The organism is Acidobacteriota bacterium (genome assembly GCA_034211275.1).
In the GTDB taxonomy this organism is placed as follows: domain Bacteria; phylum Acidobacteriota; class Thermoanaerobaculia; order Multivoradales; family JAHZIX01; genus JAGQSE01.
This window is the reverse complement of sequence record JAXHTF010000025.1, coordinates 1-54,892: the sequence shown is the minus strand read 5'-3', so window position 1 is coordinate 54,892 and position 54,892 is coordinate 1. Positions and strand designations below refer to the sequence as shown.

The 54,892-nt window shown below is 66.8% G+C and carries 39 protein-coding genes and 1 pseudogene; 19 read left to right on the top strand and 21 right to left on the bottom strand.

Annotated features, from left to right (window positions below):
* Positions 1-228 precede the first annotated feature (228 nt).
* Both mnmA and SX243_06800 read left to right on the top strand, forming a co-directional pair.
* Positions 229-1,497 (top strand): tRNA 2-thiouridine(34) synthase MnmA, encoded by a 1,269-nt coding sequence (mnmA, locus tag SX243_06805; protein MDY7092665.1) that lies wholly within the window; start codon positions 229-231, stop codon positions 1,495-1,497.
* Between the two features lie 72 nt (positions 1,498-1,569).
* Positions 1,570-1,851, top strand: a complete 282-nt coding sequence (locus tag SX243_06800) for a hypothetical protein (GenBank protein MDY7092664.1) — start codon at positions 1,570-1,572, stop codon at positions 1,849-1,851.
* On the opposite strand, the gene SX243_06795 is transcribed toward SX243_06800, so the two are convergent.
* Positions 1,848-3,128, bottom strand: a complete 1,281-nt coding sequence (locus SX243_06795; protein MDY7092663.1) for a tetratricopeptide repeat protein — start codon at positions 3,126-3,128, stop codon at positions 1,848-1,850. The two genes, SX243_06800 and SX243_06795, sit on opposite strands and share 4 nt — an antisense overlap.
* A gap of 104 nt (positions 3,129-3,232) precedes the next feature.
* Positions 3,233-4,621 (bottom strand): HD domain-containing protein, encoded by a 1,389-nt coding sequence (locus SX243_06790; protein MDY7092662.1) that lies wholly within the window; start codon positions 4,619-4,621, stop codon positions 3,233-3,235.
* A 309-nt stretch (positions 4,622-4,930) separates the two neighbouring features.
* Here SX243_06790 and yjjX point away from each other — a divergent pair, with 309 nt between their 5' ends.
* From yjjX to SX243_06775, 3 genes are all read left to right on the top strand, one after another.
* Entirely contained in the window at positions 4,931-5,572 is a 642-nt protein-coding gene (gene yjjX / locus SX243_06785) for an inosine/xanthosine triphosphatase (protein MDY7092661.1), read from the top strand.
* An 82-nt stretch (positions 5,573-5,654) separates the two neighbouring features.
* A complete protein-coding gene (gene proB, locus SX243_06780; GenBank protein MDY7092660.1) occupies positions 5,655-6,755 on the top strand; it encodes a glutamate 5-kinase in 1,101 nt (366 codons plus the stop codon).
* A 24-nt stretch (positions 6,756-6,779) separates the two neighbouring features.
* Positions 6,780-8,045 carry a glutamate-5-semialdehyde dehydrogenase gene (locus SX243_06775; GenBank protein ID MDY7092659.1) on the top strand — a complete coding sequence of 422 codons (1,266 nt, stop codon included), beginning with the start codon at positions 6,780-6,782 and terminating at the stop codon, positions 8,043-8,045.
* Between the two features lie 13 nt (positions 8,046-8,058).
* Here the strand turns inward: SX243_06775 and SX243_06770 are convergent, their stop codons facing one another.
* Complete coding sequence (locus SX243_06770; protein ID MDY7092658.1) at positions 8,059-8,574, bottom strand: cupin domain-containing protein; 516 nt, start codon at positions 8,572-8,574, stop codon at positions 8,059-8,061.
* Positions 8,575-8,687: 113 nt separating this feature from the next.
* Between SX243_06770 and SX243_06765 the strand changes: the two genes are divergently transcribed.
* The 3 genes from SX243_06765 (at position 8,688) to SX243_06755 (ending at position 13,791) form a co-directional block, all read left to right on the top strand.
* Positions 8,688-9,578 carry a DUF6544 family protein gene (locus SX243_06765; protein MDY7092657.1) on the top strand — a complete coding sequence of 297 codons (891 nt, stop codon included), beginning with the start codon at positions 8,688-8,690 and terminating at the stop codon, positions 9,576-9,578.
* Between the two features lie 305 nt (positions 9,579-9,883).
* Complete coding sequence (locus tag SX243_06760) at positions 9,884-12,172, top strand: transglycosylase domain-containing protein (GenBank protein ID MDY7092656.1); 2,289 nt, start codon at positions 9,884-9,886, stop codon at positions 12,170-12,172.
* Positions 12,169-13,791, top strand: coding sequence for a sulfatase (locus SX243_06755; GenBank protein ID MDY7092655.1), 1,623 nt, complete (start codon positions 12,169-12,171; stop codon positions 13,789-13,791). Before SX243_06760 ends, SX243_06755 begins: the two co-directional genes overlap by 4 nt.
* Before the next feature lie 3 nt (positions 13,792-13,794).
* Here SX243_06755 and SX243_06750 read toward each other — a convergent pair whose 3' ends face one another.
* The gene (locus SX243_06750; GenBank protein MDY7092654.1) at positions 13,795-14,553 is read right to left on the bottom strand and encodes a carbohydrate-binding family 9-like protein; all 759 of its coding nucleotides are present in this window, start codon (positions 14,551-14,553) and stop codon (positions 13,795-13,797) included.
* Between the two features lie 239 nt (positions 14,554-14,792).
* Between SX243_06750 and SX243_06745 the strand changes: the two are divergent.
* Both SX243_06745 and SX243_06740 read left to right on the top strand, forming a co-directional pair.
* Positions 14,793-14,897: pseudogene (locus SX243_06745) on the top strand (2OG-Fe(II) oxygenase).
* Between the two features lie 129 nt (positions 14,898-15,026).
* Positions 15,027-15,578, top strand: coding sequence for an IPTL-CTERM sorting domain-containing protein (locus tag SX243_06740; protein MDY7092653.1), 552 nt, complete (start codon positions 15,027-15,029; stop codon positions 15,576-15,578).
* An 8-nt stretch (positions 15,579-15,586) separates the two neighbouring features.
* Here SX243_06740 and SX243_06735 read toward each other — a convergent pair whose 3' ends face one another.
* Entirely contained in the window at positions 15,587-17,896 is a 2,310-nt protein-coding gene (locus tag SX243_06735; GenBank protein MDY7092652.1) for an MMPL family transporter, read from the bottom strand.
* 209 nt (positions 17,897-18,105) lie between these two features.
* Here SX243_06735 and SX243_06730 point away from each other — a divergent pair, with 209 nt between their 5' ends.
* Positions 18,106-19,440, top strand: a complete 1,335-nt coding sequence (locus tag SX243_06730) for a cyclic 2,3-diphosphoglycerate synthase (protein MDY7092651.1) — start codon at positions 18,106-18,108, stop codon at positions 19,438-19,440.
* Here SX243_06730 and SX243_06725 read toward each other — a convergent pair.
* The 3 genes from SX243_06725 to SX243_06715 are packed head-to-tail and all read right to left on the bottom strand — an operon-like array spanning position 19,362 to position 21,001.
* Positions 19,362-19,889 (bottom strand): SRPBCC family protein, encoded by a 528-nt coding sequence (locus SX243_06725; protein ID MDY7092650.1) that lies wholly within the window; start codon positions 19,887-19,889, stop codon positions 19,362-19,364. The two genes, SX243_06730 and SX243_06725, sit on opposite strands and share 79 nt — an antisense overlap.
* 15 nt (positions 19,890-19,904) lie before the next feature.
* The gene (locus SX243_06720) at positions 19,905-20,036 is read right to left on the bottom strand and encodes a hypothetical protein (GenBank protein ID MDY7092649.1); all 132 of its coding nucleotides are present in this window, start codon (positions 20,034-20,036) and stop codon (positions 19,905-19,907) included.
* Complete coding sequence (locus tag SX243_06715) at positions 20,033-21,001, bottom strand: cyclase family protein (protein ID MDY7092648.1); 969 nt, start codon at positions 20,999-21,001, stop codon at positions 20,033-20,035. The genes SX243_06720 and SX243_06715 overlap by 4 nt, the downstream gene beginning before the upstream one ends.
* Positions 21,002-21,223: 222 nt before the next feature.
* Here SX243_06715 and SX243_06710 point away from each other — a divergent pair, with 222 nt between their 5' ends.
* Complete coding sequence (locus tag SX243_06710) at positions 21,224-22,018, top strand: peptidoglycan DD-metalloendopeptidase family protein (protein ID MDY7092647.1); 795 nt, start codon at positions 21,224-21,226, stop codon at positions 22,016-22,018.
* A gap of 17 nt (positions 22,019-22,035) precedes the next feature.
* Here SX243_06710 and SX243_06705 read toward each other — a convergent pair whose 3' ends face one another.
* The 6 genes from SX243_06705 to SX243_06680 all read right to left on the bottom strand — a co-directional run bounded on the left by SX243_06705 (position 22,036) and on the right by SX243_06680 (position 30,922).
* Positions 22,036-24,483: a PQQ-binding-like beta-propeller repeat protein gene (locus SX243_06705; GenBank protein ID MDY7092646.1), complete on the bottom strand. Its 2,448-nt coding sequence runs from the start codon at positions 24,481-24,483 to the stop codon at positions 22,036-22,038.
* Positions 24,484-24,644: 161 nt separating this feature from the next.
* Positions 24,645-26,405 (bottom strand): FAD-binding oxidoreductase, encoded by a 1,761-nt coding sequence (locus tag SX243_06700; GenBank protein ID MDY7092645.1) that lies wholly within the window; start codon positions 26,403-26,405, stop codon positions 24,645-24,647.
* A 3-nt stretch (positions 26,406-26,408) separates the two neighbouring features.
* Positions 26,409-27,164, bottom strand: coding sequence for an SDR family NAD(P)-dependent oxidoreductase (locus tag SX243_06695; protein ID MDY7092644.1), 756 nt, complete (start codon positions 27,162-27,164; stop codon positions 26,409-26,411).
* Positions 27,161-28,309, bottom strand: a complete 1,149-nt coding sequence (locus tag SX243_06690; protein MDY7092643.1) for an isoaspartyl peptidase/L-asparaginase — start codon at positions 28,307-28,309, stop codon at positions 27,161-27,163. Before SX243_06690 ends, SX243_06695 begins: the two co-directional genes overlap by 4 nt.
* Before the next feature lie 52 nt (positions 28,310-28,361).
* Entirely contained in the window at positions 28,362-30,152 is a 1,791-nt protein-coding gene (locus tag SX243_06685) for a hypothetical protein (GenBank protein MDY7092642.1), read from the bottom strand.
* Positions 30,149-30,922: an ABC transporter ATP-binding protein gene (locus tag SX243_06680; protein MDY7092641.1), complete on the bottom strand. Its 774-nt coding sequence runs from the start codon at positions 30,920-30,922 to the stop codon at positions 30,149-30,151. The genes SX243_06685 and SX243_06680 overlap by 4 nt, the downstream gene beginning before the upstream one ends.
* A 232-nt stretch (positions 30,923-31,154) precedes the next feature.
* On the opposite strand from SX243_06680, the gene SX243_06675 reads away from it, so the two are divergent.
* Positions 31,155-31,394 (top strand): AbrB/MazE/SpoVT family DNA-binding domain-containing protein, encoded by a 240-nt coding sequence (locus SX243_06675; protein ID MDY7092640.1) that lies wholly within the window; start codon positions 31,155-31,157, stop codon positions 31,392-31,394.
* A 215-nt stretch (positions 31,395-31,609) separates the two neighbouring features.
* Here SX243_06675 and SX243_06670 read toward each other — a convergent pair whose 3' ends face one another.
* From SX243_06670 to SX243_06660, 3 genes are all read right to left on the bottom strand, one after another.
* The gene (locus SX243_06670) at positions 31,610-32,416 is read right to left on the bottom strand and encodes an arginyltransferase (protein ID MDY7092639.1); all 807 of its coding nucleotides are present in this window, start codon (positions 32,414-32,416) and stop codon (positions 31,610-31,612) included.
* A 146-nt stretch (positions 32,417-32,562) separates the two neighbouring features.
* Positions 32,563-34,602 carry a CRTAC1 family protein gene (locus SX243_06665; GenBank protein ID MDY7092638.1) on the bottom strand — a complete coding sequence of 680 codons (2,040 nt, stop codon included), beginning with the start codon at positions 34,600-34,602 and terminating at the stop codon, positions 32,563-32,565.
* A 463-nt stretch (positions 34,603-35,065) separates the two neighbouring features.
* A complete protein-coding gene (locus tag SX243_06660) occupies positions 35,066-37,051 on the bottom strand; it encodes a S9 family peptidase (GenBank protein MDY7092637.1) in 1,986 nt (661 codons plus the stop codon).
* A 615-nt stretch (positions 37,052-37,666) separates the two neighbouring features.
* On the opposite strand from SX243_06660, the gene SX243_06655 reads away from it, so the two are divergent.
* The 3 genes from SX243_06655 to SX243_06645 all read left to right on the top strand — a co-directional run bounded on the left by SX243_06655 (position 37,667) and on the right by SX243_06645 (position 45,157).
* The gene (locus tag SX243_06655; protein ID MDY7092636.1) at positions 37,667-40,162 is read left to right on the top strand and encodes a S8 family serine peptidase; all 2,496 of its coding nucleotides are present in this window, start codon (positions 37,667-37,669) and stop codon (positions 40,160-40,162) included.
* Between the two features lie 276 nt (positions 40,163-40,438).
* Positions 40,439-42,889 (top strand): S8 family serine peptidase, encoded by a 2,451-nt coding sequence (locus SX243_06650; protein MDY7092635.1) that lies wholly within the window; start codon positions 40,439-40,441, stop codon positions 42,887-42,889.
* Positions 42,890-43,351: 462 nt separating this feature from the next.
* Positions 43,352-45,157 (top strand): hypothetical protein, encoded by a 1,806-nt coding sequence (locus SX243_06645; GenBank protein MDY7092634.1) that lies wholly within the window; start codon positions 43,352-43,354, stop codon positions 45,155-45,157.
* Between the two features lie 207 nt (positions 45,158-45,364).
* Here SX243_06645 and SX243_06640 read toward each other — a convergent pair whose 3' ends face one another.
* Entirely contained in the window at positions 45,365-45,772 is a 408-nt protein-coding gene (locus tag SX243_06640) for a hypothetical protein (GenBank protein ID MDY7092633.1), read from the bottom strand.
* Positions 45,773-46,110: 338 nt separating this feature from the next.
* On the opposite strand from SX243_06640, the gene SX243_06635 reads away from it, so the two are divergent.
* Positions 46,111-48,567 carry a S8 family peptidase gene (locus SX243_06635; GenBank protein MDY7092632.1) on the top strand — a complete coding sequence of 819 codons (2,457 nt, stop codon included), beginning with the start codon at positions 46,111-46,113 and terminating at the stop codon, positions 48,565-48,567.
* A gap of 84 nt (positions 48,568-48,651) precedes the next feature.
* Here the strand turns inward: SX243_06635 and SX243_06630 are convergent, their stop codons facing one another.
* Entirely contained in the window at positions 48,652-48,831 is a 180-nt protein-coding gene (locus SX243_06630) for a hypothetical protein (protein ID MDY7092631.1), read from the bottom strand.
* On the opposite strand from SX243_06630, the gene SX243_06625 reads away from it, so the two are divergent.
* Entirely contained in the window at positions 48,823-48,993 is a 171-nt protein-coding gene (locus SX243_06625) for a hypothetical protein (GenBank protein ID MDY7092630.1), read from the top strand. The two genes, SX243_06630 and SX243_06625, sit on opposite strands and share 9 nt — an antisense overlap.
* 369 nt (positions 48,994-49,362) lie before the next feature.
* Complete coding sequence (locus SX243_06620) at positions 49,363-52,056, top strand: S8 family serine peptidase (GenBank protein ID MDY7092629.1); 2,694 nt, start codon at positions 49,363-49,365, stop codon at positions 52,054-52,056.
* A gap of 82 nt (positions 52,057-52,138) precedes the next feature.
* On the opposite strand, the gene SX243_06615 is transcribed toward SX243_06620, so the two are convergent.
* Positions 52,139-52,366 (bottom strand): hypothetical protein, encoded by a 228-nt coding sequence (locus SX243_06615; GenBank protein MDY7092628.1) that lies wholly within the window; start codon positions 52,364-52,366, stop codon positions 52,139-52,141.
* A gap of 151 nt (positions 52,367-52,517) precedes the next feature.
* Entirely contained in the window at positions 52,518-54,776 is a 2,259-nt protein-coding gene (locus tag SX243_06610; GenBank protein ID MDY7092627.1) for a tetratricopeptide repeat protein, read from the bottom strand.
* Positions 54,777-54,892: the final 116 nt, after the last annotated feature.

Sequence of the window (54,892 nt, the reverse complement as noted above, 5' to 3'; positions counted from 1 at the left end):
GACGAGCTGATAGCGTCCCTCGAGCATGATGCGCAAGAGCAGGCGGCTATCGTCGTTGTCCTCGATGACGGCGAGGGTGGGCAGAGAAGATGCTTCCGGCTGGTTCGTGCTCACCGGCAAGCTATAGCATTCGATCAATCCTAACTCATCCCCAAGACGCTACTGCGCCGAGGCTCCACGAGCTATCCCCCGAACCCCGAGAAGGGCTCCCCTTGCACTAGAATTCTGTTGCACCGCAATCCCGTGCACCAGGATTGCCATCACCCCCGGTATCGTCGAAAGTCCCCATCCCTCCACGCCATGATCTCCACCAGCGCACCCAGCCCCCAGCCTCCCACGCCGGCTTCCGACGCCGAGCTGGAAAACGCCTGGCATCCTCCCCAGCGGGGGCGCACGGCGGTGCTGCTTTCCGGCGGGGTGGACAGCTCGGTGGCGCTCCATCTGCTGGCGGCGGAGCATCGGGAGCGGCTCACCGCCTTCTATCTGAAGATCTGGCTCGAGGACGAGGTGGCGTTCCTGGGGGACTGCCCGTGGGAAGACGATCTGGCCTTTGCCCGCCAGGTGTGCGCCGACGCCGGTGTGCCGCTGGAGGTCATCCCCCTGCAGCGGGAGTACCGCCAACGCATCGTCGCCTACTCCCTCGACGAGCTACGCGCCGGCCGTACCCCCAGCTCCGACGTGCTGTGCAACCAGCAGATCAAATTCGGCGCCTTCCTCGACGCCGTGGGGCCGGAAGTGTCGGCGGTGGCCTCGGGGCACTATGCCCGTCGGATCGTGACCGGGGAGCAGGAAGACCGGGCTCTGCTCGCCCGCAGCCCGGATCCGGTGAAGGATCAAACCTACTTCCTCGCCCGCCTTTCCCGGGAGCAGGTCCAGCACTGCCGCTTCCCCATCGGCCATCTGTACAAATATCAGGTGCGGAGGCTGGCGGAGGACCTCGCCCTCCCCAATCGCCATCGTCCGGACAGCCAAGGGATTTGCTTCCTGGGCAAAATCCCTTTCCGCGAGTTCATCCGCCATCACCTGGGAGAACGGCCCGGGGAGATCCGCCACGCCGAAACCGGTGAGCGCCTCGGCGAGCACCGCGGCCATTGGTTCCATACCCTGGGCCAGCGCAAGGGATTGGGGCTCTCCGGCGGCCCCTGGTACGTCGTGGGCAAGAACTCCGAAGAGAATCTGCTGCTGGTCTCCCACCGCGAGCGCTTGCAGCAATGGGCTCCCGAGAGCTTCGAGGTGGAGGCCCTACACTGGCTCGGCGAGCCCTTGCCCCTCCCCGCCGGCAGCCTCGATGAAAGCTCGGCCCTTAGGGTCCGCCTGCGCCATGGCGGAGCCCTTCTACCCTTTCGCCTGGAGACCTCTGAACCGAACCGGGCTCGGGTTTTCCTGGGCCAGGGCGACCCCGGCATTGCGCCGGGACAATTTGCGGTTTTCTATGAAGAAAACATCTGCATAGGCTGCGGAATTATCTCCAACACGCAATCTACCGACAGCCCGTAGTAGGTTAAGGGCACAAGTCTGGGACGAAGCTGACAATCCCGCCGGCTCACGATCCCGGCGTTTGGAGGAGCAATGCGCTACTTCTTGGCTGCCGTTGTCATCACCCTCAGCTTGGGCCTGAGTCCCCTTGCCACCGCGGCGGAAGCGCCGCAGCAGACCGCCGTCGTCGGCCCGGCATGGGAGATGGTGGAGTCGTTTTTAGGACAGGTTCGGGCCGTGCTGAGCTTGGACATGGACCGGGCCGAGCGGCCCCAAACCATCGACCGCTTGCAGAAGGCCGTCGACGAGGATGGCACGACGGGCACGACCAACCCCAATGGAGATATCGGATCCGGCCTGGATCCCAATGGCTAGGAGGTGACCCTGAGCCTCCTCCACTCCAGGCGGTGCTGGCGCAAGTTCGCGATATTCGAGCTCGCCTCTTCGACGAGAGCTAGCGTCAGCCCCGCCTGGCCGTTGCGGAGCATATCGGCAATGGCAGCAGAGATTACCTTGTTGTTGCGGAGAGGCTCGAGCAATACGAGCATTTCCTGAGCGGCTTGGTACGCCTCCGCGTAGTGTCTCTGGAGGAGCCGCGCACGAATCAGGTCGCAGCTGATCATCGCTGCCTCACCGAGATGATTCTGCCGGAAATGCACCGAGGCGGCTTCGAGGAGCTCGGCGGCGCGATCGTATTCTCCCAAGGCACAAAGCAGCTGCCCCTCGAACCAATCCAGTTTCGGTTTGGCCCAAACGGCTGCCTCCCCGGGCTCCGCGCGCGCCTGCCGGAGATACTCCTGTGCCAAATCGAAGTCTCCCAGCTCTCGATAACAAAGCGCTTTGTACTCCAACCCTGTGATGCGATTGCGCGCCTGCTCCTCAGCGAGCAGCTCCAGAGCGGCCGAGTGAATCTGAATGGACTCCTCGTAGCGCCCCAGGTTGTAAAGCCAAATGCCCCGGTCGATGAGGGCCGGGCCTAGGGCTCGATGCTGCCCCGTGCGCAAGAAGTGTGTGGCGGCAGCGTCGGCCAGACGGAGCGCTTCTTCAAGGTCTCCCGTGGCTGCAACGACATAGCCCATGCGCTGCAGCAAGGAGCCCAAAGCGGCCACGTCATCGCTGGCAGCTGCCAATTCTAGGCCGCAATGGATGATCGAAGCCGCTTCTTCAAGCCTCCAGAGATGCCGCAAGCTCGAACCCGCAACTCCCAGCAGCTGCGGCAGAAGCTCGAGCTCCACCATCGAGACCGCACCTTCAGCGAGGCTCAGGGTTCCCGCGGGATCCGTATACCGCTTGCGGTCCAGACTCTGTAGAAAGGTCGCTCCAACCCCGGGGCCTTCTTCCCCGGAGCGGAAGCGTTCCCAGGCACGGTCGACGATCTCCGGCGCCTCGCCGAGAGGCCGATCGAGCTCCAAACCGTGAGAGGAACCCACCTGCCGCCGCACGAAGGCCACCGGGTCCAGGCCGAGAAAATCCAGGATCGCCAGCATGTGACGGGTGCTGACGTCGCCAGCGCGAATACGGCCGTGCCACCATCCCGTGGACCAACCCAAGGCTCGCTCCATGGCGCTGATGGTGCCGTAGGGCCGGCGCCGCAGCTCCTGGTCCAGAGCCTCGAAGAGCGGGGACGCATTCCGCTGCTTATGCCCTGTCACGGTGGCTCCTCCTCAACATTGCTTTCAGGTTGTACCTAGAGCCATACTACACGACAGAAGTGAGAAGCCTCAAACCGCTGCCAATGAAGGCCCCCCTGGGCGGCTCACGAATCCTCTCCCCTACGCTCCAAGACCTGATCGAGAATCCTCTGGGGATCGCTCCAGCCGGTCTCGTCCTGAACGTCTCGGCACGCCGCCAGGAGCCGGCCGATCTCGGGACCGGGCTCGAAGCCCCGGGCCAGCAGATGGCGCCCCAACACCACGTCTTGGGCCACGGTTTCCGCCTGTCCCACAGCCTCCATTTGGTCCAGGAACTCGTCGCCGGCGGGGAAATGGCGCGCCAGGGCGTCGGGGGTGGTGCGGCCGAAGTGATCCGCCCGCGCCAGACGATAGAGCAGACGGTAGTCGATCTCCGCCGCCGCCAGCTTGCGGGTCAGCCGGCGATAGGCCTTGGGCTTGGCGCCGTTCCTGGGCAGCAGGCCCGGCGCCAGATGAAAACGCACCAGGGCCACCACCTGGTCGGTCAGGCGGTGAGCGGCGCGCAGCCGCCCGAGCATTCGGACGGTGGGCTCCGCGCCCTCCTCGTCGTGGCCGGGGGAAACGATGTGGCCACCCCGCTCGGCGGTAGTGGCGGGCTTGCCGATGTCGTGGCACAGGGCCCCGAACATCAGCGGCAGATCCACCTCCGGATCTCCCTGACGCAGCGCCGCCGCCTCGTCCAGCACCAGCAGCGTGTGCTCCCACACGGTGCCCTCGGGATGCCACTCCGGGTCCTGAGGCACTCCCACCATCGCCTCCAACTCCGGGAAAAAGCGCAGCAGGCCGGTGTTCTCGAGGAATTCGAAACCCAGGGACGGCCGGCGGGCCCTGAGCAGCAGCTTGCGGAGCTCTTCGAAGACCCGCTCGCCAGCCAGGTCGGATAGATCCAGGCTGGCACACAGGCTCACCAACTCGTCGTCGGGCTCCATCTCCAACCGCGCCCGGAACTGCGCCACCCGCAGGGCGCGCAGGGAGTCCTCCGAGAAGGTCTGAGAATCCGTCGCCCGCAGGATCCCCCGCTCCAGATCCCGCCGGCCGTCGTAGGGGTCGAGGATCTCGCCGGTGAGGGGATCGTAGGCGATGCTGTTGACGGTGAGATCGCGGCGCCGGGCGGCGGTCTCGAAGTCGAGCTCCGGATCCAGCTCGACGATGAAGCCGCGGTGGCCGCGGCCGGTCTTGGAGTCCCGGCGGGGGATGGAGAAATCGGCGTCGATGCCTTTGACCTTGAGCACCCCGAAGGCGCGGCCCACGGCGATCACCTCGCCGAGCTCGGAGAGGGCCGCCTCCAGCCGATCCAGAGGCAGCCCATAGACCTCCAGGTCGTAGTCCTTGGAAGCGTGGCCCCGGAGCAGATCCCGCACCACCCCACCCACCAACAGGGCTCGACCGCCACGGCGGCGCAGATGGCGGGCGAGACGGACGATCTCCGGGTTGATTTCGAAGGGGGGAATCATCAGCAATCGGAAGGCTCTGAACACCGAATGGAAACGAACTGGAGCTTAGCAGACGGGATCGATCTCCATGGAGCATTGGGCGGTCTCTCGAAGTCGGTACCGAAGCGGAGATGGCCGACCATCCAGCCTTTTTGGCCCGGCTTTCGATGCCCCCGCCATCCGCCCCTCCCGGCGGTCATCTGATGGCGAGTCGATGGCAGCTGCGAAGCGGCTCGGGATAGGATCCGCATCGAGCTCCACCCGAGCTCTCCCTGAGGGCTCTCATTCCGAAAGCTCTCAGTCCAAAGCCCCACAACCTTTCAAACAACCATGAGCTCTTCCACCACCCCCTCCTCAGCCCTCGGCGATGCACCGGCGAGCTCGACGGATTCCGCAGGTCCGACGTCCGTCCGGCGGGTGGTGGTGGCCTCCGCCAACCCGGTCAAGGTGCGGGCCACCGAGCTGGCGCTGGCGCACATGTTCCCGGACCAGCCCTTCGAGGTCGAGGGCCACGCCACCGAATCCGGGGTCGCGGACCAACCGCGCACCGAGGCGGAAACCCTCGCCGGCGCTCGCCAGCGGGCCGCTGCCGTCGCCCGGGAGCATCCCCAAGCGAGGCTGTGGCTGGGCATCGAGGGCGGTATCGAGGACCGCAACGGAGAAATGATGGCCTTCGCCTGGGTGGTGGCCCGCGGCGCTGAGGTCGAGGGCGACCAGATGGAAGGAAAGGGCCGCTCCGCCAGCTTCGTGCTGCCGCCGGAGGTCCGCCGGCTGGTGCTCTCGGGACTGGAGCTCGGGGACGCCGACGACCGCGTCTTCGGCACCGAGGGCTCGAAGCGCAAGGGCGGCGCCGTGGGGTTGCTCACCGGCGGCGCTCTGGACCGGGCGGGCCTCTACGAGCAAGCGGTGCTCCTGGCCCTCATCCCGCTGCGCTCCCCCGCGCTATACTCCCCCCTTCCCGCTGGCTCCTGAGCCCCGAGATCAAAGCCGGAGCCCGCATCGGCGGCGCGTTGTCGCTCCCCGAATCCGTCAACCAAGCTCCGTCTTCACCGCCATGTATCACCGCATCGTCGTCAAGCTCGGCACCAGCGTTCTCACCGGCGGTACCGCCGAGCTCGACCGTGCCCAAATGGTGGAGATCGCCCGCCAGTGCGCGGCGCTGCACTCCGAGGGGCGGGAGGTGCTGGTGTGCAGCTCCGGCGCCATCGCCGCCGGCCGCGAAAGCCTGAACTTCCCCGACCTACCCACCACCGTCGCCGCCAAACAGATGCTCGCCGCCGTCGGCCAGACCCGGCTGATGCTCATCTGGCAACAGCTCTTCGGCCTCTACCGCATCCAGGTGGGGCAGGTGCTGCTCACCCGCGCCGACGTCAAGAACCGCAACCGCTACCTCAACGCCTGCGACACCCTGCGAACCCTCCTGGAGCACCGCATCATCCCCATCGTCAATGAGAACGATGCGGTGGTGACCTCCGAGATCAAGGTCGGCGACAACGACAATCTGTCGGCACTGGTGGCGCTGCTTTCGGAAGCCGAGCTGCTGATCCTGCTCACCGACCAGCCGGGGCTCTACACCGCCGACCCGCGGTCCGATCCCGAGGCGGAGCTGATCCCCGAGGTGCGCACCATCGACGCCACCCTGCGCCGGCTCGCCGGCGGCAGCGTCAGCGGTCTGGGAGTGGGGGGCATGGCGACCAAGCTGCAAGCGGCGGATATTGCCCGGCGCTCCGGCGCCGACGTGGTCATCGCCTCCGGCCACGCCCCGGACGTCCTGCGCCGCCTGGTCGCCGGCGAGTCCGTGGGCACCCGCTTCCCGGCCCTGGAGACGCCGCTGGAACAGCGCAAGCGCTGGATCTTCGCCAGCCACAAGCCCGAGGGCCGGCTGCGGGTGGACGCTGGCGCCGAGCGCGCCCTCAAGGAGAGCCGCGGTAGCCTGCTGCCGGCGGGGATCGTGGAGGTGAAAGGGCAGTTCGAGCGTGGCGACGCGGTGGAGATCGTCAACCAGGAAGGCGACGAGCTGGCCCGAGGCATCACCCGCTACGACAGCGACGACCTGCGGCGCATCCGCGGATGTCGCTCCGACCAGATCGAGTTCCGCCTCGGCTACGCCTACGGGCCGGTGGCGGTGGATCGCCGCGACATGATCGTGGTTTAGAGCAGCTTTTCCAGGAGAGACACGATGATCGACCTCAATGCCATGGGCCAGCGCGCCCAAGCCGCCAGCCGGCGCCTGGCGACCCTCACCAGCGAGCAGAAGAACGCCGCCCTGGCGGCCCTCGCCGACGGCCTGGAAGCTCACGCCGAGAGCCTCGCCGAGGCCAACCGGCAGGATCTGGAAGCAGGTCGCCAGGCCGGCCTCAGCGACGCCCTGCTGGACCGCCTGCTCCTCGACACCGGCCGCATCACCGCCCTCGCCGCCGACGTGCGCAAGGTCATCGATCTGCCGGATCCGGTGGGCAAGGAAATCGACCGCCGCACCCTTCCCAACGGCATGGAGCTGATCCGCCGGCGGGTTCCCCTGGGGGTGGTGGGAGTGATTTACGAGGCGCGGCCCAACGTCACCGTGGACATCGCCTCCCTGTGCCTGAAGACCGGCAACGCCGCCATCCTGCGGGGCGGCAAGGAGACTCTGACCACCAATCGGGCGCTGATCCGGGTGATCGCCGATGCCCTGGAGAGCGCCGGGGTACCCCGGGATGCGGTGCAGGCCATCGACGACCCGGACCGCGCCCTGGTCACCCAGCTGCTGCGCCTGGACCGCTGGGTGGACATGATCGTCCCCCGCGGCGGCGCCGGTCTGCACCAGCTGTGCAAGGAGCAGGGGACCATCCCGGTGATCACCGGCGGCATCGGCATCTGCCACATCTTCCTGGACGAGACGGCAAATCTTGAGCGCGCGGTGGACATCGTGGAGAACGCCAAGGTCCAGCGCCCCAGCGTGTGCAACGCCCTCGACACCCTGCTGGTGCATCGGGCCGTGGCGGAACAGGCCCTGCCGCCCATCGCCCAGCGGCTGGCGGCCAGCGGCGTCGAGCTGCGAGCCGACGAGACGGCACGGCAGATTCTCGACAGCGCCGGCACCGGAGCCAAGGTCGTGGCCGCCGGCGACGGCGACTTCGATCAGGAATGGCTGTCGTTGATCCTCGGCATCCGGGTGGTGGACAACCTCGACCAGGCCATCGAGCACATCCAGCAGCACAGCACCCAGCACTCCGACAGCATCCTCACCCGCAGCCAGCAGCACGCCGACCGCTTCGTCCAGGAGATCGACTCGGCGGCGGTCTATGTCAACGCCAGCACCCGCTTCACCGACGGCGGTGCCTTCGGTCTCGGTGCGGAGGTGGCGGTGAGCACCCAGAAGCTCCACGCCCGCGGCCCCATGGGCCTGGAAGAGCTCACCACCTACAAGTGGATCGGGTTGGGGGACGGACAGATCCGGGAGTAGCCACCACGGGCTGTCAGGGGGCGGGGGTGAGAGCCTCCACCAGGTCCCGGAACTGCGGATAGGAGACCGCCAGGCGCCGACGGCTGCCGGCCTCGAAGTCTTCGAATTCGAACCCCGGGGCCATGGTGGTGCCCAGCAGCGCCCAGCCCTGCCCCGCCCCGGGCAGCAGCCGCGCTCCCTGCCACACCTTCGCCGGCACCAGCACCTGGGGCCGCTGGCCAGCGGCCAAACCCATACCCAAGACCACCACCTCCCCCGAACCGTCGGGGTGGAGCTGCAGCTGCTGCACCGGGTCGCCGCCGTAGTGGTGGAAGATCTCGTCCGTGGGCAGCCGGTGGAGGGCCGAGAAGGACTCCGGGGTCACCAGGTAGTAGATGGCGGTGGAGCACGACCGGGGGCTCCCGTAGCGCCGCGGCAGCGCCTTCGGCGTCAACGTGTCGGCAGCGCGGTAGGTCTCACGGTAGAACCCTCCCTCGCCGGGCAGGGGCTCCAGACCCAAGAGCTCGATGATGTCTTCAGCGGTGGCCATAGCTGTCCTCCTCGAATCAATGCGGGCCTCCCGGGCTGCATCCGGCAGATCCCGGAGCCGATACAATACCCTCCACCGCCGCCCTTGCCACCACCCTCGGGAGATCCTTCCTCATGAGCGTCCTCTTAGCCCTCGTCATCGCCCTCGGTGCCGTCTTGCTCATGGGGACGGGCATCCTGTGGGTCGGCTTCCAGACCTTGGCTCCGGAGTTCCCGCCGCCGGAGGAATCCGGCCGAGGCCTGGGCCGCCAGCCGCTGCCGGAAGGCCTGCCCCAGCCCGTGGACCGCTTCTTTCGACAAATCTTCGGCGGTGACCAGGTGCCGGTGATGGAGACCGCCCTGGTATGGGGCCGGGGCCGCTTCCGCCTTGGCCCGCTGTGGATCCCCATGCGCTTCCGCGCCGCCTATCGCCTGGGCGACTCCTTCCACCGCCTCCTGGAGCTCACCTGGTTTGGCCGGCCGGTGATGAAGGGCAAGGACCGCTACGTGAACGGCCACGGCGAGCTGCGGGTGCGCGGCTGGGCGACCCAGGATTTCGCAGGACCGGAGGTCGACCGCGCCCAGCATCTGACCCTGTGGGCGGAGTCGGTGTGGGCACCGGCGGCCTGGGCCCTCGATCCGCGGGTCCGTTGGGAGGCGGGGGACGACGAGCACAGCGCTCGCTTGACGCTTCCCTGGCAGGACGAGGGGGACGAGCTCATGGCCCACTTCGATGCCAAGACCGGCCTGCTCCAACGCCTCACCGGCCTGCGCCACCGGGGCACCGACCCGCAGCGCAAACGCTGGGAGGTCCAACTCAAAGGCTGGCAGAGCTTCGGATCCTGGCAACCGGAAGTGCAGATCCCGGCGGTAGGCCTGGTGCGCTGGCGCGATCAGCTGAGCCCCTACGGCGTCTTCCACGTCGAGGGGGTCGAAACCAATCTCGACGTGTCGGCGTACTTGCCGGAGGAGGGGGCAGTGGAGGGGGAGGAAGCTGTCGGGAGCGTCGAGGACGAGGACGAGTAGCCTCCGGGAGCCGGCAGAGCCGGCGGATCGCGCAGAGTGAAATCCGTCATTCCCGCGAACGCGGGAGTGACGGGTGAGGTGAAACTGACGGGGGTGACAGAGGCGACGGCAGTCAAGGCGAGGTCGAGAGAGCGCTGGACGCCATAGGAAGCGACGGTGTGTTCACGACCTCCGCCCGGGGATAGAAACCGCGGGCACTCGGGGTCCCACCGGCTCTCCCGGGTTGGGCCCTTTGAACAACTCACGAGAACCATCCTCCCCTCTGATAGCTTCCACCCATGCCGGCCCACCCTCAGATCGACTCCATGAGCTCCTTCCTCCGAGATCTACCCACCAGACTCCTCCTCGTAGCCCTGCTCCTGCTCCTGGCCCTGCCCGCCGGCGCGAGCTTGGAGGACGAGCTGGGGCGCAATCAGGTGCGGGTCTTCTCTGCTCCCTATCCGCTGCAGCTGGGGGTCCACGCCGTCGACGGCGGGCTGCCGGCGCGGTTGGAGCGGCTGGGCTATGTGCGGGTGAGCCGACGGCCGGAAGAGCCCGGGGAGTACTTCTGGGGCCACGAGCGCTTCTGGATCTACCGACGATCCCACTTCGCCTTGGGCGACGAGTACGACGCTCTCCTGATGGATCTGGAGCTCGACGATGCGGGGCGCATCGAGCGCATCCTCGACCTCGACGGGGAAGAGCTCGACGCCGGCAGCCTGGGCCGCGGAGAGCTCGACGACTGGGACTCGGGGCTGTGGCTCGAGCCCGAGACCGTCGCTGAATCCCTCACCGAGCGCCGCGCCCGCCGGCGGCCCATCGAGCTCGCCCGCCTGCCGGAGCACGTCTGGCGTCCGGTGCTGGCGGCGGAAGACTCCCGCTTCTTCGACCATGCCGGCCTCGACGCCCGCGGCATCGCCCGCGCCCTGCTGGCCAACGCCCGCGCCGGCAAGGTCGTGCAGGGCGGCAGCACCATCACCCAACAGCTGATCAAGATGCGCGACTTGAGCCCCAAGCGCAGCCTCGGTCGCAAGGTCTCCGAAGCCATGCGGTCGCTGGAGCTGGAGGCCGAGTACGACAAGGAGGAAATCCTCCAGGCCTACCTCAATCACGTCTACCTGGGGCATCTGGACGGGGTCAGCATCTACGGCTACGGGGCCGCCGCCCGAGCCTATTTCTCCAAATCCGCAGCGGAGCTCAGCCTCGCCGAAGCGTCGGCCCTGGCGGCCATGATCCAGGGCCCCAACCGCCTTTCCCCGGCGCGCAACGCCGAGGCCAACCGCCGCCGCCAGCAGTGGGTCCTGGACCGCATGGAAGAGCTGGAATGGGCCTCCTCGGGAGCGGTCGCCGCCGCCCGGCGAGCCCCGGTGGCGCTGGCCCTGGATCCCCCGGCGCCGCGGGGAGACCGCCAGCTGGTGGCCTGGGTCTCGGAAGTGGTGGAAATGGAGGCGCCCCGGCGCTTCGCTGACGGCCGGGGCTTCGTGGTGGACACCACCTTCGACCCGCTGCTCCAGGCCGCCGCCGCCGACACCGTCGAAGAGCACCTGCAGCAGCTCCGCCGCAGCCACTCCCGCCTGCGCCGGGAGCCCCTCTCGGCGGCCCTGGTAACCCTCGATCTGACCACCGGCGCAGTGCTGGCGGCGGTGGCCGGCGATCCCGGAGACCGCGAGGACGCCTTCGACCGGGTGCGCAACGCCCGCCGCCAGCCCGGCTCCGCCATCAAACCCCTGGTGCTGCTGGAAGCCTTCTCGGAATGCGGCGGCGAGGATCCCCTCTACCCGGCTCGCCGGGTGGCGGATCGGCCCCTGCGCCTCGACCTGCCGTCGGGTCCCTGGGCGCCCTCCAACTTCCACCCTGGCCACCGCGGAACGGTGACCGTGCGGGAGGCCCTGGTGGACTCCCTCAACGTCCCCTTCGTGCGCATCGCCCGCCACTGCGGCTTCGAAGCCACGGCGGAGCAGGTGCAGAGCGCCGGCGTGCGACTGCCGAAGCCGCCGCCCCCCTCCTTCGTCCTCGGCGCGGTGGAGACCTCGCCCCTCGATCTAGCCCGGGCCTACAGCGTCTTCGCCCACGACGGCGAGCGCGTACGGCCCTACCCGGTGCGCCGCCTCGCCCGCCCCGCCGGCGGCCGGCTGGCCCGAGCCCGCAACGGCGAGCGCCGGGTGGTGGACGCCGCCGCCGCCTATCTGGTGCGGGATCTGCTGCGAGACGCCGTGGCCCGGGGCACCGGCCGGGCGGCGGCCCTGGAGGACATCGCCGCCTGGGGCAAGACCGGCACCTCGGACCAGCGCCGCGACGCCTGGTTCGTCGGCGGGGCCGGGAACCTGCTCACCGCGGTGTGGGTGGGGATCGACGACGGCACGCCCCTGGGCCTTACCGGGAGCCAGGCCGCCGCACCCCTGTGGCGGGACTACATGCAGCTGGCCGCCGCCAGCTACGCCCATCGGATCGAGCCACCGCCGGTGCAGATCGTCGAGCGCTGGGTGCAGACCAGCACCGGCCTCCTGGTGCGGCGCCAACGCTCCGACGCCACCCTCGAACTCTTCCGCCGCGGCGACGAACCGGACCGCCGGCGCCTGCTGCGGGCCGACCATCCGATTCCGGAGCTGCAATGAGATCTTTCCGCCCCCTCTCGACCAGCTGTTGGGCCCTTGCAGCGACCCTGCTCCTCGCCACCGGCTGCGCGCCCCAGCCCGATGCCGAGCAAGGCCCGACTCCGGAGCTTCGACGCCCCAACGTCCTGCTCCTCTCCATCGACACCCTGCGGGCGGATCACCTGGGCAGCTACGGCTACTCCCGAGACACCTCGCCGCGCCTCGACGCACTGGCCGCCGAGGGCGCCCGCTTCGAGCAGGTCTACGCACCGACACCCTGGACTCTCCCCTCCCACGCCAGCCTGCTCACCGGCGTCCACGCCTACGATCTGGGCATGCGGCACAAGAAGTCCGGCATCCCGGACGAGGCGCCGCGGCTGGCCCGATCGTTGGCGGAGGCGGGCTACGACACCGCCGCCTGGGTCGACTCCAGCCCCAACGGCTACGTCGGCGCCGACCGCGGCTTCGACCAGGGCTTCGAGCAATACCACCACGCCCCCCACGGCAAGGATCTACCGTATAAATACGACATGGCGGTGACCGCCGATCGCGCGGTGGAGTGGCTGGAAGAGCGCACCGGCGAGGAGCCCTTCTTCCTCTTCCTCCACACCAAGTCCGTGCACGCTCTGCCCCCCAACACGCCGTGCATCGACCACCGCTGCCTGCCCTACGACAAGCCCGAGCCCTACCGCTTCCGCTTCATCGCCGACGAGCAGGCCACCAGCACCTGGAAGGGACCGGAGATGGGCCAGGGGCAGCAATACCTCTGGGCCCTCAACCGCGGTTTCCTCGACGGCAGCCGTGATCCCGACGCCTTCCCGGACTCCGAGGTCGAGGTCCTCCAAGGCACCTACGACGCCGGCATCTACTACACCGACGAGCATTTCGGCCGCGTCCTCGATGCGCTGCAGCAACTGGACCTCTACGACGACACCCTCATCGTCGTGACCTCGGACCACGGCGAGGCCTTCCTGGAGCACAATCTACTGATGCACCAGGAGGTTTATGAGCAGGCGGTGTGGGTGCCGCTGATCGTCAAGCCCGCCCAGGTGGCCACCGAGGGGACCGATGCCCCGACCAGTGCCGTCCCTGCTGGAGCCGCGGAGAAGACCTCGGAGGATCCGGCGAGGAGCAGGACGAGCACTGCCACGGTGATCCCGGGCGCCGTCATCGCCGGAACCGCCGAGCTCTCCGACATCGCCCCCACCGTGCTGGAGCTCCTCAGCCTCCCCATTCCCGCCGCCGTCACCGGCCACGCCTTGTCCCTTGCCGGGCCCATGGCCGAGTCCCTTGCCGGCCCCCTCGCCGCCGACGCTCCGCTACCACCGCGGGAGGTCTTCTCCTACTACCTCTTCCCCCCCACCTTCACCTACCGCGCCTTCGCCCTGCGCCATGGTGACTACACCCTCATCCACCACAACTTCGGCGACGTCACCACCCTGCACCCGGAGATCTTCCGCAACGGCGACGATCCCTACGAGCTCACCCCCCTTGACACCCCCGAGGCCGAGACCATCCGCACCGAGCTCCTCTCCCGCCTCCGCCAACGCCTCGCCCAGCCTCCCCTCTTCGAGCCCGTGCTGGTGGAAGAGGACGAGGAGGCGATCCGCGAGCTCAAGACGCTGGGGTATATCGACTAGGGGCTAGGAGACCAACCGCAACAACCCAAACCGCGCCGGGCGGTGGAAGTCGGGGGGTGAGAGGTTCGTGGGGGACCAGGCGCTGAATTCTTCCGGGAGGCTGGGGCGCTGGCTGAAGCGCTCGGGGCGGGGGCGCTCGATGCGGTAGAAGTTGGCGCGTAGCTCAGTGGGGGGCCGGGGGTCGGGGAGGAGGCCGCGCCAGGGGAGGAGCAGGCCGGCCCACCAATCCTCCGAAGGTCCCTCATCGCTGGATGTGCCTTGGGCGGCCTCGGCAGAGGAGCCTGGGGAGACCGGGAGAGGCCCGGCGGCCCAGCGGATGCCGGGGCAGTTCCAGGACGGGTCGGTGACCAGGTCGCTACGGTCGAGGTTCGGGTTGTCCACCACGGCGTCAAAGAGCACACCCCGGGGGCTGACCTGGAATTCGAAGTAGCGTTGGGGCGCGGCGGCGCCGGGGGCGAGGAAGACTTCGACCGCTTCCTGCTCCCAAAGAGAATCGTCGCGGCGGGTGAAGTGGCTCCAAGCATCCTGGTCGGCGCAGACGAAGCGGACGTAAAGTGCTTCGGCATCCCAACAGGCCTGAACCCTCGTGGCCTGGCGGGGCGCGCCGGAGCCGTCGCTGAGGGTGAGCTCCACCGCCGCCACGGAGGACCAGGCGTCGGCGTGCCAGAGATCCTCCGCTGTCAGCCGATCCCGGAGCTCCTCCGGTACCGAGGGCAGATTCCAAACCGGGGGCGGGTTCAGCTCGTCGCGCTCTGGGTGCATGGCGACAATTTAGCCCATGGGGAAGAAAGACTCTCCCCTTTCGAAAGAAAAATGCATAAGCTTTCTCGCTTCCGGAGGTTGATCCTCCCAGGAGCTGAAGCGACGCCATGACCCAGGGATCTCTGCCGGCCTTCAATCGTCCTCCCGAGCCCCCTCCGCCTCCCGACCGGCCTCAGCCGCCGCGCCGCGCCATGGTGCCGGAGCCGCGGCATCTGAGCATTGCAGAAGAGATGGCCACCGCCGGCACTCTAGTGACCTTCTTCAGCGACGCCTTTCCTCACGAGGTCTTGCCCTGTCGGCGACCCCGCACCAGCCTCACCGGCTGGTTTCGGCGCAGGGAGTAGGAGGGGTTCAAAATCTCGAGGTCCGCAAGGCCGATTCGCCAGGGCCCCCGGATCGTCGTATACTGGGTTAGCTACAAGTTCATACTCGGGCTCCAAGGCCCGGCTGTCGAATCTGAGGAGTTTTGGACCATGAGACGCGCGCTCTTTCCCATCGCCCTGAGCCTGCTTTTCCTCGCCCTGCCCGCCACCGCCGGTGAGCCGACCATCGACGTGGCAGGGCTCTGGAATTTGCATGCGGAAACCGCCGTACCTTCCCCCGAAGGCGACGGTGTGCCGCCCATCTGCGAATTCGAAGGCACCGCCCAGATCTCCCAGGACGGTACTTCCATCAGCGGCAGCGCCGCACTGGGTTTGATCGACGGCCCGGTGGACTGCCCCATGGAGCTCGCGGCGACGGTCACCGGCGACGTGGTGGGGGACACCGTCCAGATGGGGCTGCTCATGGGCGGCAATCTGGGCACCGCCAGTTTCTCCGGTAGCGAGGGGGACTTCCCGGACACCCTCGTGGGCAATATGGACGTCTCCAGCGGTCCCTTCGCCGGGATCAGCGGCTTCTGGGACGCCACCCGCGGTGCCGCCGGCCTCGACATTCCGACGCTCGGCACGGTTGGGCTGGTCCTCCTGGTAGGACTTCTCCTCGCCGCCGCCACGGTGCTGCTGCGGCGGCGCCAAGCTGTCTGAGCAGCCTCCTAGACCCCACGATCCGACCGCAGGCGGGCCGCCTCCTCTTCCGAGGCGCCCGCCAGCAATGCCGGCACCAGCCATAGGTCCGCCGCCAGCGCCGCCAGCACCGCCAGCGCCATGAGGGCCCCGAAGCGGGCCATGGGCAGAAAGCTGGAGAGCGCACACACACCGAAGCCTGCCGTCAGCACCACACTGGTCACGAGATGCGGCCGCGCCAGCTCGTCGAGAGCTCGGCGGGCCGCTTCCGCCGTGGTCACCGGTCCCCGCAGTTCCGCCGCGGCCAGATGCCGCCGGAAGCTCCCCAGGGAGTGGAAGGTGTCGTCTACCGCCAGACCGAGCACCGCCGCGGCGATCATCACCGTGGTGGCGTCCACCTCGATGCCCAACCACCCCATGGCCCCCAACACCACCGCCACCGGCCAGAGGTTGGGCAGCAGGGCGCGCAACGCCAACCCGATGCTGTGCAACGACCCCCGCAGGATCAAAGCCACCCACAGCAAGGTGACGGCGAAGGACGTCCACAGGGTGTAGAGCAGCGCCCGGCGAGCGGAGAGCACCATGGGGTAGCGGCCGGTGATCTCGGCCTCGGCACCGGGAAAAGCTCGCAACGCCGCGGCCCGGGCTCGTTCCAAAGTCGGCTCGAGGGCGGCGTAACCGGCCATGGGCACCCATAGGGTCAGCCGCGCCCGCTGGCCATCGGCGGTGACGAAGTAGCCGAGCATGCGCTCGTGCTCGGGCACCGACCGCAGCTTGCGAAGAGCGGCCTCCCAGTCGGCTTCTGTCTCCGGATCACCGGTAGGCTGCAGATAGCGACCGATCCCGGCCACCAAGTCCCCGGCGCCGAGCACTTCCAGCACCATGGACTCCTGCAGCGGCTCTTGCCCCCGCGACTCCTGCGCCCGCAGCTCCTCCGCCAGGGCCGCCAGCGCCTGAGCGCCGGCGGGAGTGTCAAAGCGAGCCCCGTCGTCCCGGGTCAGCACCAGCTCCGCCGCCAAAACTCCCATACCCCGCTCGGTGAGCTGCTCCAATTGAGCCCGTACCGGATGCTCGGGGCGAAAATATTCGAGGAAGCCAGAGGCCATCCGGAGCCTCGGCAGGCCCGCGAGAGCCACCAGGGCCAGCAGGGCAAAGCAGACCCCCACCTGCCGCCGGTGGCGAACCACCCACGCCCCCCATGCTCGCCTCGGCAAGCTTTTCGCGGCAACCGTCTTGCGGATGCTTTCGTCCGTACCGGAGGCCCGCAGCAGCAGGGCCGGAAAGAAGCTCAAGGCCGCCACGGTCATCAACAAGAAGGCCGCCAGAGAAGCCCAACCCAGCCGCTGCACCGCCGGCACCGGCGCCAGGGCCAGGGAACCGAATCCCACAGCGGTGGTGACGCCGGTCCACACCACCGGCCAGGCCTTATGGTGGACCATGGCCCGCGCCGCGTCCGGCGCCGAGAGCCCCGCCCGGCGCTCCGTCAGGAAGCGCATCTGGAGGTGCACCGCGGTGGCCAGGGTGACCACGAAGAGCAGCGGCGCCAGGATGATGCCCACCATGTCCAGCGGCACCCCGAGCCAGCCCATGGTCCCGAAGATCACCATCTCGCAGAGCATGACCAGAGCCAGCGGCAGCAGCGCCAGCCGCCAACTGCGGAAAACGGCTCCCAGGAGCAGCACGGCGAGCACCGCGAGGAGAGGGAAGAAGATCTTCACCATCTGCAGCAGCGCCCCGTCGATGGCCCGCTCCACCACCGGCAGCCCGGCGAGGAAGGTCTCGACCCCCGGCGGTGGCTCGGCGACCAGCGCCGCCAGCTCATCCAGAGCCTGGCGCTGCTGCTTCGGCGTCAGCTTGTAGAGCGCCACCAAGACCGTCGCCACCTCGCCATCGCCGCTCACCCAGCCCGCCCGGCGGTCCACCGGGTCGTCCAGCACCTGCTGCCGGAAGGTGGCGGCCCCAAGCCGCCCCTCCGGCGGCCAGCTGTCCAAACGCCAGCCATGGTGACCGAAGAGCCCTGCCCCGTGGATCACCCCCCGCAGCCGCGCCGCCCGCTCCTCCAGCTGCCCCAGCCAGGCCAATCCCTCGGCGGTCCACAGACCGTCCCCCCGCGCCACCAAGCGCACGGCGCGGTCGCGGCCGAAGTCGAACTCCAGCTGGCGATAGCGCTCCAGGGCGTCGGCGTCGCGGACGAAGAAGACTTCAGGGGAATTGTCGAGGCCCAGCCGCAACAGCCCCGGCACCGCCAAGGCCGCGAGCAGCAGGAAGAAACCCAAGACCCGGCCGGGATGTTGGAGCAGCTCCGAGGACCATTTCTGCATGGAGAATTCCGGGGGCATGAACGCAAGCCTAGCAGCCCGGGAACCGGCTCCGAGCCTCGTCGCTGGCGAAGCTCCGGATCCCCTACCCGAGGGGGTGTTGCACTCGCTACGGGGCCCGCACACACTGGAGATCGGCCCATTTCACCGCCCCCCTCCTCACCGAGCGGATCCTCGCCATGCCGGCGGAACGCCACCCGGGGGGCAGCCACAGGGGAAGGAGTCAGAGCATGGCAGCCGCCACACCGGTCGTGATCATGGGCGCCGCAGGGCGCGACTTTCACAATTTCAATTGTCTCTTCCGGGGCGACTCCCGCTACCGGGTGGTGGCGTTCACCGCGGCGCAGATCCCCGACATCGAGGACCGTGTCTATCCCGCGAGCCTCGCCGGCGAGCTCTATCCCGAGGGCATCCCCATCCATCCGGAGGACGAGCTGGAGGAGCTGATCCGCCGCCACGGTGTGGAACAGGTCTGGTTCTCCTACTCCGACGTCTCCTACCCCTACGTCATGGAGCGGGCCAGCCGGGTCATCGCCGCGGGGGCCCACTTCGGCGTTTGCTCCATCCCCCGCACCATGCTCGAAGCGAGCTGCCCGGTGATCGCGGTCACCGCCGTGCGCACCGGCGCCGGCAAAAGCCAGACTACCCGCCACCTGGCCCAGGTGCTGCGGGACCGGGGGATCCGGGCGGTGGCGGTGCGCCACCCCATGCCCTACGGCGACCTGGCCCAGCAGGCCTGCCAGCGTTTCGCCAGCTACGAAGACCTGGATCGCCACCGCACCACCATCGAGGAACGGGAGGAGTACGAGCCCTACCTGGACCATGGGCTGGTGGTCTACGCCGGGGTCGATTACCACCAGATTCTGGAACAGGCGCAGAAAGAGGCGCAGGTGATCCTGTGGGACGGCGGCAACAACGACGCCTCGTTCTATCGTCCGGACCTGCAGATCACCGTCCTCGATCCTCACCGCGCCGGCGACGAGACCAGCTACTACCCCGGCGAGAGCAATCTGCTGATGGCGGACGTGCTGGTGATCAACAAGGTGGATACGGCCCCGGAGGAAGGCCTTCAAGCGGTGCTGGAAAGCTGCCGGCGCCTCAACCCCGACGCCGAGGTGCTGCAATGCCGTTCCAAGATCACCGTCGCCGAGCCGGAGAAGATCCGCGGCAAGCGAGTGGTGGTGGTGGAGGACGGCCCCACCCTCACCCACGGCGGCATGAGCCGGGGCGCCGGCTGGTACGCCGCCCGCCAGGCCGGCGCCGCCGAGATCGTCGATCCCCGCCCCTACGCGGTGGGCTCCATCGCCGAAACCTACGAGAAATACCCCAACGCCACCGGCATCCTCCCCGCCATGGGCTACAGCGAGGCCCAGATCGCCGACTTGCTGGCGACCCTGGAAGCGGTGCCCGCCGACGTCATCGTCGAGGGCACCCCCATCGAGCTACGGCGGCTCATCGAGCCCTCCAAGCCCATCGCCGACGTGCGCTACGACCTGGAAGAGGTGGAGCCCGGGCGGCTGGAGGCGCGGGTGGAGGAAGTACTGGCCGGGTTAGGAGGATCCTGAGGTTCCTCCACCAACCGCCGCAGACGCTCCAGATAGGGTTCGTCCCGGGGCCGGCCCCAGCGGCTGAGCAAGGCCATCAAAAGCCGAGCCGGCCACGGAATGCCGGTGCGCGAGAGGTCGATCTCCTGCCGCAGCCGGGTGCCGTCGCCGCGAGCCTCCAACCGATAGGATTCGACGGTGGGGCGCTCATGGGGACCGGCCTCGTCCCATAGCCGGATGGCCAGCTCCACGGGGGGCTTGGCCAGCTCTACCCGTGCCCGCAGCTCGGTGTCCCGACCGGACATGCGGTAGATGAGCTCGTACTCTTCCCCCGCTTGCAGCTCTCCCGATGCCGCGCGATCGATGGCCACCAGCTTGGGATTCCACCGCGCCATGCGCAGAGGATCCGCCACCCAGGGCCAGACCCGTTGCGGCGGCGCCGCGATGCGCACTTCAAAACGCAGCTTCATCAGAGCGACCAGCCGTCAAGCCCGGCGCCGCGCCGCCGCCTCTTCCAACATCTCCCGCACCACCCCACGCAACACCCCCAACGCCTCCCGCCGCTCCTCCGGCAGCTCATTCAAATACTCGTCGACGGTCTCCGCTTGGGACTTCATCCGGCGTTCGGCACCAGCGCCACGATGCGCACCGGGCCACCGGAGCCGCCGGCGATCTTCATCGGCAGGGCTAGGACCCAGGCACCGGTGGCGGGGAGTTGGTCGAGGTGGGCGACGTTTTCCAGGCCGGCGACGTCGGCGGCGGCGGCGATTTGGTGGACGATGAAGTCGGTGGAGGGGCCGTGGTCGATGCTCGCCGTGTCGACGCCGAGGGCGGCGACGCCGCGCTCCTCGACCAAAATGCGGGCAGCGTCCTCTCCATAGGACGGAAAATGCAGGTTGGACGCGTCGCCGGGGGTGTCGTCACCAAAGTAGCGCAGGCGGTCCGGCCAGCGCTCGCCCCAGCCGGTGCGCAGCAGCACGAGGGCGCCTGCGGGCACGGGACCATGGGTAGCCTCCCAGGCAGCGACATCTTCGGCGCTGAGGCGATAGTCGGGATCCGCCGCCGCCTTCTCCGCTACGTCCACCACCACCGCCGGCCCCATCAGGCGATCGAGGGGAATCTCTTCCGCGGTCTGGTGGCCTTCGCCGAAGTGGATGGGAGCATCCAGGTGGGTGCCGCCGTGCTCCGGAGTGCAGAAGGAGTTGGCGGAGTAGAAGTAGCCGCCGTCGTCGGCGCCGCCGTGGACCGGCCCGTAGTGCAGCTGCTCGAGCTCGAAGGCCGACGGAGAGGTGGGCCAGTAGAGGGTGTTCTGGTCAAAGGCGTAGGTCAGATCCACCACCTGCACGCCGGAAAGATCCAGCGGCGGACGAGGTTCCCGGGCTGCCTCGGCGGCAGATTCCGCCCCCTGAGAAGCCCCCTGGGAATCCGGGGTCGAATCGGAAGCGGGCGCACAGGCACCGAGGACGAGACCGAGGAAGGCGACCAGGGTCAGAGCGAGCCAGCCGGACCGCAGGGCCTGGGCACGAGGACGACGAAGGGACGGAGCGGCGCGCCGAGCACCGGGGGCGACGAGCTGAGACATGAGAGCAGCCTCCTCTTCTGGACGAAGATTGCGGTTCTTGGAGCCACCATCCTATCCCCGCAGCCGCCTCCCGTAGCAGCCACGGTCTGCTAGCGCGTTTTCTACAAGCCCTTGGGGAGTCTCTTCCCATCACCGGCGGCCAGCCACCGCAACGAGGGGCTCCCTGCGCCCTGGGGCGGCTTGTGCCGTTCTGGCATCTTTGTTGCACTGAACTATGGGGCCATGATCAAGGCGCACTATCAACTCCCGCTGCTGCTGCTCTCCATCGCCCTGCTGGCGGTCGGCCTGGTGGTGCTGTCGGGCTACGGTGCGTGGAAGTATGTGACCCGCGAGGATTCCTCTACCGAAATCCGCTGGTCGGAACCCGCGCAGGATGCCGCACCGGCTGCCGAGACCACCCCCTCGTCGCCGGCGGGCTCCGCCGTGGAGCGGAGCGGACCCCGCCAAGCGGTGGCGGTCCCTGCGGCGCAGCGCCAGCGCCTGGCCCAGGAGAGCGAAACGCCGAGCTCGTCCCCGGCGCGGCGCAGCGACGTGCCCCCGGATACCGCCACCGCGGCTCTCGAGCTGGCCCAACGCCAGCTCCTCATCCCGGTGCGCGGCATCGAGCCCGACGAGCTGTGGGACACCTACCCGGATCCCCGCAGCGGCGGGCGAGTGCATCAAGCGCTGGACATCATGGCCCCCCGGGGCACGCCGGTGCTGGCGGCGGACGACGGCCAGGTCGCCCAGCTGCTGAGCAGCAAGCTGGGAGGCATCAGCCTGTACCTCTACGACGCCAGCCAGAGCTATTGCTTCTATTACGCCCACCTGGATCGCTATGCCGACGGGCTGGAAGAGGGCGACACCATCCGCCGGGGCGACGTGTTGGGTTATGTCGGCTCCACCGGCAACGCTCCCAACCATGCCCCTCACCTGCACTTCTCCATCCACATCCGCAACGAGGAAGGCCGCTGCTGGCGCAGCGAGACGGTCAATCCCTTCCCCATCCTGCGCTACGCCGGCGTCGGTGCGAAATAGCCCGCGCGAAGTAGTCGTCAGCCGGACGCCGGGGCCAGCGGGAAAAGCTCGGCGAGCACCCGCCCCAGGCGCCGGCGCCAGGCTCCCCAGCCGTAGCTGTCGAGCATCTCTCCGCCGCTGACGGCATAGCCCTCACCGCGCAGCAGCCGCTCCAGCTCCCGGGATTCCTCCCCCACGTCCATCCCCCGATCTACCATGCGGACGTCGTGGCGATTCCAGTCGAGATAGAAACGCACCGCCGCGGGCTCTCCCTGACGAATCATGCGCTCCAACTCCTCCCGGGCCCCCAGGCTCAGGGACGGGCTTTGCATCACCGCATGCCCGAAGAGCTCGGGATAGCGCAGAGCTACGTAGGCGCTGCTCAAACCGAAATAGCGCAGACCCAGCTGGGCTCGGTGGGAGGGTCCAGGGAGGATGCGGTATCGGCGCTCCAGCTCCGGCAGCAGCTCCTCCGCCACCATGCGTGCATACTCCGCGGTGCGGGTTCCTCCGGCCTCCAGCCACCAGGCGTTCCCAGCCGGCACGAAGGCCACCACCATCGGCTGCACCTCGGCTCCCACCACCTCATCCAAGGTCTGGACCATCTCTCCCCGCTCGAGCCAGGCGCGGCCGTCGTGCACCACCAGCAGCGGGTAGCGATCGTCGCCCTCGCCATGAGCCGGCGGCAACCAGACCTGGATCTCTTTGTCCCCTTCGAGGTGGGTGCTGGGGAGCAGGAAGGTCTCCATCCGTCCCCGAGGCTCCGCCGGCGGCTCCGGCAGCGCCCCCCCGGGGTACTTGTCGGAAACTAGCTCCGAGACAGTTCCCCGGCCGCCCACGGGAGGCAGCTGACGGGGATTCTTGGGATCCGCCTGCCAATCCTCGAAGTCGACCTGGAAGCGATACTCCCACCGCAACCCCGGCTCCAGCTCCAGGGTGGTGTAGAAGAGATCGGTGCCCGCCAAGCGCTCCAGGGGCCGACGGGCCTGGGCGTCGAGCATGGAGCCCGACAGCGCCACCTCCTGGGCATCCCCGCGATAGAGGAAGTGCACCCGCTCGCTCCCATCGGAAGAGCTCTCGACAATGGGCAGGGTGGAATGTTTTTCCCACAGCTCGTCGACCACCTTCTGGGGATCCTCGGCGGCTTCAGCACGACTGAGCCAGGTCGCCAGCTGGCCCTCTTCGGAGCCCTCCCCGGCCTCGGCGGTGCCCGCGACCTCGGCCGCTGCAGACCCGGCGCTGCGGGTCACCGACACCGCCGCCAGCTCTTCGAGATTGCGCACCAGGATCCGGCCGCCGGCGAAGCTGGGCCAGGTCAGGGCGCTACCGCTCAGGGCCTGCACCCGCGCCTTCTCCCGATAGCCCTCGGGGGTCGCTTCCGCCACCACCACGTGGCCGTGGGAGCCGTAGATCACCAGGTGATCCTGCACCAGGATCAGACCGCTGCCGCCGGGGGGCCGGGAACGCCAGACCCGCTCGCCGCTGGCGGCGTCGACGCAGGTGAGGATCTGCCCGCGATAGCCGTAGAGGTAGCCCTGGTGGTAGACCGGTGGCGGATAGGAGCGGCCGAGGGCGGTGGTGCGGTAGAGTTCTTCCACCCGAAACGGATGCTCGCCGCCCTCCTCGTTGGCGGCCACCCGATACGCGATGAAACCACCGCCGCCGGGGACCAGGAAGCGATCTTCGCCCATGGTGCTGGGCACCGTGTCACCGGAGGCCTGACCCTCCTCCAAAGGCAAGGTCCACAGCTCCTCGCCGGTCTCCGCCGCCAGACCGCTGATCTCGCTCTGGGTGGCGGTGACGATCTGCAGCCGGCCGGCGAGACTCATGGCCACCGGCGATTGGTGGGTGACCTTGCCGTCACCGTGGCTCCAGCGAAGAGAGCCGTCGGCGGTGTCGAAGGCGAGCATGGAGCGGCCCTCGTTGCCACCGCCTTGCACCAACAGCGTCTCCCCCGCCAGCACCGGCGTAGTGACGAAGCCGAAGTCCGGCTGCTGGCCACCGTGAGCCTGGTCTAACCGCACTTCCCACAGGATCTTTCCGTCCGCCAGGGCGAGGGCCCGCAGAATCCCCCTCGGGGCCAGTACGTAGACCCGACCGTCGCCGAGCACCGGCGTGCTCAGCGGGCCGTCGTGGGCGCCGTTGCGCCCTGGGAAGGTGGCGTCCTGGGCTACCCGCCACAGCTCCTCGCCGCTGGCTAGGTCGAAGGCGGCGACCCAATCGACGCCATCGCGACTGTAGGCGGTGACCGCCCGATCACCAGCGGCGGTGATGCCCGAGTAGCCGGAGCCCAGAGGCACCCGCCAGGCCAACTCCAGTCCCAGACCTTCGCCTTCGAAGATCTCCGCCTCGGCCCGGCCATCCTGGAGGGGGCCGCGCAGGTGGGGCCAATCTGCCGAGGCAGCAAGGGGAGCCGCGGAGAGGATCACTGCGGAGAGCGTCCCGGCGAAAAGCAAGGCGAGAACGAAGCAGCGGGAGCGGCTCATGATGGTCTCCTCATTCTTCCCAGCGCGAGGCTGGGCGATTCTGCCGTACCAGACCCTGAGGTCGGTGGCCGGCGGCCGATTTTCGGTGTCTCCGAGCACCGATACGCAGCGCAGCAGCGGAAGTTCTTCCCGCACCCCCGGACCGCTGAGCCCGCTGGCGCTCAGCCGAGGAGCCGGCGAGCCAGCGCCGAGGTCAGCACCCCCTGGGGATCACAGCGTTCCTTGAGCTCGGCAAAGCGCTTCAGCTGACCGTCGTGGAAGGTGGCGCGGTAGAGCTCCGCCGGCAGGGCGGCGTCCTTGGCGGGGTAGAACCGGCCGCCGGCTTCCACCACCGGTTCGGAGATCTCCCGCACCAGATCCCACAGCTTGGCGCGGTTGCGCCGGGTGACGGGAAAATCCAAAGCCAGAGAGAAGCCATCCACCCCGTGCCCCAGGAGGAAGGGATCCGGGCGATGGCGCTTGAGTACCGCCAGGAAGGACGGCATGCGCCGGCGCCGGCAGATCTCCAGCTGGCGCTGGAAGACCTCGTGGGCCCGGTCCACCGGCACGAAGCTCTGATGCTGGATCAGTCCCCCCGGCAGATAGGCGCGCTTCCAGCCGGGCACATAGTCGAGGAGAAAGGAGAAGGCGGCCAGAGACTGCCGGTACACGGCACCGTTCTCGCGGGTCCGGGCATGGTACGCCTTGGCCCGGTTGACCCAGGCCATGCCCGGGCGGTTGGTCCACGGCTTCATCAGCCGCCACATGATGGAGCGCGGCACCAGGCCGAAGAAAGTCTCCGGTAGGTCTTGGGCCTCCACCCGCAGGGTCTGGGCCGGCAGCGCGTCCTCCTCCGCCGTCAAATGGCGGGCCAGGTGCAACTGTCCCCGGCCCAGGCTCTTGCCCCGGGCGAAGGCGTCGATCCACCCCACGACGTATTCGTGATCGTCCTTGGCGTCGTCCGCCAACCGCAACATCTCCTCCAGGTTGCGGGCCGCCAGGGCCTCGACCTCCACCAGCCCCGACTCCACCTTCTTCAGCTGCCAGCGCACCCGGGTCACCACCCCCAGCTGACCGAAGGAGCCGATGACCCCGTGGAAGAGCTCTTCATCCATCTCCGGCGAGACGGTGCGCAGCTTGCCCGAGGGCAGCATGACGTCCAGATCCAGGCAGTGATCGCCGATGGTGCCGGCGCGCCAATTGTTCTTGCCGTGGATGTTCATCGCCAGGCAGCCACCGAGGGTGGGGTGCATGGTGCCGGAGACCACCGACGGCCACCAGCCGTCCCCCAGGGCGTAGCGCCAGACGTCCCGCAGCGACACCCCGGGCTCCGCTTCGAGGATTCCTTCCTCCGGATCCCACGACAGAATGCGCCGGAAACGCTGCAGGTCGAGGATCATCGCCTCCGGGCAGAAGGCGGCGTCACCGTAGCTGCGCCCGGCGCCGCGCAGGGTCACCGGCGCCCCGCGCTCGCCGGCCAACAGCAGCAGCTCGCGCACCTGATCCAGGGTCGACGGCTGGAAGACGTAGCCCGGAGCCTGCGTCGCCATGCCCCACCCCGGCACCCAATCGAGACGATCCATGCCGAAGGCGCGCAGGCGCGGATCCTCCGGTTCTTGACTCTCGGCGTCGAGATCCGGCCAGGAGAACATGGTGTCCCACTCCGCCTCCTCCGAGGCCGCGGCCTCCGGATCCAGGGCAGCGGGCAGCGTGCGGGACAAAGCCTCGTCATCGGCGGGCAGGGTTTCGGAGAGGGGATCCTCCAGCTCCGCCGGAGTCCGGGCGAGCAGAGCTTCCCCGGCGGGGAGGGTCTGGGACAAGAGGTCGACGCCGGCGGGCAGGGTCTGGGAGAGGGGATCCTCCACTCCCTCCTCCGAGGACTCCGCGACGTTCCTCACGGAGGTCTCGTCGGCGAGGGGCTCCTTGGGAGTGTCTTCGGCCACGGCCTAGACCTTGAGACGGCGGAAGATGAAGGAGGGGATGGAGCGGATGACCCAGCTCACCAACCGCCAGCGGCCGGGCACGTAGGCGGTGTGAACGCCGCGACGGGCCTTGGTGAGGATGATCTCCGCCGCCCGATCCGCGCTCACCTCCCAGAACATGCCCTTCATGTCGGCGGTCATGGGAGTCTCTACGTAGCCGGGTTTGATGGTCACCACCTTGACGCCGCGGCGGGCGACGCGGTTGCGCAAGGCTTCGAGGAAGATGGCCAGGGCGCCCTTGGAGGTGTTGTAGGCGGGATTGCCGGAGCGGCCGCGGTCGCCGGCGATGGAGCCAATGCCCACAATCGTGCCGCTGCCCAGCCGGCGAAAGCGTGAGGCTGCGGCGTTGAGCCAACCCATGGCCCCCAGCAGGTTGACCTGGATGGTGTGAACGTCCTTGGCGGTGTCGTACTCCTCGAACTCCACCGGATGCATCACGCCGGCGGCGTAGATCACCAGGTCGAGGCCCCCGAGGGTCCGGGGCACTTCCTCGAAGATCCGCGGCACCTCCTGCCAATGGCGGACGTCGTGGGGCACCGGAAAGGCGCGCTCCTCGCCGCACAGCTCGTTGATCTCGCCGGAGATGCGCTCCAGCTCGTCTCGGCGGCGGGCCACCATCACCACCTTGCAATCCGCCACCGCCAGCCGGCGGCACAGGGCCTCGCCGATACCCGACGAGGCACCGATGACCAGAGCGTGATGAAACTCGCGTTTGCTCACGGCTGCTCCTCCCCCTTTCGGACGCCCGGCCAGATGCCCACCTGCTCGCGGCCGGTGGAGTCGGCGGCGCCGTGGAACATCCCTTCGGTATTGAATTCGATGGCCAGCGAGCCGTCGGCGCCGACGGCGATGAGGCCGCCGTCCCCGGGCTCCAGCTCCTGGTGGATCATCGCCCGGGCGGCCTGCTCCAGGCTCTCGCCGCCGTATTCCATGCGCGCCGCCACGTTGCGCGCCACGGTGTGCTCGATGAACCGCTCCCCGTGGCCGGTACAGCTGACGGCGGCGCTGGCGTTGCTGGCGTAGGTGCCGGCACCGATCACCGGCACGTCGCCGATACGCCCGAAGCGTTTGTTGGTCATGCCGCCGGTGGAGGTCGCCGCCGCCAGGTTGCCGTGGCGATCCAGCGCCACCGCGCCGACGGTCCCACGGTAGCCCTCGCCGCCGTCCCCATTCGCAGCTGGCACGTTCTCGCCGGCCGATGCTTCATCGGCTCCTTCAGCAGCCTCTTGTTGCTCCCGCTCCACCGCCCGCTGCCATTGATCGTAGCGCCGCTGGACGAAGAAGTACTCCGGTTCCACCCGCTCCACGTCCATCTGGTCAGCAAAGGCCTCGGCGCCGTCGCCGGCGAAAAAGACGTGGCGGCTGGAGTCCATCACCCGCCGCGCCAGGGTGATGGGGTGGCGCACGGTGCGCAGACCGGTGACGGCGCCGCAGGCGAGATTGGAGCCGTCCATGATCGCCGCGTCCATCTCGTTCTCACCGGCGCTGGTGAACACCGAGCCGCGGCCGGCGTTGAACAGCGGATCGTCCTCCATGACGCGGATCACCGCCTCCACGGCGTCGAGACTGGTGCCCCCGGATTCGAGAATCGTCCGCCCCTCGTCCAGCGCCCGGCGCAGGGACTCCTGATAGCGCGGCTCGTCCTCGGCGCTCACCGAGGCGCGCAGGACCCCGGCACCGCCGTGGATGGCGAGGGCCCACTCCACCGCCGAAGCGGTGGACGGCTCCGCGCCCTCGGCGCTGCTTGCCTCGGAGGAGACCTCGTCGGAGGCGGCCCCACTGGAAGGTCCTGGCGAGCAGGCAGCGAGCCCCAGCAACAGCGAGAGCAAGAAAACGAAAGCGAAGCGTTGGATCAGATCGCGCATCGAGGCTCCTAGCATGGATGGGGAAGCAATTTCGCCCCCGAGTATAGCTTCGTCACAGCTCTACCGCCCGAAGGTGGCGCAGACCGCGGCGCATCGGCACCCAACAACAAAATGCCGAGGCCAGCGCCAGCACCGCCGCCGCCACCGCCACCGCACCGCCGCGGCCGGCCTCGAAGCTCCACCGCTCCACCAGCCACGACTCCAGCGACGGCCAGTGCAGCACCAGCGCCTGGGCTCCGCCGGCGAGAGCCACGAAGACGATGCTGAGAACGAAGTTGAGAGTTCCGCCAAGACCGGAGACGATGCGCGACGGGTTGTCGTGGGAAAAATCCGGCAACAGGGCCCCAAGCCCCACCGCCAGCCCCGAGAGGGCGACGCTGGTAGCGGCGACGGCGTAGAGGGTGAAGGCCAGCTCCACCCCGTCGAGACCCAAGCGCCAGCCGGAGAGCGCCGCCAGGGGAAGGGTGAAAAGCCCCGTCGCCGCCAGGCTCAAGCCCAGCTTCTGCACCAGCAGCTGCTTGCGGGTCGCCGGCGTCAGACCGACGATCCACAGCCGCCGGCCCTCGAGGCTGATGAGGGGAAAGACGAAGCGAGTGGTCAAGGTGGCCAGCACCAGGAGCACCACGGTGGCGTTGAGCACGCTGATCCAGCCCTGCCACAGCTCCCGGTGATAGGAGGGCACGGCCGGGCGCATATTCGCCCCGTAGAGAGCCATGATGCCGAAAAAGACCACGAACTGGCTCCACTGCCCCGGATCGCGCAGGAAGCTCCGCAGATCTTTGGCGGTGAGGGATCGGTAGGGCTCCGGCAGCCACTGCCATCCCCAGCGCCGCCGCCATCCCCAGCGCCGCCCCCGGCCCGAACGGCGGGAGGCGGAGGAAGAGGCCAGCTCGGGATCCGACAGCCTCGCCTTCCCAAGCCGGCTACCCGGCGGCGACCAGCGCTGCCCCTTGAGATCGGTCCAGCCGGAGTAGAGCCAGCGCGCCGCCACCTCCGTTGCCACCAACACTCCCAGCAGGGCGGAAAGCCACAGCCACAGGGTGGGCCAAAGGACAGCCGGCAGCGAGAGGATGGACTCCATCGGCCCCTCCGCGGCGGCGAGCACCGCCGAAGACGCCCACTGGCTGGGCAACCACTCGGCCCCGGAGCCCTGCAACACGCCGCGTACCGCCTGCTCTCCCCGAGCGTCGGCCCAGGCCAGCAGATGGCGCAGGCCGAAGCCGAAGACCACTGTCAACACCGCCGCCGCCGCCAACACCGGTCCCTTGGGCAGCCGGGGCAGCACCCGCGCTCCGGTCATGGCCAGCACCGCCCCGAGAGCCGCCGGCAGCACCACGAAGGGCGGGAATACCAGCAGCAGAGCGTGGTAAAACGCCGGTGAGGCCTCCACCACCCGGCCGTAAGCCAAGAACACGGCGGAGCCCAGGAACGCCGAGGCCCAGGAGCTGAGGGTCACGCACTCCCAGAAGCGGCCGAGAAAGAGGGTGCGCCAGCCCGCCGGGCTGAGCATCAAGAGGGTCATTTCCTGAGAGCGGTAGAGGGTTCCCCAGGCCACGACCACGTTGGACAGCACCAAGAGCCCGAAGAGCACCAGCGCGAAGGTGGAGAGGAGCTGGCCCATGACCAGCTCCGCCAGCGTCCGGCGGCCCACTCCCAACCACTCGGCACCGAAGTCCTGGAGCAAACCGAAGAGACGGTGGGAGACCCCGTAGGCCCCCAGCCACAGCAGCACCGTGGACACCGAGACCACCGCCACCTTGAGCCGGCTCTGGGAGCCAAGGGAGGCGACGGCGTGGCGCAGGCCCCGCCAGCGCGCCCAGAGCAGAGCCCGTAGCGGGCTCAACGCCGATCCTCGCCCGGCATCGGCCCCTGCACCCCCTCAGGGGCCTCCCCTGGGCTCTCTTCCTGGCCTCCCTCTTGGGTCAGGCTCAGAAAGACGTCTTCCAGGGAGCCGGGATGGCGGGCCAGGGCTTTGATTTCCGCCACCGATCCCAGATGCCGCAGGCGCCCGCGGTGGATGATGCCGATGCGGTCCGCCACCTGCTCCGCCAAGCTCAGCGTGTGAGTGGACATGAAGACCGTCAGCCCCTCCCGGGTCCGGCGCTGCAGCTCCTCCCGCAGCCGGCGCATGCTCCGCGGGTCGAGGCCCACCCAAGGCTCGTCCACCACCACCACCTGGGGCTGGTGGAGGAAGGTGACGGCGAAGGAAATCTTCTGCCGCATGCCCTGGCTGTAGGTCTCCACCAGCCGATCCGCCGCCGCCGCGATCTCGAAGCGCTCCAGAAGCTCGTCGATGGCGTCGTCCAGGCCACGCTGGGGCATGCGGTACAGACCGGCGACAAAGCGCATTAGCTCGCGGCCGGTGAGCTTCTCGTAGAGCAGCGGCCGGTCCGGCACGTAGCCCAGCAGCCGCCGCGCCGCCAGGGGCTCGCGTTGCAGGTCGTGACCGCCCACCAGCGCCTGGCCGGAGGTCGGCCGCAGGAGCCCGACGATCATCTTGATGGTGGTGGTCTTGCCGGCGCCGTTGGGGCCGAGGAAGCAGAAAAGCTCCCCGGGTTCGACCTTCAGGTCCATCCCCCGCACCGCCTCCAGAGCCCCGAAGCTCCGGCTCAACTGTCGTGTTTCGATCAATTCTTGGCCCCCTACGCGACGGGCTCGCATCGGGCAAGCCCCACGGCGACAAACAGGTTACACTGTGCGAGCCGCAATCGCTGGATCAGTGTTTTGGACTGTCTCACTTCCTACGGAGAGGTGAGGGGCCAAGTACCAAACGAGCGGGGCCGAGCAGGCCCGGCGAAACCCGCGTCCCCCCGCGAACCGAGCGCATTGAGGAGAACGACCGAGCATGACCGCGAGAAGCAAAAGCGCCGAATCCGCCGTGGGATCCCGCGGCCAAACCGTGATCCCGGCAGCCATCCGCCGCCGCCACAACATCGAACCCGGTGATCAGCTGATCTGGCTCGACGACGGCAAAGTGATCCGGGTGGTACCGATGCCCAACGATCCCCTCAAAGCCCTGGGAGGGGAGGGGGAGGAAAGCCTCTTCAACGAGCTTCTGGAGCGGCGCCGCAAGGAAGAGTCCTAGTAGTCGGGGATGCTTCTCTGAATCACCCACGAGGATGAAAAGAAGTCCTGACAGCCGACGGGGGTAGGGGCAGGTCTTGTGCCTGCCCTCGCTGTTCATGGAACCTCGCCCCGGGCGACCACGAGGGTCGCCCCTACCGGCTGGATCAAGGTCGTTGGGGTCCGAGCCCAACTAGCATTCGGGAGTGGGACTTTCAGGGCAGCCCGTGGCAGGCGTCACTCGTCGCGGAGCAGCTGTTGCCCCGGCCGCCAGCGCGGGATGCCGCCGTCCCGGCGCTCGTCCAGGAGCTCGTGGGGACGGTAGCGGGCCTTGTAGGCCATGCTGCGATTGCCGGCGACGAAATAGCCCAGATAGACCCAGGCCAGGTTCAGTCTCCGAGCCCGCTCGATCTGCTGCAGGATGGCGTAGACTCCCAGGCCGCGTTCCCGGCGCCGGGGGTCGTAGAAGCAATACACCGCCGACAGGCCGTCCGGCACCTGATCGAAGAGCGCCACCGCCACCAGCCGCCGTTGCAGGCGAACCTGTAGCTCGTAGCCGAAATCCTCATAGCCCTCGATGAAGGTGCGGTAATAGTCCAGCGGGTCGATACCGCGATCCTCCCAGCCCCGCCGCTGAGCCATATCCCGGTGATACCGGCGATAGAGCGTCAAGTGCTCGGAGGACATGGCCGGCCTCGAGATGCGCACCTCCAGGTCACGGTTCTCCCGCAAATTCCGGCGCATGGACCGGGAGGGGTGGAAGTCCGCCACCGCCACCCGCAGGCTTCGGCACTCCTGGCACAGGGCACAGGCCGGACGGAAGAACATCCGGCCGAAGCGCCGCCAGCCTTGTTCGAGCATCTCCTGGTACAGCGAGGGCGGGCAGCCCTCGATATAGCGGTAGCGCATGCGCGCCCGCTGCTCCGGCAGGTAGACGCAAGTCTCCTCGTCGCCCTGGAACTCGCGCAGCGCCCGCGGGCCCTGCTCTTCCCCCTCGGCGGCCTCGGATCTCGGCCCACCCGCCCCTGAATCTCCACCCTTCACGGCCTCACTCCTTGGCGTCCTCCATGGCGTGATCCTATCCTGCGCCCCATCCCCCGAAGACACGACCCCAAACACGACCCCCAGACACGAGGGGCCCGGCGTCTCTGCCGCCGGGCCCTTCGATATCGTCTCTGTCGAGGTTGCGGCTACTCGCCGCCGTCCTCGCTCAACGTCGCCACCAGATCCACCAGACCGGCGGATTTCGGGGCGGTGCAATTGGGGCTGGCGTCCTTGGCGAAGGCTCGCAGGGCGCTCATCAGCAGCCGCGTGCGCAACCCCCGATCGACTACTCCGGCATCCTCCAGATCATCCAGAGCGTCGACGGTGCAGGCCAGATACTGGCGGAAGGTGAAGGCGCCGTCGAAGCTGCAGGGGATCTCCGGAATCACCACCGTCTCGCCGGCCTGCACGTTGTACAGGCGATTGCGCACGCCGCCGGGCCACAGCACCTCGACGTCACCCCGCCGGGCCGCGCCAAGGCCGAACTGCTTGTCCAGAGCGTCCTGGGACGCGTAGCTGGAACCGCCCACCACCGGCAAGCTCACCCAATCTCCGCCCCGGGGACGGAAGCGGACCACCGCACCGATGCCGTCACGGTTGACTCGACCCCGGGGGGTCAGGCCGATGGCTCCCTGGACCTCGACGGTGATGCCCTGGTTGCCATTGCCACCGCTGTTGAGCTCCACCGACAGATCGCCGTTGAGATAGGTGTTGCCGTTCCACACCAGCTCGCCGGAAGCATTGGGTTCGAAGTTGAGGATGAAGAAGGCCGTAGCGTCGAAGACGCTGCCCAGAGGCGCCTGATTGACCAAGGTCAGCTCCGGACCGACGTTGAGGTTGGAGATGCTGACGATGTCCGGGAAATGATCCTGGTTCAGATCGCCCACCGCCATCCCGTGGACCACCCGCCGGCTGTGGTTGGTGGAGGTGGCCAGCGCCGCCTGATCCCATTCGAATTGGGCGTTGCCGCAGCCCTGATTCTGCAGGATCACCCCGGGGTTGCCGAGCTCGATGCCCGGCCCCACGTCATGACCGCCGTGGAAGACGATGTCCGCATCGCCGTCCAGATCGTAGTCGAAGGTCGAGGTGCCCCAACCGAAGGGAGTGGTGAGGAAATCCCCCACCCCGGGATCAGCGAACGTCTTGCCCGGCCCCTGGAGCAGCCAGCGGGAAGGCTGCAGCCCCGGCTCCGGAATCCCCACCGGCTGGTAATCGCCGAAGTTGCTGCCGAAGAAGTCGATGTCGCCATCGCACTCGAAATCGGCGAAGGAAAGTCCCATCCAGGACCCCCAGACGTTGGTGCCGGCGGCCATCGCGCGGTCGGTGAAATTGCCGTTGCCGTCGTTGTCGAAAACGTGCAACAGACCGCGGTCCACACCGCCGGTGGAGGCCGAAGGCACACCGCCCTGGTCGTCGGCGGTGAACAGGTCGACATCGCCGTCCTGGTCATAATCCGCCAGCGCCACGGCCCAGCTGAGCCCGGCGGAGCCCCCGGCGCCCGGCGGAAAGCCTGCCAGGTCGGTGATGCCGGACGCGGTGCTGGCATCGACGAAGACGTTGCCCCCCTGGTTGAGGAAGAGCTGGTTGTGCTGATTGAGAGCGAAGGGCTCGAAGATGCCGGTGAAATCATCCCAGGTGCTGTAGGTGTTGCCCACCACGATGTCCAGCAGGCCGTCGTTGTTGACGTCACCGAGGGTGCAGCCGGACGGGTTCAGCGGCGGCCCGGCGGCACCGCTGGCGGCGCTGATGTCGACGAAGGTACCGTCGCCCTGATTCTCGAACAGCAGGTTGGGGGAGAGATTGGTGGTGACGTAGAGATCGTGATCCCCGTCGTTGTCGATATCCCCGAAGCAGGCCCCGGTGCCATCCGCCGGAACCGCCGCCACTCCCGCCGCCGTCGCGACGTCGATGAAGGTGGTGGAACCGGTCTCCACCAGCTGATTGGAGAACAAGCCGTTGGCCCCGCCGGGACCGTTGGTGGCGAAGATGTCCTCGTCGCCGTCCCCGTCGTAGTCGAAGATCACCACCCCTGGGGCCCCCCGAGCCTTGATCGGAGTATCCACCCGCTTCTCCCCGTCGTAGGGCGGATCCATCTTGATGGCGTCGAACTCGGCGTTGCTCGCCGAGGGCACTCGTTCGAAGACGATGCCCGCACCGGCGTCCGCGGCGATATCGCTGAAACTCACTCCACCGCCGCCTTGGGCCCAAGCCGGCATCCCCGCCAGCAAGGCCAGACAACCACCGACCCAAAGGCCTCTCAGCCACTGGTGATCTCCCCATTGGCGATCTCCGCGCTGGCGATCTCCGTGCCGGGAGCTCGGGACAAGGGCAAAAACGCTACCCAGACTCTCCATGTTCAACCTCCTGCAAATCCAAACGCCACCGCGGGCTCAATGGGCCGTACCCAGGCAGCTCCGGCTCCGGAAGCCGGCTGAGAATTGATTGTCGACGGTGGAGAAAACCGGACCAGCACAACACCACAGGGGATATCCACACGCCATTGAGCAAACTCGTCCGACTTCCGGTGCTCAGCCCGCCCTTCTCTCCCCCGCACCGCTTGTCGGTCGATCTCTTAAGGAGTGCAAAAAAACGCCCGAGCGGGGCAAGATCCCCGATCGGGCGTTCTCAGATCCGTCGTTGGAAGCCGAATCAGCGAGCTGCCGCCGGCTCCTCGGCCTCGTCATCCCCGATCAGATAGCGGTCGAGGAAGAGGGCGGTGGCGGCGAGGAAATAGTCGCGGTTCGACTTCTTGCGGAAGCCGTGGCCTTCATCCTTGGCCAGCAGGTACCAAACCTCTCCACCGTTGTCGCGGATCTCCTCCACCATCTGCTCGCTCTCGCTGGCGGGCACCCGGGGATCGTTCAGTCCCTGGACCACCAGCAGCGGGTTGGAGATCTTCTCCGCGTGGTTGGTGGGAGAGATCTTTTCCAGGAAGGCGCGCATCTCCGGATCCCGCTCATCGCCATACTCCACCCGTCGCAGATCCCGACGGTAGTCCTGGGTGTTCTCCAGGAAGGTGACGAAGTTGCTGATCCCGACGATGTCCACCCCGGCCTTCAGGCGGTCGTCGTAGTGCACCATGGAGGCCAGCACCATGTAGCCGCCGTAGGAACCGCCGAAGACCGCCACCCGCTCCGAGTCGAGCTCCGGCTGGGTCTCGATCCAATCCAGCAGAGCGCCGATATCCTTCACCGAGTCTTCCCGCTTCATGCCGTTGTCCAGCTGCAGGTAGCTCTTGCCGTAACCGCTGGAGCCGCGCACGTTGGGCGCGATCATCGCCACTCCCAGCTCCTGCACCAGGAACTGAGTGAACGGGCTGAAGCCGGGCCGCTCCTGTCCTTCGGGGCCACCGTGGATGTCGATGACCACCGGATGGGGACCGGGGCCCGAGGGCTGGTAGTAGAACGCCGGGATGGTGCGCGACTCGCCGTCCACCTCATCGAAGGTGGGGAATCGCACGAGCTGCGGGACGGAGAAGGATTCCACGTCCAGACCGCCGACCTCGCTGAAGGTCCAGCGGGTCAGCTTGCCCGTCGCCAGCTCCAGGGAGTGGACGTCCCCGGGGGACTGGGAGCTGTTGATGTTGAAGGCCAGGCGCTGGCCGTAGGCGTCGAATCGGAGGCTGTAGATCAGCGCCGTCGGCAGCTCCGGCATCTTCACCGGCTCCAGGCCGGGGAGCTTGCGCACATGCAGCTCCGACAGACCGTCGGCGTTGACCACGAAGGCGATGTGCTTGCCGTCGGGGGAGATTTCGATCTGTCCCACATCCCACGGAATGTCCTCGGTGAGGATGCGGGTCTCGCCGCTCTCGAGATCCTTGTAGCGCAGGTGCTTGAACTCCGTGCCGCGGTCGGAGGCGAAATACACACCCTTGCCGTCCGCGGCGAAGCTCACGCCGGAGTAGGCCACCGGCTCGTCGGCGTCATCGATGGGCGTCAGCTCTTTGGTCGCCAGATCGAGGATGTAGGGATTGGTCTCGTTGGCGGAGATGTATTGGGCGACGATGATCTTCTTGTCATCCGGGGAGAATCCCCCCACCACCCAGGCGCCCCCGCGCTCGAGCAGCAACTCCTCTTCCCCGGGCTTGTTGATATCTCCCAGGTAGACGTCCCAATCCTGGCCGTTGCGGCGGGTGCTGTAGAACGCGTAGCGCTCGCCGTCGTGAGCCCAGTTGGTGCTCCCGTTGAGGGACTCGCCGTCGCTGAGCAGGCGGTACTTGCCGGTCTTCAGGTCGAAGTAGAAGATCTGGAAGAACTCACCGCCTCCCACATCCTTCTGGAACAGGAACCCCTCGGTCTTCGGCGTCGGGCTCGGCTCGGCGCCGCCGACGGGCTCGTCGAAGAAGGTGATTTGCTGGCGCGCCGCTCCCGGCTCGCGCACCCAGTGGACCTGGCTGGTCTCCCCGAAGCGGGTGGAGATCAGGACTCCCTCGCCGGTGGGATGCCATCCCTGGAGGTTGGCGCTACGGGCGTTCTGGTAGCGCTGCAGCTGATCCTCCACTTCCTGAGGAATCTCCGGGATCCCTTCGATCACCAGGTTGCCGCGCTCCACCCGCTCGACGGCGGTAACCGGAGCGGCAAGCAGTGCGCAGAAGAGGGCGGCGGCGAAAACCGATAAAAATCGTTGGTAGAACATCGAATTCTCCGTGCATTTGAGTCTGGTAAGGCAGGGTCCGCTGTGCGGCCTTGTTGCTGGAGTATACCTACGACAAGAGTCGGAGCTGGTTTCGCCCCAGTTTCGCGGCCCATTCTGTTTCGACGGTTTCTACCCTAGAAAGCGCCGCCTCTCCCGTCCACGGACCACACCCTACTTTTTTCCCGCCCCGTGAGGGAAACCGCCCCACGTTCCCGCGTTTCCTTGTAGACGCACTCAGGGAAGGACTTCTCCCACCTCGGCCCAGGCCTCGCCCGGCCCTGCGCCCACCCCCGGCCTCAACCCCCGGAACGAGTCCTTCGAACAAGCTCCTCGAGTGGGCCCAACATGCCCGCTAGACCCACCCTCCGATCACGCTGATCGGAGGGTCTTTTTTCTTGGCGGAGCATCAGCACCTCCACCGGACGCCCTGGCGGGTTCCTCTGGACGCCCTGGCGGGCCAGCCCCATCGACTCCTTCGCGAGATTTCTTGAGCACATTTCTCGCCGGATTTCGCGGCTTGGTTGAAGCCCTCTCGAACACCGGGGGCCGTTCTCTCATCCACGAGCCGCCGGCTCCTGCGGGAGCTGCGAGGGCCACCCTACTCAGGAGTCACTCATGCAACGATTGTTCGCCGTCCTCTGCTCCCGAATGCTGGAAGGCCGTCGAGTCCCCCTGGCCCAAGGCCGCTTCTTGACCACTCACCTCATCCTCATCGGCTGTCTGCTCGCCGCGCTGCCGCTGGCTGCGCAGCCCCTCGATTCCTCCTCCCCGCAGAGCAAGCTTCGACTAGCCCCGCAAACCGGCGTCGCCGGCGAGTTCCTCGTGCTCTTGGAGGACCAGACTCCATCCGTCGCCCCCACCGCCCTCGCCGCGGAGAATCTCGTCGCCCGCTACGGCGGTACGGTGCAGAAGACTTGGGACCTGGCGGCGCGGGCCTTTCTTGCGAAAATGACCCTGGACCAGGCCCGTCAGCTGTCCAAGGATCCGGCGGTGCGGCTGGTGGAACAAAATCGCACCGTCGAGGTCTCCGTCCCCCCGTATCCTGGGTTCTCCGACAACATCACTCAAAGCGGCACGATTGTCGGTGAAGCCTTCGGCACGCAATCCATCTCCTGCTCCGAGCTCGACCCCCGGGATCCCGGCTACAACTGCCCGGACAACTGGGGCCTCGACCGCATCGACCAGAGCACCCTGCCCCGGGACGGCTTCTACGACTATCCCGCTAGCGGCCAGGGTGTACACATCTACCTCATCGACACCGGCATTTCCTCTACCCATCCGGAGCTCGCTGGGCGCATCGGCCCGGGGGTCAACGTCACCGTCCCCGACGGCCATGACGATCGCGATGACACCGAGGACTGCCACGGCCACGGCACCCACACCGCTGCCATCGCCGCCGGCAGCACCTACGGCGTCGCCAAAGACGCCATGGTCCACCCGGTACAATTCCGTGAATACTGCGACGTTCTCATCAACGGTGGCGAGGACGAGATCATGGACAGCATCGAGTGGGTGCTTAGCGTCCAGGGAACCGCAGGCCATCAAGGACCGTCGGTGGTCAGCTTCAGCGGTGCCAACGAAGAGGGCTGGGGTCAGATCCTCGCCTCCTCGGCTCAGAACTTGCTCAACGCCGGCATCTCCTTCGTCCAATCCGCCGGCAACCAAAACAACCTCGCCTATGACAGGCAAGGCAACTCGCACCCTGTGAACGTCTGCGATGTGACCATCGGCGGCGTGGTTCCGGGAATGCTCATCGCCGGCGGTATGGACATCAACACGGTCCACGGTCAGGAAAAAGACGGGCGCTGGCTCCGGGAAGGCCCTACCACCACTGGCGGTAGCCCCGATCCCAGCTACCAACCCTCCTGCATCGACTTTCACTACCATGACTGTGGGTCTAACACCGGTCCCTGCATTGACGTCTGGGCCCCGGCGGCTCACATTCGTTCCGCCGAGGAAGACTACAACCCACCGCAGAACAACGACTACAGCTTCCGGCTGAGCGGCACCTCCATGGCAGCCCCCCACGTGGCCGGCGCGGTGGCGCTCTACCTGGAAGACCATCCCAGTGCCACCCCCGCACAAGTGCACCAGGCGATCATCGACAACGCCACCGTCGGGGTGCTCGAATCCAGCCCTTCGAGCCCGTACTCCATCGGCAACTCCCCCAACCGACTGCTCAACGTCAATCCCGGCGGCAATCGGCCGCCGGTGGGTGTGGCGGACACCGTCGTCGTGGCCGCGGGCTCGCCCCAGGTTTCCATCTCCCTGGGAGCCATGCTCGGAAACGATTGGGACCCCGAGGGGGACGCCCTGCGGATCTGTAGCTACGACGACAGCTTGACCCAACACGGCACGCTGGCGAGCCACGTCGCCGGCGTCAACTACGCGCCCAACTCCAGCTTCTGGACCGCTGGTGAGGATCGCTTCCAATATCTGCTCAGCGACCGCTCCGACTGCTCCCGACAGATCCCGGTGGACGTCTTTCTCAAGATCGCCCTCTTAGCCGATGACTTCGAGTCCGGCAACCTATCCGCCTGGACCGCCCAACACGTCCTGGGTGGCGGCCAGGTCACCGCCAGCTCGTCCTCCAAGTACTTCGGCGCTTACGGCCTGAGGGCCTACCTCGGGGGCGGTGTTTCGGACAGCGCCAAGGTCATCGACCTGACCCCCAACCGGGAGACCTCCTACCAGGCCAGCTTCTGGTTCAACCCCGATGCCATGCAGATTGCCAATGGGCAGGTGGTCTACATCTACGCCCAACGAGATGACGTGCTCCCAACCAACGTCATCCTGCTCCAAGTGCGCAAGGGGACAACCCATCAGCTCCGCTTGCAGGTGCGGGAGAACGACCGCTCCTGGACCTACAGCGACTGGTTCAATCTCTCTGGCTGGAATCACATCGACGTGGAGTGGTTCGCCGATCCACCCCTGACCAGCGTCGGCGGCTACGCCCGCCTGCTGCTCAACGGCGTCGAGGTCTTCCAGGAGACCAACCTGGACAACAGCGACCACCGCATTGATCGCGCCGTCCTGGGCGCCTTCGGCGGCGTCTCCCCCTCCGCCACCGGCTACTTCGCCTTCGACGACTTCTCGTCGAGCCAATTCTGACACCGCCGGCTCGCCTCCGGTGAGCCTCCGGTCCTGGTGAAGAGGCCCCTCCGGTCCGCGTGGCCGGAGGGGCTCTCTTTCTGGGGGTCCGGCAGCTCCGCCTCCGAGCATGCTCCGAGCCATCCCTGCGACCCCTCGCCGAAAGTTTCTTGAGCACATTTCCCGCCGGATTTCGCGGCTTGGTTGAAGCCCTCTCCAACACCGAGGGTCTTTTCTCGTCAACGAGGCTCCAGTTCCTGCGGGAACTGCGAGGCCCGCACTACCAAGGAGTCCCCCATGCGACCATGGACCACCCTGTTCCGTTCCCGGCCCCAGCTGGGCCGCAGTCACAACCCAACCCGAGCGATCTCTACGGCGACCGCCTTGCTCCTCGCCGGCTGCCTCCTCGCAGCGTTGCCGCTGACGGCGCAGCCCGGCGATGCCCCATCCCCGACCAGCGAGCTGCGCCTGGCCCCTCAGGACAGCATCGAAGGGGAATATCTCGTTCTCCTGGCCGATTTCATCGAACCTACCGAGGCCGACGTCAAACGCGAGGCCGACGAGTTGGTCACCCGCTACGGCGGCACCGTGCAGGAATTCTGGCACCGGGCCGCCCCTGCGTTCCTGGCCGAGATGAGCGAGGACCAGGCCCTCCAGCTGGCCAAGGATCCCGCAGTGAGGGTGGTGGAGCAGAACCGGAGGATCGAATTCTTTGGCACCCTACCCCCAGACTGCTACGGCAACACCACCCAGAGCGTTGCAGGCGGCGGCGAGGCCGCCGGCACCCAGGCCATCTCCTGCTCCGAGCTCGATCCCCAGGATCCCGGCTACAACTGCCCCGACAATTGGGGGCTGGATCGCATCGACCAGGCTCTTCTACCCCGAGATGGATTCTTCGATTATCCGGCTAGCGGAGCAGGAACCCACGTCTACCTGATCGACTCCGGCATCGCTTCCTCTCATCCCGAGTTTGCCGGCCGCCTGGGGCCCAGCGTCAACGTCACCGTAGCTCCAGGACATCCGAACCGCTTCAACCTCACCGACTGCCTCGGCCACGGAACGCACACGGCCGCTATCGCAGCCGGAAGCACCTTTGGAGTGGCCAAGGACGCCGTGATTCACATGGTGAAGGTGTCGGACCCCTGTGGTGATCCTCCGGCAGGAACCAGCAGCCAGACCATCATCAACGCCATCGATTGGATCCTCTCCGTCCATGGCTCTGCGGGTCATGAGGGTCCTGCCGTGGTGAACTACAGCGGCGGAAATACCAGCACCGGGTGGAGCACCCTGATCGCTACCGCAGCGCAGAATCTCCTCAGCGCCGGTATTTCCCTGGTCCAATCGGCCGGCAACCAAAACGACAACGCCGGAGGTACCCCAGTCGACGCCTGCAGTCGATCTCTCGGAGGTCCCGTAGACGAGGTGATCGTCGTCGGCGGAATGGACCTGAATCGCGTCGGTGGCCAGCTGAAGGACGGCCGCTGGCTACGTGAGGGGCCTGCAACCACTGGAGGGGACCCCGATCCCAGCTATCCGCAGCTGTGCGGCGTACAGCAAGACTGCGGCTCCAACACCGGCCCTTGCATCGACATCTGGGCTCCGGCGGCCCACATTCAATCCGCCGATCACGACGGCCCGGGTGCCAGCTGCCGGCTCAGCGGCACATCTATGGCCGCTCCCCACGTCGCCGGTGCGGTGGCCCTCCACCTGGAGGCAAATCCCACCGCCACGCCTGCCCAGGTACACCAGGCCATCGTCGACAACGCGATCCTCGGCGTGCTGGAGGACGATCCCCTCAGCCCCTACTCCATCGGCAACTCTCCCAATCGCCTAGTCAACGTCGTTCCCGGCTCCGTCGTCCCACCCAATGCCGAGGACGACACCTATGTGGTCCCTCAGGGTTCGTCGAGCTTCACCCTGGGATACAACGGCCTCTTCGCCAACGACACCCCCACCGGCGAGATTCGCTACAACTCCCACACCCAACCACAACACGGCAACATCCAGATCCACGCCGCGGGGTTGATCTTCCAGCCGTTCCCGAGCTTCTGGACTGCCGGGTCGACGACCTTCACCTACACCATCGAGTTGCTCGACCTCCCCGCCTACACCGCCACCGCTAACGTGACCCTGATCGCCGATCCGGTGCTCTTCGAGGATGATTTCGAATCCGGGAGCCTCTCCTCTTGGGACAGCCAGACGGTCTCCGGCGGAGCCACCCTGCAAGTGACCTCAGCGGCTTCCTACAAAGGCCTCCTCGGCCTCGAAACGACCTTGAACAGCGCAAGCTCCAAAGCCAAGCTGGAAACCTTCACTCCGAACCAGGAGGATTCCTACTCCGTCGAGTTCTGGCTCAATGCGGACTCCCTCACGATGACCTCCGGGGACTTTCTCAAGCTCCTCAACGCGCGGGACGACTCCGCAGGCCGCTTCGTGTTCCAGATCGAGGTCCACCAGCGCCAAGGTCCCGCCCTGCGCTTGCGCACCCAAGACGCTGCCGATCAAGTGACCCAGAGCACCCTGCAATCGATCGTCGGCTGGACCCATGTCGAAGCGCAGTGGGGCACGGGCGGCAGTCAAGACCTCGGCTTTGTGCGGCTGCTTCTGGACGGTACCCCCGTCTATGAACAATCCGGCCTCGACTACGGCCCCCGCCGCATCGACCGTGCCCTCTTCGGCGCCTTCGGCGGCATCCACCCCGGAACCAGCGGAACGGTCTATCTGGACGAGTTCGTTTCGCAGCGGTAGGTGTCCCGAGCCCCCAACCCCCCCGGCCTTCCGGGCCGGGGGGCGACACTACTCTCTCTGACCTCACTCCCGTGGCGTTGCGCGGTGCCTCGGCTCTCGACGAACTCTTAGCAAGCTTCCCGTCATCCAGAGCCCTAAATCTCTAGAGTTTCTAGGACATCAGACTTGCAAGCGACGCCCAAGCCCTAATCGAAAGCAGTCTCCTTTGACGAATAGCCGCACCATCGCGTACCATACAACGCAAGAATTTAAAGCAATACTGGTGAAGGCGAAACGCAAGTCAACGTCTACCGCGCAGGTAGGTCGACTCTGCCACTGCTCGACCACTACAAGACAGCTAGAGCCCAAGACCTTAGCCACCACTCCTTCTGACTTTGCGCCGATCGAATCAGCCTGACAATGCCACTTACTACCACCCTCAAGCATCATATTGGCTAACAGCCATTGAACTAAAGAGGAAGCATGGAAATGCACAGCCGCCCAACGGAAGAGACAACCGAGAAGGCGCCCGAGAAAAAAGACGGGCACGTCGCCGTCATATACGTACATGGCATGGGAAGCCAGCGACGATATGAGGAGGCAAGCCGGCTGATCGACGCCATAGACATCCATCTTTCAAACTCTCAAAGACGAGGAGAAGAGAAAGGCTACCTCGCAAGAATACGCCCCAGACTAGAACCTTCAAGGAGCGGCGCCGGGAGAACCGAAGTCTATATTCGGGCCAAGCATCATAGCCCTAAGGAAGAAGGAGTTGAACCCACAAACGCGAGATTCTTCGAGCTTTACTGGGCTCCGATCATGGCCGAACACAGTTCCGCATGGAGGGTCCTTGTATGGCTCTTTGGCCAGGTACCAAGGCCCCTAGAAACAATCCGAGCAGAGTGGAGAGAGCGGCCTCGACTACGCCGGTCTACTCTGATGGAGATCTTCCATGAACCAGATTCCTGGCCACCTGGAACTAGAGAGAGAGATTTCTCCGAACTAATGGGTCTTTATCACAGATTCGAACGCCATGACGCACGAAGAGATTTCCCAAAGGGGACCTTCAAAAACTTCCTGAAATTCCAAGAGAAGGAGATCAAATCCTCTCAAAGTCAGAAAAAGCTTCTTGCGCTCTCGGAACTTTGGCGCCAGAAGTATCGATACCGCGAAGCTACAACCGCCTTCTTGCTTGTCACCTTTGGCTTGACTCTGATGGCACTCACTGGAGTAGCCGCCGCCCTAATCCTCTACGCTTTTCAGAAAACCTACGGATGGGAAGTACTGAAACCATTATTGGGCATTATGCCTGATCCCATATCCACCAGGCTCAACCCCTCCTTGGCAGCCTTGTTTGGAGTGCTATTTTCAATCGGTGGACTACTCGGGATCAGAAAATTTCTCACATTATATTTGGGCGACGTCGAATCCTGGTCAACCTACGAAGAGACCGACGCCAAGCACCAACGACGCAAGAAAGTAATTGATCGTGGATTCAGACTTCTTTCCCATGTTTTATCTGACCCCGACTGCACCAGGGCTGTGATCGTCAGCCATAGCCTTGGTACAGCGGTCGCGCAAGATACCCTCCTGGAGGTCGCCAGGTATAATCGAGCTCACTATCCCTCCGACCCAATTTCAAAACCAATTCCACTTGACAAGATCACACACCTGATAACCATCGCTAGCCCAATCGACAAGATCCAATACTTCTTCGAGAGCTACAAGAGTCGATTTCACAGGTACAAGCGGGTAGTAGAAGATCTGCGCGGCGACATTGGAGGAGTTCCTTTTTCCCGCAATAGAAAGCCGCACATCCACTGGATCAACTTCTGGGATGAAGGGGACATCATAAGCGGCGCAATACATTCACCAACCAGTCGCCGGGGACTACCAAATCGGGTCGACAACGTTCATATTTCGAACTTATACTTTCCCGACCCAGGAGCGTCGCATTCTGCCTATTTTGACAACCGCCAGGTTATTGGTGAGATTTTTTCGATCATCTTCAAGGGAGAGCATGACTTCGCCAACGCTCCCCGCAAACCTGGCTCGGACTATGACCTAGAAAGCGTCTATCTAGGGCCAGGAGACAAAACCGGCCGGGCTCGCTTCTTTGCACTTTCTGCGATCCTCTTCCCCTGGCTGCTTCTACTTGGCTTGATCCTTAGCCTCCTAGACATGAATACCGGGGTGCTGGTCACTTGGTTCCTAGCAGCGTCTGCCTTCGCGATCCTCTTGGTGGGCTTTTGTGTAGGAAAAGTGCGCGGCCATCGGCTTCCGCTGTAGAAAAGCAACCTAGCGATGGTCACTCTGCCAGGACTCCAACCAAGCCAGTGGCCTCTGCAGCTAGGAATCTTGCAGTTCTCTTACCTGTCACCTTGGCAGAAGACCCCACGGTCTCTACCTGTGGCCATGAGGCGTGGAGCCTCGCTCAACTTCCTACCTAGTTGGTGACGGTAGGAATTTTCCTCAACCGAGCTCAAGGAGCCCCCCTCACACCGAAGTCCGCCCCAGCAACCACCCCGGCGCCACCAGCCGGGCCAGGGGGCGCTCGATGAAAGTGCCGGCGCGGTCGTGGGCGTCGAGGAGGGACCCGACTTCAGAGCGGATGCGCTCGTCGTCAGGACAGATCTCCTCGATCCAAGTCCGCCGGTGGTGGGGTTCCTGTTCCAGGGCTTCCGCCAAGAGCGCACGGATGGTACGCCATCGTTCGGGGGTCATGGTCTCGTCCTCCCATTCCTCAATCCCCAGATGGCGATCAGAGCCGGTGCCGAAGCCGCTTTCGGCACCGGCTCGGTCCGGTTGTTGGTCGACGGAAGCCCCGTCTAGCAACAAACCGGCCTCGACTTCGGCAGCCGCCGCATCGACCGCACCCTCTTCGGAGCCTTCGGCAGCAACCATCCAGCACCAGCGGCACCGTCTACCTGGAGGAGTTCGTCTCGCAGCGGTAACCGCTTCGGCCCATCGAGCACCCTACGCATAGCCCCTTCGGTCGGTGTGATCGGAGGGGCTCTCTTGCCCTCTTGGGGCTTCGACTTCCCACATTTCCAGCGCCTGCCAATCGCGGAAGTCACTCTCGGCGACCACAAAAACCGACTCTTGGCGAATTTCTTTGAGCACATCTTGCGCCGGATTTCGCGGCTTGGTTGAAGCCCTCTCGAACACCGGGGGCCGTTCTCTCATCCACGAGCCGCCGGCTCCTGCGGGAGCTACGAGGCTCGCACTACCAAGGAGTCCCCATGCGACGACTGCTTTCTCGTCCTTGTTTCCATCCCACCCCGGGCCGCACCACCAGCCCACGCCGAGGGATCCGAGCCCTCTTCACCCTCCTCTTGGTCGGCGGCCTGATCGTGGCTTCCCCGCTCCTGGCACAGACCTCCGGTACGCCCTCCCCCACCGACAAGCTCCTCCTGGCGCCCCACACCGGCTTCGAGGGCGAATACCTCGTTCTCCTCGCCGACCAAACCGAGTCCAACGCTCGATCCGTCCGGCTCCAGGCCGGCGATCTCATCGCCCGCTACGGGGGCACGGTGCGCACGACCTGGCATCGGGCCGCCCGCGCCTTTCTGGCAGAGATGAGCCCGGACGAAGCCCTCGCCCTGTCCAAGGATCCAGCGGTCCGGATGGTCGAGCAAAACCGCGCCGTCGGCCTGGCCGGCGCCCTGCCCCCGGATTGCTACGGCAGCACGACCCAGAGCCGCAGCGGCGAAGCGGCCGGGACCCGGCTCATCGACTGCTTCGAGCACGACCCCCGGGACCCGAACTACTTCTGCCCGGACAATTGGGGGCTTGACCGCGTCGACCAGGGTGCGCTGCCCCTCGACGGCTTCTACGACTACCTGGCCACCGGCCAGGGGGTGCACATCTACCTCATCGACACCGGCATCGCCACCGACCACGCGGAATTCACCGGCCGCATCGGCGCGGGGGTCAACGCCACGGTGCCCGAGACCAGTCAGTTCCGCGACAACACCGACGACTGCCACGGTCATGGAACCCACACCGCCGGCATCGCCGCCGGTAGCACCTATGGCGTCGCCCAAGACGCCATCCTGCACCCGGTCAAATTCGGCGACAGCTGCGCTGGCGGCGGGTCCGCCGGCACCGATTCCGTGATGGAGGGCATTGAATGGATCCTGGACACCCATGAAGACCCGGGGCAGGTGGGTCCGGCAGTGGTGAGCTTCAGCGGCGGCAACGTCGAAGGCTGGGGAGAGACCCTCGCCACCGCCGTTCAAAACCTGCTCCTCGAAGACATCCCCTTCGTGCAATCCGCCGGCAACCAGAACGACTCCGGTGACGACCCCCAGGGAGACGCTTGCGCCCGCACCCTCGGCGGCCCGATCCCCCAGGTGCTCGTCGTCGGCGGGATGGACATCAACTCCGTCGACGGACAGGACCGAGACGGCCGCTGGCTGCGCGAGGGCGAAAACACCACCGGCGGCAGCCCGGATCCCAGCTATCCCAGCCAATGCGGTACCGACTGCGGCTCCAACACCGGCCCCTGCATCGACGTCTGGGCACCGGCGGCCCACATTCGATCCGCCGACTACGAAGGCACCGCCTGCCGGCTCAGCGGCACCTCCATGGCCGCACCCCACGTCGCCGGGGCGGTAGCGTTGTTCCTGGAGAGAAACCCCAATGCCAATCCGAACCAGGTTCACCAGGCCATCGTCAGCAACGCCACCTTCGGAGTGCTGGAAGCCGATCCTGACAGCGCCTACGCCATCGGCAACTCTCCCAACCGGCTGCTCCACACCAACACCGGAGTCAACCAGCAACCGGTGGGAGTCGCGGACACGATCCTGGTCGAGCCGGGCGCCACCTCCGTCGCTATCCCGAACGGCCTGCTCTTAAACGACGACTGGGACCCGGAGGAAGGGCCGCTGGCCATCTGTAGCTACGACTCCAATCTACTGCAGCACGGTACCCTCGACCTCGGTCATCTCGGCGGAGTGAACTACGTGCCGGGTCCCAGCTTCTGGACCGCCGGGGAAGATCACTTCCAGTATCTGCTCACCGACCGCTTCGACTGCTCGGTTCAGGTACCAGTGGACGTCTCCCTCGTCGCCCTCAACTCCGTGAGCTTCAACGATGACTTCGAATCCGGGGATCTCTCCACCTGGGGCAATCTGAAGACCACCGGTGCGGGCGAAATCACCACCAGCCCCTACGCCGCCTACTCCGGCTCCTACGGATTGATCACCCGGCTCCTCGGCGGCGCCGATGATCGCGCGACCCCCATCGACTTCACGCCCAACCGGGCCGTCTCCTATCAAACGGCCTTCTGGTTCAACGCCGGCTTCATGCGGGTCCCGGCGGGCGAGATCGTCAATGTCGTCACCCTCCGCGACGACGGAATCCCCACCGCCGCCGCACTCTTCCAGCTGCGCCAGAACCCAAACCACCAGATCCGCGTGCTGGTGCGGGAGGACAACCTTCAATACGTCTACAGCAGCTGGTTCGACCTCCACGGCTGGAATCACCTCAGCTTCGAATGGTCCGCCGCCCCCTCCAGCTCCGCCGCCACCGGCACCGCCCGACTGGTCCTCGACGGCACCACAGTCCTCCAAAAGACCAACTACGACAACGACACGATCCGCGTCGACCGCGTAGTCCTGGGGGCCTTCGGCCAGCTCACCACCCCGGCCACCGGCTGGTTCGCTTTCGACGACTTCACGTCGAGTAGCTATTGACCCTACCGGCTCGCCTCCGGTGAGCTTCCGGTCCTGGTGAAGAGGCCCCTCAGGTCCGTGTGACCGGAGGGGCTCCGCCTATCTTCAAACCGAAGACCGCCCCAGCAACCACCCCGGCACCACCAGCCGCGCCAAGGGACGTTCGATGAAGCTGCCGGCGCGGTCGTGGACGTCGAGAAGGGACTCGACTTCGGAGCGGATGCGCTCGTCGTCGGGACAAGTCTCTTCGATCCAGGTTCGCCGGTTGCGGGGTTCTTGCTCCAAAGCTTCCGCCAGAAGCGCACGGACGGTAACCCCATCTACCAGCAAACCGGCCTCGACTACGGCAGTCGCGGAATCGACCGCGCCCTCTTCGGCGCCTTCGGCGGTATTCATCCCGGCACCAGCGGGACGGTCTACCTGGACGAGTTCGTTTCGCAGCGGTAGGCGCTCCACTAGCTCTCCACGACTCTACTGGCTCTCCAGCGCTCCCCTCCGGCTCCCAAAGCCCCGGGGAGCGCCCCTTTCTCGCTTCTCAGGTCTTCGGATTCCTCGACCAGGAAGCTCTCTTCGGAGGCTCCCACCAAAAATTCTTTGAGGGAACCCGACCTCAAATCTCGCGTATCGATACCAGGGCCCTCGAATAGCGAGGGCCTTTTTTCATCCGGGGAGGGTGGCGGCAGGTCCGCTGCCTGCCAGCCCTCTCCAACACGACCCAGGAGGTCCCCCATGTCACAGACCAATGCCTCCCTCCGACCCAGTTCCAGGTCGGCCCACCTCACTCGTGCAGCGCGACCGCTCCGCCTCGCGGCGGCCGTGCTTTTCGCCTGCTGCCTCGTCGTAACCACGCCGCTCCTGGCCCAGCTGTCCGGCCAGGGATCTACCGACGGCAAGCTGCTTCTAGCGCCTCGAACGGGGATCGCGAACCAGTACATCGTGCTGCTGGAAGAGCAGGAAGCCGCCGGTGCACTTTCTGTCAAGCTGGCTGCCGAGAATCTCGTGGCCCGCTACGGCGGCACCGTGCGCAACTCCTGGGAGCTCGCTGCCCGCGCTTTCTTAGTCGAGATGACGGAAGGCCAGGCCCGTGAGCTGTCGAAAGATCCGGCGGTGCGGTTGGTGGAGCAAAATCGCTCCATAGGAGTGCTCAGCACCCAACCCGCCAACTGCTACGGTCATGACGACCTCCAGCGCTCCGGCGAGGCCTCCGGCACTCAGGCCATCTCCTGCTCCGAGCTCGACCCCCGAGACCCCAACTACAGCTGCCTGGACAATTGGGGGCTGGACCGCATCGACCAGAGCACCCTGCCGCGGGACGGCTTCTTCGACTATCCCGCCAGCGGCCAGGGCGCGCACATCTATCTCATCGACACCGGCATCCGCGCCACCCACGCGGACTTCTTCGGCCGCGTCGGCGCCGGCGTCAACGCCACGGTCGACGAAGCCAGTCCGTTCCGCAACAGCACGGACGATTGCTACGGCCATGGCTCCCACACCGCGGGGATCGCCGCCGGCTCCACCTACGGGGTCGCCAAAGACGCCATCCTGCACCCAGTGAAGTTCCTCGACACCTGCACCGGCGGTGGCCCCTCCGGCACCGATTCGGTCATGGAAGGCATCGAGTGGATTCTGGACACCCATGGGGATCCGGGACAGGTCGGCCCGGCGGTGGTCAGCTTCAGCGGAGGCAACGCCGAAGGCTGGGGGCAGATCCTCGCCACCGCCGCCCAAAACCTGCTCAACGCCAACATCTCCTTCGTGCAATCCGCCGGCAATCAGGCCGATGTGGCTTACGACAACCACGGCAACAACCCCCATCCCGTGGACGCCTGCGACATGACCATCGGCGGCCAGGTGCCGGGCATGCTCATCGCCGGCGGCATGGACATCAACACGGTGAGCGGCCAGGACCAAGACGGCCGCTGGCTGCGGGAAGGCCCCAACACCACCGGCGGCGCTCCGGATCCCGCCTACGACGAGCTCTGCGTCAACTTCAGCGGCCACGACTGCGGTTCCAACACCGGCACCTGCATCGACGTCTGGGCCCCCGCTGCCCACATCAACTCCGTCGACTACGAGACCTCCAGCGGCGCTTGCCGCCTCAGCGGCACCTCCATGGCCGCCCCCCACGTGGCCGGCGCGGTGGCCCTCTACCTGGAGGACAACCCCGGTGCCACGCCCGCGCAGGTGCACCAGGCCATCGTCTCCAACGCCACCGTGGGCGTGCTCGAATCGAGTCCTTCGAGCCCGTACTCCATCGGCAACTCCCCCAACCGCCTGCTCAACCTCAACCCCGGCGCCAACCAGCCGCCGGTGGGCGTGGCGGACACCGTGGGAGTGGTGGAAGGCTCGTCGTCGGTCTCCATCCCCCTGGGCATCATGCTCGGCAACGACTCGGACCCCGAGGGGGACCCGCTGCGCATCTGCGACTACGACGACACCCTGACCCAGCACGGCACGCTGGAGATCCACGTCGCCGGCGTCGTGTACCGGCCCAACGCCAGCTTCTGGACCGCCGGGCAGGACCGCTACCAATATCTGCTGAGTGATCGCACCGACTGCTCGGTGCAGATCCCGGTGGACGTCTTCCTGGAGGCCATCGCCGCACCGAGCGCGGCGGATGACGCCTACACCGTGCCCCAAGGCACCGTGTACTTCTCCATTGGCTACACCGGACTGCTGTCCAACGACAGCCCCGCCGGGGAGATCCAGTACACCTCCTTCACCCAGCCCGGCCACGGCACCATCCAAGAGCACGCCACCGGCCTGCGCTTCGAGCCCGACGCCGCCTTCTGGGCCGCCGGGTCCACCACCTTCACCTACACCATCGCTTTGCGGGATTACCCGTCCTACACCGACACCGCTACCGTCACCCTCACTGCCGAGGCACCCTCCGGCGTTCTCTTCGAGGACGGCTGGGAATCCGGTGATCTATCCGCCTGGACCGCCCAGAACGTCCAGGGCGGCGGCCAGCTCCTGGTCAGCCCGTACTCTGCCTACTCCGGCACCTACGGGATGATCGCCAAGCTCGCCGGCGCCGCCGGGGACCGCGCCAACGTGGTGGACCTCACTCCCAACCGGGAAGACTCCTACCAGGCCGGTTTCTGGTTCACTCCCAATTCGATGAAGATGGAGACGGGGGAAACGGTGTACATCTTCGCCCAACGCGACGATCAGCTCCCCACCAATGTGGTCCTGCTCCAGGTGCGCAACAACAGCGGCTACCAGATTCGCATGTTGGTGCGCGAGAACGCCGGCAACTGGGTCACCAGCAGCTGGCACAACCTTTCCGGCTGGACCCGCATCGAAGTGGAATGGTTCGCCGACCCACCCTTCCTGCGCATCGGCGGCTACGCCCGCCTGGTGCTCGACGGCGTCGAGGTCTTCCAGCAGATCAACCTGGTCAACGGCAACCACCGCGTCGACCGCGCCGTCCTAGGCGCCTTCGGCGGCAACCACCCCACCGCCACCGGCCGCTTCGCATTCGACGACTTCACGTCGACCAACAACTGACGCCGCCGGCTCACCGCGAGTGAGCCAGCGGCCTAGTTTGGGAGCCCCTTCGGTCGTTTTGGCCGGAGGGGCTCCGTTCTTCTCACACCGAAGACCGCCCCAACAACCACCCCGGCACCGCCAGCCGCGCCAAGGGGCGTTCGATGAAGCTGCCGGCGCGGTCGTGGGCGTCGAGGAGGGACTCGACTTCGGAGCGGATGCGCTCGTCGTCGGGACAAATCTCTTCGATCCAGGTTCGCCGGTTGCGGGGTTCTTGCTCCAAAGCTTCCGCCAGAAGCGCACGGACGGTACGCCATCGTTCGGGGGTCATGGTCTCCTCCTCCCATTCCTTAGTCCCCAGATGGTGATCAGATCGGATGCCGAAGCCGCTTTCGGCACCACTCAACAAGATCTCCCTTTGTTGAAGAAACGCGAAACTCGGTCGCCATTTCCCTCACGGGAGAAGAAAAATCTTCGTCGGGCTATTGGAGAGACCGCTGGGAGGGGGTGAGAAACGTGTCGAGGCGCGCGCGGCTACGGCGGGTGAAGTCGGAGTCGGGGCCGACGGTGGCCAGGAGCTGGCGGTGGCTGTCGAGGAGCAAGGGTTCGGCGGCCTGGAGCCGGCCCTGGGCGGCGAGGCAGGCGCCCTGGAGGGAGAGGGCGTCGAGAATCCACGGATGGTCCTCCGGCAACTCTCGGCGGTAGGTGACCAGAGCCTGGCGGATGGCCTCTTCGGCCTCGGCGGGTCGCTCGAGGTCGAGCAGAGTGAGGGCCAGAGAGTGGCGCACCACGGCGGTGTGGGGATGGTCACGACCGACGCTGGCCAGCAGGCTGTCCAGAGCCTGGCGTTGGAGGGCCTCCGCCGGTTCCAGCTCCCCACGGCTCCAGAGCAAACCGCCCAGATTCTGCCGCGCCAGGGCGACCTTGGGATGGTCCGGACCGAGGGCCCGCTCTAGAATCTCCGCCGCCTCCCGCAGGGAACGCTCCGCCGCTTCGTCGTCGCCGCGGGCCCGTTCCATCCGGCCGAGGTTGTTGAGCACCGTGGCCACGTCCTCGTGGTCGTCGCCGTAGGCGCGGCGGTAGATCTCCAGGGTTTGGCGGTAGAGATCTTCGGCGGCGGCCAGCTCACCGCGACGGTGCAGCACATGCGCCAGGTTGTTGAGGCCGACGCCGACCTCCGGGTGGTCGTCGCCGAGCTGCTGGCGCCAGATGTCCAGGGCCTCGCGATAGCGCGCTTCGGCGGCCTCCAGATCCCCCAGCTCCTGATGCAGCTGGCCCAGGTTGTTGAGGGTGGAAGCGACCTTGGGGTGCTCATCCCCCAGAGCCCGGCGGCGGATGCTCAGAGCCTCGGTGGCGGCGTCGAGACCGTCGCCGTAGCGGCCACTGTCGTGGAGCAGGTTGGCCAGGTGGTGCAGGGTGCTGGCGATGGCGGGGTGATCCGGCTCCAGAATGCTCCGCTGGAGCTCCAGCGCCTGGCGGTAGAGGGGCTCGGCGGCCTCGTAGTCGCCCCGCCGGGCGAGCACCTGGGCCAGGTTGTCCATCACCTCCGCCACCCGCGGATGATCCTCGCCGTGGAGTTGCTGGTAGAGCTCCAACGAACGCCGGGTGTGCTGCTCCGCCGCCTCCAGCTCACCGCGCTCCAGGAGCAGGCCGGCCAGATGGTCGTAGCTCGAAGCGGTGAGGGGATTCTGTTCTCCCAGCTCGTTCTCGGCGAGCTCCAGGGCCTGCCGGTAGAGGGGATCGGCGGCCGCCAGGTCGCTGCTCAGCTGGAGTGCCCGGCCGAGGCCGATGAGCGCCCGGACCCGCGCCTCGGCGGTGCCGCGATGGTCGGTGAAGATCTCCAGGCTCTGACGGAAGGCAGCGGCGGCGGCAGGGTAGTCCCCCACGTCGAGGCGAAGGTCACCGAGCTGAAGCAGCGAGCGGGCCCGCGCCTCGGCTTCCCGCCGCCCCTCCTTGCGCGCCTCCAAAGCCGCCTCCGCGTGCACCAAGGCTTCCGGGTAGAGCCCGAGCTTCTGGTACACGCGGCTGATGGTCTGCTGCAGATCCGCCTTCAGACCGGGCTGATCCTCCAGCCGCTCATCGATGCGGCGGGCGCCGCGGTCGAGAATCTCCCGAGCGGTGATGGCCTCGCCGCGGGCGCGGCTCGGCTCGGAGACTTCGAACAGCTCCACCAGGAAGTTGGAGATCTCCGTCGCCCGGGCGCTCTGGCGCAGGATCTGCTGCCGCTGCACCAGGAGCGTGATGAGGAAGCCCACCAGCAGCGCCAGGGTCAGCGCCGCGGCGGTGACGGCGGCGGTGTGGCGGCGGACAAACTTGCCCACCACGTAGGTGAGGGTCTCTTGGCGGGCGCGCACCGGCATACCGGTGAGATAGCGCTCCACATCCGTCGCCAGCTGCTCCGCCGAGGAGTACCGGCGCCGGGGGTCCTTGCGCAGGGCCATGAGCACGATGTTGTCGAGATCGCCGGTGAGGCGACGGTGGAGGGAGCGGGGATCTTCGGCCCGGGCTGCGCTCACCGCGTTGGGAGTGAGCACTTCCCGACCACCGCCGGTGGTGGGCACCTCCACCTCTTGGAGCACCGCCGTCGAAGGTTTGCCGGGATCCTCCTCGCACACCGCCCGCAGGATCTCCAGCGCCGACCGGCGATGCCAGTAGTAGGGACGGTGACCGGTGAGCAGGTCGTAGAGCAGCACTCCCAGGGAGTAGACGTCGCTGGCGGTGGTGATGCTCTCGCCGCGCACCTGCTCCGGACTATGCCCTGCCGACCATGTTCTGTCCGGCGGCATCCCCGGTGGCATAGTTGAACCGGAGGTAGGCGAACTTGTTCGACATCGACATCTTCCTGTCGAACAAGTTC

What these genes read in the sequence shown, in the direction of transcription:
- SX243_06800 (MDY7092664.1), top strand. Translation starts at nt 1,570, where the DNA reads ATGCGCTACTTCTTGGCTGCCGTTGTCATCACCCTCAGCTTGGGCCTG.
- SX243_06790 (MDY7092662.1), bottom strand. Translation starts at nt 4,621, where the DNA reads ATGATTCCCCCCTTCGAAATCAACCCGGAGATCGTCCGTCTCGCCCGC.
- yjjX (MDY7092661.1), top strand. Translation starts at nt 4,931, where the DNA reads ATGAGCTCTTCCACCACCCCCTCCTCAGCCCTCGGCGATGCACCGGCG.
- proB (MDY7092660.1), top strand. Translation starts at nt 5,655, where the DNA reads ATGTATCACCGCATCGTCGTCAAGCTCGGCACCAGCGTTCTCACCGGC.
- SX243_06775 (MDY7092659.1), top strand. Translation starts at nt 6,780, where the DNA reads ATGATCGACCTCAATGCCATGGGCCAGCGCGCCCAAGCCGCCAGCCGG.
- SX243_06770 (MDY7092658.1), bottom strand. Translation starts at nt 8,574, where the DNA reads ATGGCCACCGCTGAAGACATCATCGAGCTCTTGGGTCTGGAGCCCCTG.
- SX243_06765 (MDY7092657.1), top strand. Translation starts at nt 8,688, where the DNA reads ATGAGCGTCCTCTTAGCCCTCGTCATCGCCCTCGGTGCCGTCTTGCTC.
- SX243_06760 (MDY7092656.1), top strand. Translation starts at nt 9,884, where the DNA reads ATGAGCTCCTTCCTCCGAGATCTACCCACCAGACTCCTCCTCGTAGCC.
- SX243_06755 (MDY7092655.1), top strand. Translation starts at nt 12,169, where the DNA reads ATGAGATCTTTCCGCCCCCTCTCGACCAGCTGTTGGGCCCTTGCAGCG.
- SX243_06750 (MDY7092654.1), bottom strand. Translation starts at nt 14,553, where the DNA reads ATGCACCCAGAGCGCGACGAGCTGAACCCGCCCCCGGTTTGGAATCTG.
- SX243_06740 (MDY7092653.1), top strand. Translation starts at nt 15,027, where the DNA reads ATGAGACGCGCGCTCTTTCCCATCGCCCTGAGCCTGCTTTTCCTCGCC.
- SX243_06735 (MDY7092652.1), bottom strand. Translation starts at nt 17,896, where the DNA reads ATGCCCCCGGAATTCTCCATGCAGAAATGGTCCTCGGAGCTGCTCCAA.
- SX243_06730 (MDY7092651.1), top strand. Translation starts at nt 18,106, where the DNA reads ATGGCAGCCGCCACACCGGTCGTGATCATGGGCGCCGCAGGGCGCGAC.
- SX243_06725 (MDY7092650.1), bottom strand. Translation starts at nt 19,889, where the DNA reads ATGAAGCTGCGTTTTGAAGTGCGCATCGCGGCGCCGCCGCAACGGGTC.
- SX243_06720 (MDY7092649.1), bottom strand. Translation starts at nt 20,036, where the DNA reads ATGAAGTCCCAAGCGGAGACCGTCGACGAGTATTTGAATGAGCTGCCG.
- SX243_06715 (MDY7092648.1), bottom strand. Translation starts at nt 21,001, where the DNA reads ATGTCTCAGCTCGTCGCCCCCGGTGCTCGGCGCGCCGCTCCGTCCCTT.
- SX243_06710 (MDY7092647.1), top strand. Translation starts at nt 21,224, where the DNA reads ATGATCAAGGCGCACTATCAACTCCCGCTGCTGCTGCTCTCCATCGCC.
- SX243_06705 (MDY7092646.1), bottom strand. Translation starts at nt 24,483, where the DNA reads ATGAGCCGCTCCCGCTGCTTCGTTCTCGCCTTGCTTTTCGCCGGGACG.
- SX243_06690 (MDY7092643.1), bottom strand. Translation starts at nt 28,309, where the DNA reads ATGCGCGATCTGATCCAACGCTTCGCTTTCGTTTTCTTGCTCTCGCTG.
- SX243_06675 (MDY7092640.1), top strand. Translation starts at nt 31,155, where the DNA reads ATGACCGCGAGAAGCAAAAGCGCCGAATCCGCCGTGGGATCCCGCGGC.
- SX243_06660 (MDY7092637.1), bottom strand. Translation starts at nt 37,051, where the DNA reads ATGTTCTACCAACGATTTTTATCGGTTTTCGCCGCCGCCCTCTTCTGC.
- SX243_06655 (MDY7092636.1), top strand. Translation starts at nt 37,667, where the DNA reads ATGCAACGATTGTTCGCCGTCCTCTGCTCCCGAATGCTGGAAGGCCGT.
- SX243_06650 (MDY7092635.1), top strand. Translation starts at nt 40,439, where the DNA reads ATGCGACCATGGACCACCCTGTTCCGTTCCCGGCCCCAGCTGGGCCGC.
- SX243_06645 (MDY7092634.1), top strand. Translation starts at nt 43,352, where the DNA reads ATGGAAATGCACAGCCGCCCAACGGAAGAGACAACCGAGAAGGCGCCC.
- SX243_06640 (MDY7092633.1), bottom strand. Translation starts at nt 45,772, where the DNA reads ATGGTTGCTGCCGAAGGCTCCGAAGAGGGTGCGGTCGATGCGGCGGCT.
- SX243_06635 (MDY7092632.1), top strand. Translation starts at nt 46,111, where the DNA reads ATGCGACGACTGCTTTCTCGTCCTTGTTTCCATCCCACCCCGGGCCGC.
- SX243_06615 (MDY7092628.1), bottom strand. Translation starts at nt 52,366, where the DNA reads ATGACCCCCGAACGATGGCGTACCGTCCGTGCGCTTCTGGCGGAAGCT.